This window comes from Acinetobacter uliginosus, assembly GCF_044130295.1.
Taxonomy (GTDB): Bacteria; Pseudomonadota; Gammaproteobacteria; order Pseudomonadales; family Moraxellaceae; genus Acinetobacter.
The window spans coordinates 1-44,504 of record NZ_JBIQOC010000044.1; the positions used below are offsets into that span (position 1 = coordinate 1).

At 40.1% G+C, this 44,504-nt stretch carries 44 protein-coding genes, 1 tRNA gene and 3 pseudogenes; 20 read left to right on the forward strand and 28 right to left on the reverse strand.

The genetic code is table 11. From position 1 onward, the window contains the following. Positions 1–271: 271 nt before the first annotated feature. The 3 genes from ACE01T_RS09460 to ACE01T_RS09470 all read right to left on the reverse strand — a co-directional run bounded on the left by ACE01T_RS09460 (position 272) and on the right by ACE01T_RS09470 (position 3,107). Entirely contained in the window at positions 272–1,495 is a 1,224-nt protein-coding gene (locus ACE01T_RS09460) for a hypothetical protein (RefSeq protein ID WP_395519159.1), read from the reverse strand. Between the two features lie 10 nt (positions 1,496–1,505). Next, positions 1,506–2,555, reverse strand: a complete 1,050-nt coding sequence (locus ACE01T_RS09465) for a nucleoid-associated protein (protein ID WP_395519160.1) — start codon at positions 2,553–2,555, stop codon at positions 1,506–1,508. Positions 2,556–2,621: 66 nt separating this feature from the next. Continuing rightward, positions 2,622–3,107 (reverse strand): hypothetical protein, encoded by a 486-nt coding sequence (locus tag ACE01T_RS09470; RefSeq protein ID WP_395519161.1) that lies wholly within the window; start codon positions 3,105–3,107, stop codon positions 2,622–2,624. A gap of 481 nt (positions 3,108–3,588) precedes the next feature. Between ACE01T_RS09470 and ACE01T_RS09475 the strand changes: the two genes are divergently transcribed. Next, positions 3,589–3,822, forward strand: coding sequence for a hypothetical protein (locus ACE01T_RS09475; RefSeq protein WP_395519162.1), 234 nt, complete (start codon positions 3,589–3,591; stop codon positions 3,820–3,822). A gap of 579 nt (positions 3,823–4,401) precedes the next feature. Here the strand turns inward: ACE01T_RS09475 and ACE01T_RS09480 are convergent. Then, complete coding sequence (locus ACE01T_RS09480; protein ID WP_395519163.1) at positions 4,402–4,590, reverse strand: helix-turn-helix transcriptional regulator; 189 nt, start codon at positions 4,588–4,590, stop codon at positions 4,402–4,404. A gap of 509 nt (positions 4,591–5,099) precedes the next feature. Between ACE01T_RS09480 and ACE01T_RS09485 the strand changes: the two genes are divergently transcribed. The 10 genes and pseudogenes from ACE01T_RS09485 to ACE01T_RS09530 all read left to right on the forward strand — a co-directional run bounded on the left by ACE01T_RS09485 (position 5,100) and on the right by ACE01T_RS09530 (position 11,657). Continuing rightward, positions 5,100–6,227, forward strand: a complete 1,128-nt coding sequence (locus ACE01T_RS09485; protein ID WP_395519178.1) for a hypothetical protein — start codon at positions 5,100–5,102, stop codon at positions 6,225–6,227. Between the two features lie 581 nt (positions 6,228–6,808). Beyond that, positions 6,809–7,114, forward strand: coding sequence for a hypothetical protein (locus tag ACE01T_RS09490; protein WP_395519164.1), 306 nt, complete (start codon positions 6,809–6,811; stop codon positions 7,112–7,114). 3 nt (positions 7,115–7,117) lie between these two features. After that, on the forward strand, positions 7,118–7,591 hold the full coding sequence (locus tag ACE01T_RS09495) for a hypothetical protein (protein ID WP_395519165.1): 474 nt from the start codon (positions 7,118–7,120) through the stop codon (positions 7,589–7,591). Between the two features lie 119 nt (positions 7,592–7,710). Further along, complete coding sequence (locus tag ACE01T_RS09500; RefSeq protein WP_395519166.1) at positions 7,711–8,214, forward strand: hypothetical protein; 504 nt, start codon at positions 7,711–7,713, stop codon at positions 8,212–8,214. Next, positions 8,211–8,720: a hypothetical protein gene (locus ACE01T_RS09505; protein WP_301433682.1), complete on the forward strand. Its 510-nt coding sequence runs from the start codon at positions 8,211–8,213 to the stop codon at positions 8,718–8,720. Before ACE01T_RS09500 ends, ACE01T_RS09505 begins: the two co-directional genes overlap by 4 nt. A gap of 131 nt (positions 8,721–8,851) precedes the next feature. After that, positions 8,852–9,589, forward strand: a pseudogene (locus tag ACE01T_RS09510) (hypothetical protein); the annotation flags it as partial. Beyond that, positions 9,586–10,224, forward strand: a pseudogene (locus ACE01T_RS09515) (hypothetical protein); the annotation flags it as partial. The pseudogenes ACE01T_RS09510 and ACE01T_RS09515, both read left to right, overlap by 4 nt. A gap of 57 nt (positions 10,225–10,281) precedes the next feature. After that, complete coding sequence (locus ACE01T_RS09520) at positions 10,282–10,881, forward strand: hypothetical protein (RefSeq protein ID WP_395519167.1); 600 nt, start codon at positions 10,282–10,284, stop codon at positions 10,879–10,881. A 66-nt stretch (positions 10,882–10,947) separates the two neighbouring features. After that, the gene (locus tag ACE01T_RS09525) at positions 10,948–11,076 is read left to right on the forward strand and encodes a hypothetical protein (RefSeq protein WP_395519168.1); all 129 of its coding nucleotides are present in this window, start codon (positions 10,948–10,950) and stop codon (positions 11,074–11,076) included. Further along, on the forward strand, positions 11,073–11,657 hold the full coding sequence (locus ACE01T_RS09530; protein WP_395519169.1) for a hypothetical protein: 585 nt from the start codon (positions 11,073–11,075) through the stop codon (positions 11,655–11,657). The genes ACE01T_RS09525 and ACE01T_RS09530 overlap by 4 nt, the downstream gene beginning before the upstream one ends. Before the next feature lie 220 nt (positions 11,658–11,877). Here the strand turns inward: ACE01T_RS09530 and ACE01T_RS09535 are convergent, their stop codons facing one another. The 11 genes from ACE01T_RS09535 to ACE01T_RS09585 all read right to left on the reverse strand — a co-directional run bounded on the left by ACE01T_RS09535 (position 11,878) and on the right by ACE01T_RS09585 (position 20,607). After that, positions 11,878–12,249, reverse strand: coding sequence for a hypothetical protein (locus tag ACE01T_RS09535; protein ID WP_395519170.1), 372 nt, complete (start codon positions 12,247–12,249; stop codon positions 11,878–11,880). A gap of 2 nt (positions 12,250–12,251) precedes the next feature. Further along, positions 12,252–13,625, reverse strand: coding sequence for a replicative DNA helicase (locus ACE01T_RS09540; protein WP_395519171.1), 1,374 nt, complete (start codon positions 13,623–13,625; stop codon positions 12,252–12,254). After that, positions 13,622–14,422 (reverse strand): helix-turn-helix domain-containing protein, encoded by an 801-nt coding sequence (locus ACE01T_RS09545; RefSeq protein WP_395519172.1) that lies wholly within the window; start codon positions 14,420–14,422, stop codon positions 13,622–13,624. The genes ACE01T_RS09540 and ACE01T_RS09545 overlap by 4 nt, the downstream gene beginning before the upstream one ends. A gap of 149 nt (positions 14,423–14,571) precedes the next feature. Further along, positions 14,572–15,126 (reverse strand): hypothetical protein, encoded by a 555-nt coding sequence (locus ACE01T_RS09550; RefSeq protein ID WP_200223341.1) that lies wholly within the window; start codon positions 15,124–15,126, stop codon positions 14,572–14,574. After that, positions 15,123–15,437, reverse strand: coding sequence for a hypothetical protein (locus ACE01T_RS09555; protein WP_395519173.1), 315 nt, complete (start codon positions 15,435–15,437; stop codon positions 15,123–15,125). The genes ACE01T_RS09550 and ACE01T_RS09555 overlap by 4 nt, the downstream gene beginning before the upstream one ends. After that, the gene (locus ACE01T_RS09560) at positions 15,434–16,132 is read right to left on the reverse strand and encodes a phage antirepressor KilAC domain-containing protein (RefSeq protein ID WP_395519174.1); all 699 of its coding nucleotides are present in this window, start codon (positions 16,130–16,132) and stop codon (positions 15,434–15,436) included. Before ACE01T_RS09560 ends, ACE01T_RS09555 begins: the two co-directional genes overlap by 4 nt. A gap of 2 nt (positions 16,133–16,134) precedes the next feature. After that, positions 16,135–16,350, reverse strand: a complete 216-nt coding sequence (locus ACE01T_RS09565; RefSeq protein WP_395519175.1) for a transcriptional regulator — start codon at positions 16,348–16,350, stop codon at positions 16,135–16,137. A 101-nt stretch (positions 16,351–16,451) separates the two neighbouring features. After that, the gene (locus ACE01T_RS09570) at positions 16,452–17,495 is read right to left on the reverse strand and encodes a hypothetical protein (protein WP_395519176.1); all 1,044 of its coding nucleotides are present in this window, start codon (positions 17,493–17,495) and stop codon (positions 16,452–16,454) included. 106 nt (positions 17,496–17,601) lie between these two features. Beyond that, positions 17,602–18,927, reverse strand: a complete 1,326-nt coding sequence (locus ACE01T_RS09575) for a tyrosine-type recombinase/integrase (protein WP_395519179.1) — start codon at positions 18,925–18,927, stop codon at positions 17,602–17,604. 167 nt (positions 18,928–19,094) lie between these two features. After that, positions 19,095–19,170: transfer RNA gene (locus ACE01T_RS09580), tRNA-Arg, on the reverse strand. Positions 19,171–19,251: 81 nt separating this feature from the next. Continuing rightward, a complete protein-coding gene (locus ACE01T_RS09585) occupies positions 19,252–20,607 on the reverse strand; it encodes an amino acid permease (RefSeq protein ID WP_180043225.1) in 1,356 nt (451 codons plus the stop codon). A gap of 326 nt (positions 20,608–20,933) precedes the next feature. Here ACE01T_RS09585 and prpF point away from each other — a divergent pair, with 326 nt between their 5' ends. Both prpF and ACE01T_RS09595 read left to right on the forward strand, forming a co-directional pair. Further along, positions 20,934–22,124, forward strand: a complete 1,191-nt coding sequence (gene prpF, locus ACE01T_RS09590) for a 2-methylaconitate cis-trans isomerase PrpF (RefSeq protein WP_180080622.1) — start codon at positions 20,934–20,936, stop codon at positions 22,122–22,124. A gap of 219 nt (positions 22,125–22,343) precedes the next feature. Continuing rightward, positions 22,344–23,252, forward strand: a complete 909-nt coding sequence (locus ACE01T_RS09595; protein ID WP_180080623.1) for a polyprenyl synthetase family protein — start codon at positions 22,344–22,346, stop codon at positions 23,250–23,252. Positions 23,253–23,330: 78 nt separating this feature from the next. On the opposite strand, the gene putP is transcribed toward ACE01T_RS09595, so the two are convergent. From putP to ACE01T_RS09620, 5 genes are all read right to left on the reverse strand, one after another. Continuing rightward, a complete protein-coding gene (gene putP / locus ACE01T_RS09600; RefSeq protein ID WP_180080625.1) occupies positions 23,331–24,821 on the reverse strand; it encodes a sodium/proline symporter PutP in 1,491 nt (496 codons plus the stop codon). 180 nt (positions 24,822–25,001) lie between these two features. Further along, a complete protein-coding gene (locus ACE01T_RS09605; RefSeq protein ID WP_180080627.1) occupies positions 25,002–25,856 on the reverse strand; it encodes an SPFH domain-containing protein in 855 nt (284 codons plus the stop codon). Between the two features lie 13 nt (positions 25,857–25,869). Further along, positions 25,870–26,343: an NfeD family protein gene (locus ACE01T_RS09610; RefSeq protein WP_180043221.1), complete on the reverse strand. Its 474-nt coding sequence runs from the start codon at positions 26,341–26,343 to the stop codon at positions 25,870–25,872. 98 nt (positions 26,344–26,441) lie between these two features. Beyond that, the gene (locus ACE01T_RS09615; protein ID WP_180080629.1) at positions 26,442–27,359 is read right to left on the reverse strand and encodes a patatin-like phospholipase family protein; all 918 of its coding nucleotides are present in this window, start codon (positions 27,357–27,359) and stop codon (positions 26,442–26,444) included. 65 nt (positions 27,360–27,424) lie between these two features. Then, positions 27,425–28,051: a 1-acyl-sn-glycerol-3-phosphate acyltransferase gene (locus tag ACE01T_RS09620; protein ID WP_180080631.1), complete on the reverse strand. Its 627-nt coding sequence runs from the start codon at positions 28,049–28,051 to the stop codon at positions 27,425–27,427. Positions 28,052–28,196: 145 nt separating this feature from the next. On the opposite strand from ACE01T_RS09620, the gene ACE01T_RS09625 reads away from it, so the two are divergent. Both ACE01T_RS09625 and ACE01T_RS09630 read left to right on the forward strand, forming a co-directional pair. Beyond that, entirely contained in the window at positions 28,197–29,444 is a 1,248-nt protein-coding gene (locus ACE01T_RS09625; protein WP_180080633.1) for an MFS transporter, read from the forward strand. Positions 29,445–29,585: 141 nt separating this feature from the next. Further along, on the forward strand, positions 29,586–30,704 hold the full coding sequence (locus ACE01T_RS09630) for a porin (protein WP_180080635.1): 1,119 nt from the start codon (positions 29,586–29,588) through the stop codon (positions 30,702–30,704). Positions 30,705–30,785: 81 nt separating this feature from the next. On the opposite strand, the pseudogene ACE01T_RS09635 reads toward ACE01T_RS09630, so the two are convergent. Further along, positions 30,786–31,654, reverse strand: a pseudogene (locus ACE01T_RS09635) (IS982 family transposase). Positions 31,655–31,812: 158 nt separating this feature from the next. On the opposite strand from ACE01T_RS09635, the gene ACE01T_RS09640 reads away from it, so the two are divergent. From ACE01T_RS09640 to ACE01T_RS09650, 3 genes are read left to right on the forward strand one after another with little or no spacing between them, the layout of a single operon-like run. Next, positions 31,813–33,480: a phosphoethanolamine transferase gene (locus ACE01T_RS09640; protein ID WP_180080637.1), complete on the forward strand. Its 1,668-nt coding sequence runs from the start codon at positions 31,813–31,815 to the stop codon at positions 33,478–33,480. A 9-nt stretch (positions 33,481–33,489) separates the two neighbouring features. Then, entirely contained in the window at positions 33,490–34,167 is a 678-nt protein-coding gene (locus ACE01T_RS09645; protein WP_166170465.1) for a response regulator transcription factor, read from the forward strand. Positions 34,168–34,206: 39 nt separating this feature from the next. After that, positions 34,207–35,517, forward strand: coding sequence for an ATP-binding protein (locus tag ACE01T_RS09650; RefSeq protein ID WP_180043216.1), 1,311 nt, complete (start codon positions 34,207–34,209; stop codon positions 35,515–35,517). Positions 35,518–35,565: 48 nt separating this feature from the next. On the opposite strand, the gene ACE01T_RS09655 is transcribed toward ACE01T_RS09650, so the two are convergent. Further along, positions 35,566–36,267 carry a phosphatase PAP2 family protein gene (locus tag ACE01T_RS09655; RefSeq protein WP_180043215.1) on the reverse strand — a complete coding sequence of 234 codons (702 nt, stop codon included), beginning with the start codon at positions 36,265–36,267 and terminating at the stop codon, positions 35,566–35,568. Positions 36,268–36,476: 209 nt separating this feature from the next. On the opposite strand from ACE01T_RS09655, the gene ACE01T_RS09660 reads away from it, so the two are divergent. Beyond that, positions 36,477–37,160 carry an HAD family hydrolase gene (locus tag ACE01T_RS09660; RefSeq protein WP_180043214.1) on the forward strand — a complete coding sequence of 228 codons (684 nt, stop codon included), beginning with the start codon at positions 36,477–36,479 and terminating at the stop codon, positions 37,158–37,160. Positions 37,161–37,276: 116 nt separating this feature from the next. On the opposite strand, the gene ACE01T_RS09665 is transcribed toward ACE01T_RS09660, so the two are convergent. The 6 genes from ACE01T_RS09665 to ACE01T_RS09690 form a co-directional block, all read right to left on the reverse strand. After that, positions 37,277–38,464, reverse strand: coding sequence for an ammonium transporter (locus ACE01T_RS09665; protein WP_180043213.1), 1,188 nt, complete (start codon positions 38,462–38,464; stop codon positions 37,277–37,279). Between the two features lie 438 nt (positions 38,465–38,902). Next, positions 38,903–39,628, reverse strand: coding sequence for an amino acid ABC transporter ATP-binding protein (locus ACE01T_RS09670; RefSeq protein WP_171263231.1), 726 nt, complete (start codon positions 39,626–39,628; stop codon positions 38,903–38,905). A 14-nt stretch (positions 39,629–39,642) separates the two neighbouring features. Further along, positions 39,643–40,326 carry an ABC transporter permease subunit gene (locus tag ACE01T_RS09675; RefSeq protein ID WP_395519177.1) on the reverse strand — a complete coding sequence of 228 codons (684 nt, stop codon included), beginning with the start codon at positions 40,324–40,326 and terminating at the stop codon, positions 39,643–39,645. Beyond that, positions 40,326–41,069 (reverse strand): amino acid ABC transporter permease, encoded by a 744-nt coding sequence (locus ACE01T_RS09680; RefSeq protein ID WP_180043211.1) that lies wholly within the window; start codon positions 41,067–41,069, stop codon positions 40,326–40,328. Before ACE01T_RS09680 ends, ACE01T_RS09675 begins: the two co-directional genes overlap by 1 nt. A 71-nt stretch (positions 41,070–41,140) precedes the next feature. Beyond that, positions 41,141–42,088: a transporter substrate-binding domain-containing protein gene (locus ACE01T_RS09685; RefSeq protein ID WP_300047504.1), complete on the reverse strand. Its 948-nt coding sequence runs from the start codon at positions 42,086–42,088 to the stop codon at positions 41,141–41,143. A 319-nt stretch (positions 42,089–42,407) separates the two neighbouring features. After that, a complete protein-coding gene (locus ACE01T_RS09690) occupies positions 42,408–43,085 on the reverse strand; it encodes a YetF domain-containing protein (RefSeq protein WP_180043209.1) in 678 nt (225 codons plus the stop codon). Between the two features lie 258 nt (positions 43,086–43,343). Between ACE01T_RS09690 and ACE01T_RS09695 the strand changes: the two genes are divergently transcribed. Further along, positions 43,344–44,372 (forward strand): coiled-coil domain-containing protein, encoded by a 1,029-nt coding sequence (locus ACE01T_RS09695; protein ID WP_180043208.1) that lies wholly within the window; start codon positions 43,344–43,346, stop codon positions 44,370–44,372. Positions 44,373–44,504 lie beyond the last annotated feature (132 nt).

Genomic DNA, 44,504 nt, shown 5'->3' on the forward strand with positions numbered 1-44,504 from the left:
TGCACGCTGTTCTAAGCTGAGTGGGACGGTAACAATCCGTGGCATGTGCAAACATCGTTTAACCAAAAATGTCTTTTCGCATGTTTAGTTGTTTTTGTCAACTTATAAGCGGAAAATAGGAAAAGAAAACCCACTGCTGGGGTGGGTGAGTGTTCCTACATCATGACCATAGGAAGTCTTAAAAATTATCACCTGATTGATGAAGCAATAATATATTTTTAAAATGTAAACTTATGCAGATTGTGCTTATGACTTCCAGTCTTTAATTATATTAAGTGCAAATAAGTTTTTCTAAAAAAGGTAGATTTACTGTTAAGCAGGAGTTTAAAAAATTATAATAAAAATATATGCTACACATGATTATAATTGAAAAAATAATACTTAATTTAACTATAAAAATATTTTGAACTTGTCTTTCGTATCTGTTGTTCAAAATAATAAAGTTACTAGTTATTTCCTTTTTATCTGCAAATAATGGGTCAGAAGAAAAAGTTTTTTCCTGTGCATTAATTTCATATTTAATATTGTCTAATGTATCCTTTTGGTTTTCACACATAAATAATACAGCAATAGCAAAAAATATAGCGCCCATTAAAATGATTGAGTTTGCCAAGATAGAGAAATCTTTTCCTGTTTTTAAACTACTAGCAACCACTATTAAGGATGCAGGTATAGTAATAATTTGCATCTGAATATCAGTAAAGGCTTTATTTAATCTGGTTATAGATTCAGTCCTGAATTTTTCTACCTCTTTTTTAATTTTTTCAAAAGTAAATTCAGATAGATACATATTATAGTTGTTGTTAATTACTTCAAAAATATTATCAAAATTAGTTGTGATATTATTAATTGATATTTTTTTATCATGATTAAAGTAATTAATTAGACTATCAGAGATAATCTGTTTAATAGGATCTTTATGAATTTCAATTTCATAAAAATTTGATCTAAAAGCATTCAATTTATCAATTTTTATATCATCTTTTATAGATAAATTATTAACAACCTCAAGCCTTCTTTTTCCTAGAAAAAATAAACTTTCCTCATCTATAATAGATTTAGATATGTGATCGGAACTAGTTTTTAATAGATTATATAATTCTACACAATCAATATATTTCTTTATATTTATATTTTTTTCATTATTAGGTGATTTTGGAACATAAATAAAGTTTTCATTTTTGAAATATATGATTTGATCAGGAAGAGATGATCTAAATAATGGCTGCTCTCTGAGTAGTATTTCTAGAGATTCATAATAGAAAGATGGAAAATCAATAGTAATTTGACCATCATCACAATCAAAATCTGGAATAAATGAATCCAATAAGCCAAGCTTATTTACTAAATCATTAAGTATTTCTTGTACGCGTGCAAAATCACAAGGCTGGATAATCCCTTCAATACTTCTCCTTCCTGTTGAGTTTACATCTTGAATGAAAGAAGTTAACTCAACATACTTTTGTACAAGTTCAAAAGTGATTTCATTAGTCATGAGTCATTTTCTATTCTGATGTTCCGGTTGCCTGTGGTGTAGCTCTATGAATTTCCTCAATAATATGCTGAGGAACTGATTTAAGAATTAAGTAGCCCTCTTTATTTAAGAATACTGTTTCATTAAGATCATTATATGTGAAGCTAATCTTTACATTACCATTAGTGTAACCGATTCTTTTAAATTTTTTATAACTCGTTGGGTTTGGTTTGAATGTATAATCAATATCTATCTGTTTTTCTTTTAAGTAATCTGTAAATTCACTAGGGCTACCAGCATTCACAGTGTTGGCAATAGTATCTAAATCAACTTCCTCGCCAAGCTTATGTTGTTTTTCAAAATATAAAAAAAGAGAATCTCGTATGACTTCCTTTTGCGACGGTTCTAGATTCTTTGATTCCATATAGTTAAATATAGTATCTACAAGATTTTTTGTATTTTGTTTACTTGTTATATACCCATCACACGAAAGTGCGAATCTAAAATATTCAGTGACATCTTCATCTTGCGTTTTTTTCCCCTTCATAAAAGAAAGACAATTCTTATTACTTTCTTCACTTTTTACTAAGTTAGATTTCCATTTTTCAATATCAATACGTGCTGATTCATTTAACTTTTCAATATTTAAATATTGTCTTTTTTCAAGAGTTAAAAGTTTGGTTAAACCATAACCCTCATCATTTTTTAACATGACAATTAATAGCCAATCCTTTTGAGAATCCTCATAATTTAAAAGTAAAACGAAACCACCATTTGCTAAGAAACTTTTAGAGAGTTCTTCCTTAATCAGGCCACAAACATTCTCAGTAAATTCCATAAAATCAATTGGTTTTTCATTAAAAAATTCCTGTAAAACAGTCTGAAAATCTGAACCATGCTTTATATTCCCATGCATAGGATTATGGTCACGATATGATTTTAATATATCCTGACATAAGCTTATAACAATCGGATCATCAGGTTGTAATAGTTCCTTTGCATATTCTGGTTTTACACTAGTAGGCCCCTTACTTTTTTGTTCTTTTAAAATATGATGAAATACAACATTCTTAATTTTCATGGATTCCCCCGTAAAATAAGTAAATTTAAAATATTTAGGCTAGAATTATTTGCTTTAACTCTTTTATTAAACACGAACCGGTACCAGTTTAATTTCCCACTGACTCCCAAATCGCTGATCAAGGTATGCTGAAATTTCTTCTTTGCGTGCTTCATAATGAACAGCTTTCAGCAGAACAGCATTAGTTCCTGTAGATACCCCATAACGAGTAAAGCCATCCATAGCATCATTTGCAGTCGTCATATTAGTAAGGAATATATGTGCCTTACCATTCTTAATGAAGCTATTGATATCTTTTAGGTTCGGGGCAATTTCTTCAGGAATAATAATTTCAACAACATGGTATGGGTCTTTAGAAACTGGCTGGACTATATAATCAATGCCTCTGGTCATCCCGCCACTGAAACTTTGTGCTGTTTCATCTGCGGATTCCATATCATCAAAGAGTCTTATATCAATTGCTTCTTGTTGTGACTCTGTAGTAGTAAGCCAACCGTCATCATCAGGAATGATGTAGCAATTTTCTGAGATCAATTTGATGATGTATGACATAAGAGTCCCCAAAAAAATAAAAAGAAAAAATATATAAATCATAAGAGTTATAACTTTTATTGGATGTTTTTCCAATAACTATATTTAGCTATATTTGTTGATAAATTAATTTAACTTTAAAGTTTTGAGATGCTAAAGGCTATAAAACCAATTCATGTGGATAATTCGCTTGATCATCTAGGCATGTATGAATATTTGGCTCTGGATCGTCACGACTAACATGAAAGAAGTGCTGCAGAGTTCTTTGCTGAATACTATAAGCAGAGATATATTGTTGATGATGAGTACAGATTTTGGATATCCAAAGCTATGAAGCTGTGCGATGCCATAGACCAAGCTGAAGTGTATATAGGGAAGCCAAAGAATTAAATTTAAGAGCTTATCGGAAAGTGGGCTTTTTTGTTGATGAAATAGTTATTATCGTCACTCAACTTGAAATATAAATGTGTCAAAATAAGTTTTTATTTTTGAGTAAAACTAGATGTCTGATATTAAATTAAAAAACTTAGATGACTTACTTGAAAGTGCAGTAGCAGAGGGTAAAAAAATCGAAAAGATTATCATTGGTTATAAGGCTTACAATTGCTTAATGACTGACTGCAATTTTCATAAAGAAGTGACAGAATCATCTTTGAGCGCCAATAAACGAAAATACAAAGGCTATAAAATCAAAGTTACTCAGGATGAATATCAACTGGATTTAAAATTTAAATAATATAAATTTTGCTTAATTAGAGAGTAATTAGTTTAAATTTGATTATGTCCACTTAATTCACATAATAAAGAAAGCTCGGTAATTTGATCGGGCTTTTTTAATATTTGATGAATCACTTATTAAATTTTTATAATATATTGATTTAATAATCATTATTTTATTTTTTGGTATATTCTGCCAGTGAATGTTATTTGAATAGTGTACAAAATAGCCAACAGAAACAGCTGTAGTTTCTGGATGACCCTCCAAGGTCCTTAGTTTACAAGCCCACATCGTCTTTCCATGAGTGGGCTTTTTTTTGTCAGGAGAAAGGTGATGCTCCGATTCTTAATGTGTTTATTTGGCTTGCATGGTGCGACAGAAATCGATTACACGGTTGATGATGAAGAAATCAAGATGTGTCGGGATTGTTTGAAAGAGTTGAAGCAATAGGTGATACCTATCAATTTAATCATTAAATGCATTTATGAGTTGGAAATATCTTTGACTGAAGCGCCGTGTATTGAATCTCCAAGACATATTTTAAGAGGTGTTTATGACTCTACGGTGATGATGTATTTGTGCTTAAACATAATGAGGCTACTCAAGTCTATCTTTAAACTTTTCTACTTCTTTTTTTACTACCGATTCATACCAGAAAACATCTTTTTCCGTAATCCTAATCGGTTCAGGAATATGGCCTTTTTTTAGCAGTCTATAAAACTTGGTTCGACCCACAGCAAGAAGGTCCATAAATTCTTTTGCTCGAACTCGTCTATCAATATTCATGGGTATCCAGAAGTTAGTTTTATTCTAAATAGATTGACCTCTGTAACATGTGAGGAGCAATAAAAATGATCGAGATAATATTACGAAAATTAAATCTGAAAGCAATTGCAACACATCGGGTTTAATCTCGGCTTATGGAGAGTTAGTGGTAATTCTATGCAATTCTGTAGTCTGTTTGCCTCGCCTATGGTCTTGTCCTTCCAGTGCTAAGTTGATAGGCCAACGGATTTATCATCCGATGTTCATCAATTTTTAGGAACTTACCAGCCCAATAGGAATGTTGAGGTTGAACTTTTTTAAAGATGTTTGATCTTTATTTCAATCATGCACAGGAACTCTTATTTATTGAAAGACCATGTGTGGTCAATAAACAATCTTTTTGAATAAAATAAGAGAATTTGTCATTTTAAAATCAAAGGTAAACTTTTATGCTTTCCGCATAAAAATACATTTTTGATTGAATAATGATCTACTACACCACAACGAAAACTGATTGCCTTTTAAGCCTCATGCAATGCGTTTCTAACGGTAGTGCAAAATTTTGGTTTTCTGATTCTGTTAGTTTTTCAAAATTTCATACTGTGGTTCCGAAGTTGATCCTGGAGTATGGCCTCGATCTGGATGAATCTGTACGTAAGAAAAAGTCAGATTATGGGGAGCCAGTCTGGAGCCTGGTTATCAATTATGACCCAGCTAAAAATGATGTATTCCAATTCTGGTTGTTTACCACAGGCTATAGAGAGGCACGAAGAAGTAAGCTGATGCTAAAAGAAATACTCGCTAAAAATTCCAGCATGGTGCAAAAGCAAAAGCTCAATAGTATTTTGACTGTCAAAAAAGAGAAATTGCTTCGTTATGGAAATTATGTATTAGGCCAATATGTAGAGTTCAGTGACCTTAAGCCTCAATTTTCTAAGGTTTATTATCATCCTGAGCAATTTGGAGTGGTATTTAATACTAAGGTGATTCGAACAAAGACAATTGATAGTAATAAGACTTCAAATTACCGAATTTTTAAACCTTTCGATAACTTTGAATTGAAGCGTTTTGCCAGCATCAATAAAAATTTTGGTTTTGCTTTTCTGGAAAATGAACACACCCGGTGGAATCAGGCATCAGTTAGCACGTTCTTACTCCAAAAATTTGGGATTAAATTTAATGATGAGGTGAGCTATAACGACCGATTGAAAGAGCTGACTAGGGCATTACGTGGAGTTCGTAAAAAGCATTTGGAATTTTTCCAGCGTTATTCTCAGAAGAAAGTCCGCTTTACCTGGTATCTATCCAAAGATTTTATAGAGTTGGCTGAAAGGGAGTTAAATAAAAAAATTGATTTAATCTCCACTGGTAAAGCAGATCGATTAAAAGAAGCTACATATCGATTAAGTGCACATGGTAATTTTCATGGCACACGGCATCAAATTGGAACGCTACAAGCTAAGACCAGATCAAAATTGAACAGTAGAGATCCGAACCAGAAGAAGCTGAATCAAATGTATTTTCCTAAAAATCTACACTATGTACGGTTCACTGCTAAAAAGGCTCAGAATATGAAAGAGTTTGAATTATTGTGTCGAAATGCCGATAAAATTTATTTGAATAAACAGAGTCCATCAAGATCTAAAACCAATTATTGATCTAGCTCAATCCTCCAATAATCTTTAGAAATTGTAATATACCCAATATTGGTATCATTCCGAAAACGGTAATATTCCCAAAAACGGTATTTTGAACGATCCCAATTTTGGGATTTTGAATGTACCCGTTTTTGGGATGCAGAACCTATCAATGAATCTACCATTGAATCAATCATCTCTCTTTTGAGAGAACGCCGTACTAATTCAAAGGCAACTCTTCGTTCCATATTCAAGAATAAACTTTAAAACTAACTTGATATATGCATCAATTTTGCACTGGCTTGAGCTGTGAGCGATTTTAATTAAAAAAATGATAAATGGTGCATCAATATTTTTAGTGGGCTTATAGAGCAAATTAGAATGATATGAGAGTGCCTGCTATAAATCTTATTTGTTTACTCATGTTCGTTGTTGGTTAGCGAATATAATAGGGTTGCTATAACGAATTGCTATATGGGGAAATGGTTAAAAATATAGTGTTTTGCTCCCTGTCTCGCGCGCGCGCGCGTTTTGTTGCAAATATACCCATTTTTTAGACGCTTAAATTATCTCTTAATTAAGCTGAGGCTTATGGAGGGTATATGGGGATTTTTGTTGAGCTCAATAATTTTGAAGTATCGAAAAGGTTAATTTTTCTCAAGACAGAGATTCATTACGGCGCACCTAAATATGCAGAAATGATTGATGAACTAAAAGAACATCATGAAATGACATATGAAAAGATTGCGTTTGTTCTGCCTATAGCGAATGCCAGTACGATTCGCGAGTGGGACTGTGGTGGTGCCAAGCCCAATTACGAGGCAGGTGAGGCATTTATTGAGTTATGGAAAACATTAACAGGGAAATCAGATCAGGATATTCCCCGGATCAAGCAATGGAGTATTTGAAAAATGTCAGCAGTAAAGCAACCAGCTTATAAACCTTTAGACTGTGATGATATGGAGCGATCAATTCAGTTGTGTAACGGCATTGAATACTTGATTGATGAATTTCAAAGGGAAATTAATGGTAAAGATCCGAATCAATTGTATAAACACGAATATCAATCACAATTGCTAAAAATCGCTGATAATTTAGAAGAGCTAATTCATCGACTTACCTATTTGGCTGGCAAGAATAATAAGGAATTTTACTTTAATCATTTATACGCGATTCTTAAGAGTTTGAGTTGTGCACCAAATGCATTAATTATTACGGCGTATTATCTTGACCCCAAACATGATTTTAAGCGTTTAGTTAATCGGAATACGTTTGAATTTGAATTAAGTCAGATTGTAAATAGAATCCAGTTTATAAAGCCTGTACTACACTCACTTTCAATTGGGCAGAAAGCAGGTATTAGAAGCATTTCCCACTACATTTAGCAAATTTTAAATATAAAAAGGGAGCTTTGATAGCTCCCTTCTTTTCGGCCCAAATATACCCATTTTTTCACTTGTGTAGAGCCATAAAATAAAATTTTACAGCTAAGAAAAACTAAGCCATGACTGAAATTATATCACCGGAAAATACTGAGCTTTTAACCTACATTATGGGGGGAGCGCATAAGCAATCATATGTACATTCAGCTCTTAATTTGCAGAATGAAATAGAGCAAAAATTAGAGTCGGGTGAGCTTGAAAAAGTAGATACTGGGCTTGTTAATCACTTTGCACCTAAAATTTATTTAAGGGAATTTAGTGCCAAAGCCGGTACTTTAGTTGTAAGTAAAATGCACCGTACTGAGCATTTCATTATGTTCTTAACTGGTAGTTTAAGTGTTATGACTGAAAATGGCATTGAGTATATTAAAGCGCCGTGTATTCAGCGAACTATGCCTGGCACAAAGCGTATAGCTTATTTCCATGAAGATTCAACTTGTATGACTATCCATCCCACTGAAAATACAGATGTACAAGAAATTGAAAAAGAAATAATAGTTCCTAGTGGTGAAGAGGAAGAATACCTCATTTCAATTGGGCATAGTACGCAGGAGTTCATAGAATGACTTGGGCAGCAACGGTAGCCGCAGCTGCAGCAGCAGTAGGTGCAGCAATTACTGGTTATTCAAGTTATCAGAATAACAAAGGCATGGCAGAGCAGGCTAATGCAGATGCAGAAGCGCAAAAAGCACGTGGTCGCCTTGAGGCTGAGCGCATCCGCAAAGAGAAGGAAAAAACTCAGTCTGCAGCACGTGCGGCACTGGCGCAAAATGGCCTTGATGTGAATGAGGGTACAGCGCTTGTAATCAATGATGAGATTGAACAGGCCGCAAACTATGATGCAAATATGGCTGAAATCACCGGTTATAACTCATCACAGCGATTAAAAGCGGAAGCAAGCCAATTTAAAAACAATGCCAATGCAGCAGCTGCTACAGGTGTTTTAAATACTACAGCAGTTGGCGCTGATGGTTATCGTGACTATACCAAGGCTAAGAAAGACGCGGCATCTCAGAATCAGGCTGCAATTATGACCGCAGCACCACCAAAAACAACAGGTGGCTGGAAATAAACCAAGCATATGAATTATTGATCAGTAAATTAAGGAGCATTAGCTCCTTTTTTACATCTAAATATACCCATTTTTTGAATGCGAATAGCATTCTAAATTACCTTTAATCGATAAATTTAAAGGTAATTAAAATGGCTAGAATCCCTATGGGTAATTTTGGTAACGCTATGCCTCAGGTTGGGCGCATCCAAATGCCACAAAACCAAAGCGGTCAGATGATTGCAGGTGCTTTGCAGAATATCTCACAGACAGCACAGCAACTTCATGAAAAAGAAAAACTAGAACAAGAAAAGCTAAAGATTGAGCAGGATAAGAAAGATAAGGCTGAATTTGCGCTCCAATCATCAAAGATTGGTTCTGACATCAGTCTGATTGATGAGGACCTGTTAGTCAAAATGCAGGACGGACAATTAACTTATGATGAAGCAGTAAAACAAAGACAGAATAATATTGAAACGATTAAAGGACAGTACAAGGATGTAATTCCAAAAAACTACACGCAAGCATTTGATAATTATTTTGAACAACACTCTTACCAGAGTGCTTCAAAGTATTTACCTGTTGCCCAAAAAGCCAAACAGCAACAGGGCATAGTTGAATTAAAGAGCATGATTGAAAACTACCTGAAGAACCCAAATGCTACAGAACAGGAAGTACAAGTGGGGCTTCAAACATATGCTCAATCAAAAGGTCTATCACAAGCTTATGTGGACGATACATTCTCGGAATACAAAAATAAGCGTTCTGGAAATGATGTAAACGCATTTTATCTAGCTAATAAAACAGACAGTACAAAACTTGCAGAACTCACAACTCCTGAAGCTGTTTTAAAACAACATCCCAACTTGACTCAGGAGCAAGCTGTTTACGTGAACGTAGTATTATCAACTTGGGTGAGGCCGGAACTATCCAGGGAGAATTAGGCCGTACCTTATTCCAGTTTAAGGGCTTCCCACTGGCTTATATGTTCCGTATTGGTCATCGGGCCTTCGCTCAGGGAGATATTAAGAGCCGAGTGACATTCCTGGCTTCGCTATTGGCTTATCAAACACTGGCAGGGGCTTTGATTGTCCAGACACAGAACTTGGCAAATGGTAAGAATCCAGAGCCGGTATTCACAATTGATTTCTTTGGTAAGTCACTTCTTAAAGGTGGTGGGCTTTCCTTCCTGGGTGACATTATGTCTGCGCTTTCAGATCCTACCGGTCGAAGTGCATCTGACTTTATTAGCGGACCACTCTTAGGTCAGAGTATGAAACTCGGTATGTTATTAACCGGTATGGGTAACAACATCATTGAGGGTAAGGAATCTACCCGGATGATGGAGGTGGCCAATACGCTGAAGAGTAATATTCCATTGCAAAACCTTTGGTACAGCAAATTGATCGTTGATCGAATGCTTTATTCGAAAATGCAGAATATGATTGATCCGGATTATTTGCCGAAAACACAGCAGCGGATGGAGAACTTAGGTAATAGTTACTGGTGGGATTTATCTGAATAAAATTAGGAGCTTCGGCTCCTTTTTTATTGTATGGTGATTAATTAACACACTTTAAAAATGAAAGAAATGAATAAATTTTTACTTAAGGTTTTAATGTTTTTGGCATGCTTTAGTGCATTTAATTGTATTGCTGTAGCAGCTTCAGAAGTTGATATAGCTGACATTTTTAACTCTGATGGGACGCCTAAAGAAGGATCTATTAATGGGGTTAAATTTATTTCAGCTAAAGAGAATGGATTGCTAACTTTAGCCTTATTTGATGGTGAATCGATTCCAAACAAGAATGGTGATAATTACTGGTTTTTAAGCTGCAACTCTTACAAAGATAGTTACAACATGAATGCAGTTATATGCGGAGCACAGAGAGGGGAATTCAAAATTTTTTTGGGTTCGTTAGGATATATAATTGAAATGGAAAATAAGCCAAGAGGCGGGGGGTACTATATAGTGGCATTTGATAAGGAGCCTAGTTTTGAGGCAACTTACCGTATTATTGATAAGGTCGAAGTTAAGAAATTCTTAGCCAAAATGATCGATTCAAAAAAGATGCAGTACTCTTATAAAAATGAGAAAAATAAATATATTTCTAATGAAAGGAGGATTCAGAATACAGGTCTAATAATTTCTTTGCTTAAAGATATGAGAGATTATTATTAAATTAGTCAAAAACTTCTGGTACATCGAGACTAAAGTGACAGCTTAATATTTGATGATATTCAAAATATGATTGCACCAGAATATCAAGAAAAGTATAAGAGAAAGATGCAAAAACAAGGACGTAGCCAATGGTGGGAAAGTGGTGAGGGTCTTGATGGTCTAAACTTGATTGGTTTTGAGGGAGTGGCAAAGTGAGAGCTCTGATATCTTTATTTCTACTGATGTCATTTAGTCAGTTTGGGCATACTGACACGGATGAATATAGTGTTTCTATTGGATATAGTGCAGATTTTTGTGATGTCACTAGCCATGAAATATGTATTACGCATTTTGATGAATTAACAAATGGTTTATTTAAGAAATGGGGTGATGGTCTTCCATATAATTATTTTGATGACGATTACTCTGATGCTATCAATGGGCTTCAAAATCTTTATTGTGCCGTGCTATCTGATCATATAAGAGAATTAAAATATGCTCCTGAATTTTACGATAATGGAATGAAGCTTATTGATAGTTATACAGAAAAGCATGCTGTAAGGGATTTAAAATCTTACGATGATTTAAGGAATTTTAATTCAATTGTTGGGAGCATTCCAAATTTTCGTCAATCATGGTTAGTAAATGATAAAAATGTTTTAAAGGGAATTATTTTTTCAGGTATTTCAAATGTTTTTAATGATGCAGATGTTGCGACAGATGGTGATATGAAGAGAATAAAAATTAAAAAGAAGATGAAAGACTCATACGCTAGTAATTGCATCCCTCTTTTATAAATATCGAACAAACCTCAATTTACCCCCTGTATATATCAATTATACAGGGGGTTTTTATATGCGTGATGATCAGATAGAGCAAATCAAATTACTTTATGTATAAATCTATTGTACATCTGGAAAGTGCTTTTTATATCATTTTGCCACCTAAATATAATGCTTAGTAGCTTTCATCACCATAAGATGAAGCCTTCTTTGGCGGAACAATAGTGTAGATCAATTAGAGCAATTCTAACTGTCCAATTTCATATTTATACGTCTGCCACTCACCTTCGCGCGGAACGCGCTCAACACCAGTTTCAGCTTTCCATAATTCGATAAAAGCTTCACCATGTTCAAAGTTTGGGTTTCCACCACGTGCCCATTCGGACACAGTAGATGCATTCGCCACAGGCAGAACAAACGCGATTTTTTCATGTGTCCATTTAAGCCGACTCAAATCCAGAATCATACGATTGAAGTCTGGACGCTTATATCCACGACGTTTAACGAGAAATTCTTTAACCTTCTTTTGCTGCCTTAGGTTGATAAAACGTTCGGCCTTAGCTTTTTTTAAAACTGTGCTATCAATGCCACAATCATTTATAAACATTACTATTGAACTCCTTGGATCTGATTCAAAGCTTCATGGTCTAAGTTAGTAAATTGACAGTATTTCAATTGAGAGTGCATATAGGCGGTACCAGCTTCGCCGTGGCGGTTTTTTCCCACGATGGCCTCGGCAATACCCCGGTATTGGGAATCTTTGTTATAAACTTCGTCCCGGTACAAGAAAACAATTTGGTCAGCATCTTGTTCAATTGCACCAGACTCACGTAGATCTGACATTACTGGACGTTTGTTTGGACGTTTCTCTAACTCGCGATTGAGTTGTGACAAAAGGACAATGACACACTCAAACTCCTTGGCCATAGCTTTTAATTCACCAGTAAAGTAGGCGATCTTTAAATCTTCCCGGGCAAATTGCTTTGTAGTTTTCATGATCTGTAGATAATCAACCAGTACGACACCTACAGAACCATATTGGTGCTTTACCTTGCGAATGGATTCACGGATATTTGCAATAGAAGGCCGTGAAGTATCATTGATGTGCATTGGCACACTTTTAAGCATCACGACGGCGTTTGTATACGCTGTAAATTCTTCCTTAGGAAGCATGTGTGGGGAATTACGTACTACTCCAATATTTGCCGGTGCAATAGCACAGCAGAGACGCATGGCGATTTGTTCTTTTGGCATTTCACCAGACATGATCAAAGCAGGCTTTCTCTGAACAACGGCTACGTTATTGGCAATTAGCTGAAGCATAGTGGTTTTACCCATGGCAGGACGGGCAGCCACTACCATCAGGCAGCCTGGCTCAATATCCCCTAACTTTTTGTCCAGGTCATAGATACCAGTTTGAATACCTTTAATTGATGTTTCCCCCGCAAGAGTCGCTTCAATCTTTCGGTGCATTTCCGTAAAAGTATTGGCTGCTGCATCATGGATGTGAAATAGAGATTCACTTCCTGATTCAGTATTCAGATCGGCAAAAGCAGCTTGTGCATTTTGTACCAGCTCACCACGACTGATAGTTAAATGCCGGGCTTGTTGGATTACTTTTAATGCTTCAGCTTCAACCTGACGGCATGCGGTAAAATCCTTCAATTTTTCTACGTACGATTGCAGATTGTAGAAACTGGAAGGAGCATCACTCATTAACTGCATGAGATATTTCTCACCACCTGATGCTTCGCCATGATTGCGCATTTCAAGCCATTCATTGACGAGTACAGCGTCATATGGTGAGTTTTTAGCATCAAGATCAACAATTGCATTAAAAATCAGTTTGTGGCGTGTTGCGTGAAAATCTTGTTCTGTCAGTAGACTTTCAACCTGAGCATAAGAACCAGCAACAGTCATTAGGGCTGCAAGAACTGCTTGTTCAATTTGTAGATTGTGAATTGGGGGAGTATTGGTATTCATTCGATGCTCCCAAGTAAACTTTTAGGTTTGCTATCGGTCAAATTAATAAGCGGTTGCTCGACTGCAGCGGTATTGAGTCCAGACTGGTTCACATAATTTGGATTAGCTTTTTGGTAGCGTTCAAATTTATCGATGATCCAGCGAACGAATGAATACAATTTTCTTGCGTTGGGCATTACTTGGCCAGCGTAGTGAGCATTGAATGCACCCAATTGAAATTCGAAATCCGGCAATCCAAAAATTAATTCCAGATTCCGTTGTTGACCCGCAGTATTTAGCACATTGATTAATTGATTTTTATCTGGAATCCAATCGTGTTCTTGAGAGAGATTCATTGATAGATTCAATGGTTGGTTCTGCATCCCGTTTTTGGGATTGTTCAAAATCCCGTTTTCGGGATTGTTCCAATTATTGGAATCATTCCGTTTTTGGGTTTGTTTAATATTCCCGTTTTTGGGTGTATTTGTTCTGGATTTAGCATCCTTTTTTGAACCTGAATCATCCCAATTATGGGTATATTCTTCACGTCCTTTGACGCCGTTTAGTTTGAGAACTTTAACCCGTTTGGTCGGTCCAGCACGCTCACCTGTATCTACAACCAGACCTGATTTAATAAGATCACTAAGGACTTTCTGAACTGTCTTTTTGTCCAGGACGGTATCTTTTGCAAGGCGTTCTATACTCGGCCATGCTGTATGATGTTCACTTGCTCGATCTGCTAATGAAAGCAGAACGAGCCGTTGTGAAGAGTTGCATACTGGGGCAGTCCACGCCCACCGTGTTGCATCAATGCTCACTAGACCCTCCTTGCCGGCTATTTTTGATCACGGCATTAAAGAGGCGATCTGGTGTTATGCGGACTGACTCAGCATAGGCAGATGATGATGGTGGAAGCTTAGACTCAGAACTAGGCTGAATTGTATTTTTTTCAGAAGAAGCAGGAAGCTTAGTCATTTTTAGATACCTCCCATGCCGCTTCATATTTTTCGCGTTCAACATCGAAAGTGTTGCTATGGTTATCAGCCAAATACGCAGCAATATGGATTAAGTTATCAAGACCACCAAATACAGCGCTATGAATATTCTGCTTCACGGCGTCTTTAACTATCTCAGCTTCATCTTTAATTTGATAAAACATAGTTTGAAGCCAAGATGTATTTTCATAAGCTAATGAGTAAGCATCGTGCAGATCACCCGCGTTGTATTGGTCATCGGGTTCTTGTTTATGTCTTTTAAGCTCAAGGCCATAGGTATCCGCTTGACTGTTAGCAAGCTGGTGGGAGATTACGATTAGATTTTCGAGTTCAGCAAAAATAGTGGAGTCGACTTTATTTTCTTCTGCATACGCTTTAACAAACACCGTTGCTTTGCTGATCTGATTAGTCAGAGTTCGAAGCTGTATGGCAGATTCAGATGCAAGTGAGTAAGCACTGATAATATCTGCGACACTGTAGAAAGGAATTAATTGTTCTGATAATTGAATTTGTACTTTAGCGTTCATGATGAATGCGCTCCTTTTACAAGTTTAGGAGCTTCACAAATCTCTGCTAAAAGATTGGTGTGAAGCTCAGAAGGGTTAGCAGACCGGTGTAAAAGGTACCCGGCACACCTAAAGGTGTCCCTCCCGAGCTCCACATAGCGATGCGGATGCATAGAGATTTTACGCATAAAAAAAGCCCGAAGCGGACTGTATGCGCCTTTTACATTGTAGCCTGCTAAAGCTAATTCAGTGATTTTGCACTGAACAGGATCAATATAGCCGATGATTTTTGATTTGAAAAGCCTTAACTGGAAAATATTTTGAAAATTCATGGCCGCTCCCCAAATCTTTTGGCAAGAATTTGCATGCCTTTTGGCAGGATAAAAAACTCAGTCTGTGTGAAGCTATACGGCTGACCTGAAGGTTTTACACCTTCTTTATGAGAATATTTGGTTTCGCAATAACCACGACTTTCACTGTAATAAGTTGAAGCCCGGGCATCATTTAGATAACGATCCCAGCTATGTTCTCGAAGCCATTTGGCTAAAACATGCTGCTTTACATTCAATATTTTGCAGGCTTGCTGAAACTTCACGCCGTGTTCAGTGTGGGTAATCGTTTCTATCGCTTTGGATAATGTTTGGTTTTCTGCATTCAGCTGTAGGTTCTGTTTGGCCTGAACTTCGATCGCTTGCAAAAGGTGCTGAGGATTGCTGATATCGAATGCTGGAATCTGCTGCTCAAGTTCGTACCAACGCTTTACAATTGCTGCAGTGAACTCAGGGCAGAGCTGCGCAACTACTGTAATTGAGTCAAGCTTGCCTTGTTCTCCTCTGAACACGTACTCAATACTTGGGCGACCGCTAGTAGGCTTTTCCACCGTTGGTGGTAAAGTTATAACCCCACGTTCCGCCAAGCGTTCGATAGTTCTTTTAACTGAATCTGGTCTAGTTTTTGTTAACTCAGCTATATCTGAGCTCAACATTTCTTGAGTCGAATTTTTTAGAATATTTGTGGAAGCACTCATAATCAAGCCTCCATAATTACAAGGCTTTGTTTCTTACTGTTGTGCCATTCTAAAAGCTCCGCGTAGTCGAAATATACAGGGGCTTGTTTTGTATCGCCGAATTTCAATGGGCGTGGAAAGGTAGCATCAGTGCGTATGATATGACGCAGTGATTCACGGCTTACATCTAACAATTCGCAAGCTGTTTTGAACTGTACTCGTAATGGAGAAATAGACATAAAAATACCCATACATGAAAAAGTATGGGGTGATTATGTATTTGATTTATATTAGTTAATAGTGAGCAAGTTCCACTTAATATAGGTTAAGTTTCACTTGGTCAATATTCTTTTTGTCTGCCTCCCAGCTTTGCATACGCAGGAGCAATATCTCTAATCCAATCTTTTAAAGATTCTACTTTATCTGGTAGCTGTTCTCGGTGTTCAGTTTCGCATAATGTATTCCATACTTGCTGACACATTGAACCTATTTTTATTTTTCGCTCTTTGTCATTTTTCCATAAGTGTAATGCAATCGCTCTTGCTGCCACTTGTGCCTCTATTTTTGCCTGACTTTTACCTTGAGGTTTTTTAGATGTTTGCTGTGTTATTAGATCTTCAAAAGTTGACTGTTCTTTTTCACGGATAACCAAGACACCATCTATGATTCTGGAAAGTTGATAATGTGTTATGAGAATATCCGTTCTATTGATAATTTGAAGTAAGAGATCTGTACTATTGCCATCAATAGTTATGTGAGCTGTTTCTTTTGGTTCCACAAAATCATTTAGAGTCATGTATTGGCTAATTGATTTAAGCTGTATTCCATAGATCATTATATCAACAAGAGATTTAACCACATCTATATCAATTTTACTGTGATAAAGATGATTTATAATGGGAGGGTAAGGGCTTTCTCTTTTAAATAATTCTAAAAAGTAATTTGGGGGATTTGCCGTAAAAGAGTCGGCAATATCTAATAAATTAAGAAAATTACTAATGTTGCTATCAAAATTGCATTTTTTTTCTAAAGTTAAAATTTTGATTGCTTCTAGTGGAATTTGAAGCAAGCATCCTTTACTTAAAAATGAATTAAGTATCGCATTCACTATTGTTTCTATTGTTTCATCATGTCTTAGATGTATATCGGTATATCCACCAAATTTATCAACATCAGTACGCTCATCATATTCTGGTGTCATATCTTCAGAATAATAAGCCACTCCTTCCCATCCTTTAGCAAAAATATAAAGCTTCAGATCGTACACTAAAGCCATGGATAACAGTTTTTTGCTATCGTAATAGTCTACTTTTAGTAGTCTGTTTAATTCTTTTGATGCTTCTTTTAAACTATAAAAAGGAGCTGGATTTTTAATATCACTCATTATTATTCATATCTCCTACAGTATTCTTAATAAATCAATAAGCCAATTCGGATTAGGCATCCGACTTTCGGAAGCTAATCTAGACTTAGCAAACTGTTAAAATCGGTTATTTGGCGAGTTTTGCATATTTGAAATTGATTACATCATCATTAAGCAATTGCTGAGTAAAGTCATATGGACTGATATGCTTCACTCGGTTGGCTTCTAGGTAGTCACTCCACCAGTTGAGCATGGCTTTACGCTCTTCCAGATATTCTGCCTGATGGGTATAAGCGAGCCGGACCTGATCACGCTCTTGGTGACTCATTTGCTTCTCTACAGCTTCTTTTTGGAATAGGGTGCTTTGTACCAAGGCAGAACAAGCCATCCCCCTAAAACCATGTCCGCATATATCTTTATTAGTGTCATAGCCGATACGGCGTAGGGTCTTGTTGATTGTGGACTCGCTAATAAAACCTTGAGGGTCACCGTTTTTAGGGAATACATTTTTTGTCATTCCGCTATATTTGTGGATTTCTTTGAGCAGGGTAATAGCTTGAGGTGAAAGTGGTATTAAGTGGTCTAATTTCATCTTGGCACCACGATTAGAAAACTTTTGTCCTGGGATGAACTCTCTTTCTCCCGGGATAGTCCATAGGCCTTTTTGAAGATCAAACTCACTCCAACGTGCAAAACGAAACTCACTGGAACGTACAAATGTATGAAGTGCAAATGCCGTACATAATTTCGTTATAGGGTAACCTTTATCACTTTCTAATCTTTGCAAAAGCTCAGGCAGTTGCTCTAAAGGTAATTGAGGATGATGTTTAGACTTTTTCGTTATTACAAAAACATCTTTTAGAAAATAAGCAGGATTCTCTTCTATAAGGCCGCGTGATATTGCATAAGAAAATATGCTGCTAAATCTTTGACGAGTTTTCTTTAATACTTCTGTATATCCAGATTCTTCAATGGAGCGTAAAACTTTAACAAGGTCTTTAGGCTTTACTGCATCTATCGATTGTTGCCCGATGATAGGGAAAACATAATCTTCTAAGTTCTTTAATGCTCTTTCTGCTGTATGTCTAATCCAGCGACCTGTATTGCTATATTCCTTATGCCAGTCTCGAGCTATAACCTCAAAACTATATGCATTATTCAATTTAGCTTTTTGCACTTCGCTGTATTCAATTGGATCTATACCATTAGCAATTAGTTCTTCTAATTCACGGCGCTTATCCCTGGCAGCTTTTAAGCTTAAAGCTGGGAAGTTGCCTAAAGTCATTAAGCCATCTTTACCATTGGCTCTTTTATATTTAAATCGCCATACCTTTGATCCGCTCTTTCGGATAAACAAAATAAGTCCATGACCATCATACAAAGAGTAGTCTTTTTCCTGTGGTTTTGCCCCAGTACATTTGGAGTCAGATAGCGGAATAGTCTTTTTGGCCATGATTGAATAAGGATACATATTAAGTAGAACTGCATATATCCTCAATCATATCCTTATATTTTGCAACTATATCCTTATATATTCACTTATATTTTGTTATGTTTTTATCTTATCTATATGAATATAAATTACTTTTAACTAAATTATTTTATATTTTGCTATCGGGGTGGTGCGCCCTGCGGGACTCGAACCCACGTCGGTCGCTTAGGAGGCAACTGCTCTATCCAGTTAAGCTAAGGGCGCAATGCGCAGCTAATGTAGCGCAAATACCGGTAAAAAAAAAGTTATTGTCGAAACAATAACTTTTTAAAATGATTTTTATGTTTAAGATTTCTTCGTCTTTAGGCTTTTAAATAGGCCAAACATCAGCACTATCCAGACGGGAATCATCAATACGGATTCTTTAAAACCTTGGGTCCACATAATATAAAGTACTGTCGCAATAAAGATCAGTACCACATAATTGCTGACAGGAGCCCAGAGTGCAGGGAACTTGGTTTGAATCGCAGCGTTTTTGACAGCCTGTTTGAATTTCAGATGTGTCAAACTAATCATGGCCCAGTTGAGTACCAAGGCACCTACGACCACATACATCAAGTGGCCCAAAGCGTCTTCTGGGACAAAGTAGTTTAAAAGCACACAACCGAAAATGAGCAGGGCTGAGAATAAAACAGCGGGAATAGGCACACCTTGTTTATTTACTTTCATGAACGCTTTCGGTGCATTGCCTTGCTGTGCCAGACCATACAGCATACGGCTATTCGCATACATACCGCTGTTATAAACAGACAGTGCCGCAGTCAAGATAATGAAATTGAGTAGATGTGCTGCCCAGCCAATTCCGAGTTGACTGAAAATCATTACAAATGGACTTTTATCCATACCACCCAGTTCCAGCTGGTTCCAAGGTACTAAGGATAAAAGAATCGTGAGTGAGCCAATATAGAAAATCAGAATACGGAACACGACCTGGTTAATGGCCTTAGGAATGGTCTTTTCCGGGTCTTTGGCTTCTGCAGCCGCCATACCAATCAGTTCAATACCGCCAAAGGCGAACATGAGGAAAGCCAGCATATAGAACAGGCCTTCAAAACCATTCGGGAAGAAACCGCCATGTGACCAAAGATTGCTAAATGAAGAGGTTGATCCTGCATCTGCGGTCAGTAATAAATACAGGCCGAAAACAATCATGGAAATCACGGCAGTCACTTTAACAATGGAAAGCCAGAATTCGGATTCGCCATAAAACTTGACATTGCCGAGATTGACCAGAGTAATGACAATGAAAAAGAACAGTACCGAAGCCCATGCAGGAATATGCGGCCACCAGTAATTAATATATTTGGCGACTGCAGTAAGCTCTGTCATGGCAACCAGAACGTACAAAATCCAGTAATTCCAGCCCGCCAGGAAGCCCGGGAATTTGCCCCAATATTTATTGGCAAAGTGGCTAAATGATCCTGCTACAGGCTCATGAACAATCATTTCACCCAGTTGGCGCATGATTAAAAAGGCGATTAAACCACCAATGGCGTAACCCAAGATGATGGAAGGACCAGCAGATTGGATGACCTGTGCGGAACCTAAGAATAAGCCTGTCCCAATTGCACCGCCCATGGCGATCAGTTGGATATGACGGTTCTTTAAGCCACGCTGAAGTTTGGAAGACTCGTTGTTCAAAGTATTCAGCCCGACAATGTGTAAGGAAAGGATTGAAATGGATTGTAATAGATTGAAATGTATAAGCCTAGTACGGGCTCTAGAGAGGGATTGTTAAAAAATAATCATATAAAAAATATTTTATATATTCCTATTTTGAATCAATAAATTAATTTTATTTTTTAATACATAAAATAAAATGATGTAAATGATGAAAAAAAGTTTGGTATTCGTTTTTTATACTTAAGTCAAGAAAGCATCTATTTCATAAAAAAATCGCTATGATACTTTTTAGCATTTTGCTGACGGCGATGTACAACAATGATAAATGAAAGGATAAAAGAGAAATGAGTTTTGCTCCACAAATCAAGATTCCAGCAACTTATATGCGTGGCGGTACCAGTAAAGGGGTGTTCTTTAAACTGGATGACTTGCCACAAGCTGCACAGCAGGCTGGAAAAGTGCGTGATCAGTTATTGCTGCGAGTGATTGGAAGCCCTGATCCATATGGCAAGCAGATTGATGGCATGGGTGGAGCAACTTCAAGTACCAGTAAAACCGTGATTTTGGCCAAAAGTGCCCAGCCAGATCATGATGTCGATTATTTATTTGGACAGGTTTCGATTGATCAGCCTTTTGTGGACTGGAGTGGCAACTGCGGTAACTTAACGGCTGCAGTCGGCTCATTTGCCATTTCCAATGGCCTGGTCAGTGCAGAACGTATTCCTGAAAATGGCATTTGTACAGTCCGTATCTGGCAAGCCAATATCCAAAAAACCATTATTGCCCATGTGCCGATCACCAATGGACAGGTGCAGGAAACAGGTGATTTTGAGCTGGATGGGGTGACTTTCCCGGCAGCTGAAGTTGCCATTGAATTTCTGGACCCGGCTGATGATGGTGAAGAGGGCGGAGCCATGTTCCCAACGGGGAATGTCGTAGATACCCTGGAAGTGCCAGAAATCGGAACTTTCCAGGCGACCTTTATTAATGCTGGTATTCCGACCATCTTTTTAAATGCTGAAGATATTGGCTATGAGGGTACAGAATTACAGGATGCTATCAATAGCGATGCTCAGGCACTGGCACGTTTTGAAACTATCCGTGCTTATGGCGCAAAACAGATGGGTCTGATTCAGGACATTTCTGAAGCGGAAAAGCGCCAGCATACCCCGAAAATTGCCTTTGTATCGAAACCTAAAGCCTACACATCTTCAAGCGGTAAAGACATTCAAACCACTGATGTTGATTTGCTGGTTCGTGCCTTGTCGATGGGCAAACTGCATCATGCCATGATGGGAACGGCTGCAGTGGCGATCGGTACAGCTGCTGCGATTCCTGGAACTTTGGTTAATCTGGCAGCAGGTGGCGGAGTACGTGAAGCGGTACGCTTTGGACATCCATCAGGTACCTTAAGAGTCGGCGCACAAGCTGTGCAGGAAAATGGACAATGGGTGGTCAAAAAAGCTGTCATGAGCCGCAGTGCGCGGGTACTGATGGAAGGCTGGGTTCGAATTCCGAAAGATAGCTTGAAATAGCAAACAAGATAGAGAATCTTGCGAGAAAGCAGTATCATGCTGCTTGTCATTGATCAATAAGTTAGCCTGATTAAAGCTTAAACGATGATGACGGTTCAATTCTCATGTAGATGAGGAATCGCAAGTTCTCTGTCGAAGGTGACAAGAGCGTTGTATATTAGATCGGGGTCATTTTTAATTTTCCCGATCTATTCCCAAAGCAAAGTATTCGAGGCGAATGTGTCATCTTTAACTGACGTGCAAGCAAATGCATTAACTCAAGCACAGCAACGTATTCAACAAGATTTATTAACGGCATTAGACGCATTTTCCATTCCGGAGCCGCTTAAAGGGGCTGTGTATCATGCGGTCATGCTGGGTGGAAAACGGGTACGTCCTGCACTTTGTTATGCCACCGCTGCTTTAAAACCGAATGCAAATTTTGCTGCCGTACGCCGTGCTGCAGTCGCCATTGAAATGATTCACTGTTATTCACTGGCCCACGATGATTTACCCTGTATGGATAATGATTCCTTGCGTCGTGGTCAACCAACCTGTCATGTCGCTTTTGGGGAAGATACGGCATTATTGGCAGGGGATATTTTGCAGTCGATGGCCTTTGAAATCTTGGGCAGTCGCCTGTTTGATCAGGGCCCGGCAGTTGCTCCGACCATTGTTTTAAAACAGATGCAAATTCTGGCGACTGCCAGCTCGAAAATGGTCTGTGGTCAGGTGCTGGATTTACAGGCTGAAGGCAAGCGTGTGGATCAGGATGCTCTGGAAAATATTCACCGCAATAAAACCGGTGCCCTGATTTCTGCAGCCGTGATGATGACAGCCGTGACCGTATTTGAAGGCACAGATCCTGCTATTCCTAAACTGCGTGAATATGCGCAAGCGATTGGACTGGCCTTTCAGGTGCAGGATGATATTCTGGATATTATTTCCGATACGGCAGTACTGGGGAAAACTGCGGGTAAGGATGAGCAAGTAGATAAATCAACTTATCCTGCACTCATGGGGCTGGAAAAAGCTCAAGCCTATGCCAAAGAGCTGCATGATCAGGCCTTTAATGCTTTGGAGATGTTTGCTGAAAATGCAGTTGAATTGAACCAGATTTCAGAATTTTTATTGGCGCGTAAAAGTTAATTTGATTCAAATACAGCAGCCAAGACTAAAAAAAGAGGATCATAAATCCTCTTTTTTTATAAGCTTAGACTGTAAAAATTATTTAGATGCTTTATATAGGCGGTCACCTTCATCGAAACGGGTGGTGACTTCAGCAGAAGGGGCTTTACCCAGCAGGCTGACCACGACAATGGCAATGATTGAAGCAATGAAGCCGGGAATAATTTCATAAACACCGGTATTGCCCAACAGGTTTTTCCATAGAATCACCACCACAGCGCCGACCAGCATACCTGCAAGTGCGCCATTTAAAGTCATACGACGCCAGAACAAAGACAGAATAATCAGTGGACCAAAGGCTGCACCAAAACCTGCCCATGCATAAGCCACCAAACCTAAAACTTTGGATTCAGGGTTTCCAGCCATCCAGATGGCAAGCAGGGCAATCAGTAACACCATGAGGCGGCCAATCCAGACCAGTTCTTTTTGTGTGGCATTTTTACGCAAGAAGGATTTGTAAAAGTCTTCGGTCAAGGTACTTGAGCAGACCAGTAACTGACAACTCAGGGTACTCATCACCGCGGCTAAAATGGCAGCCAGTACAATACCTGCAATCCACGGATTAAACAGAATTTTGGTCAGTTCCATAAATACAGTTTCAGGATTGGCCGTCACAGCACCAGCCAGTTCCGGATGCTGCTGGAAGTAGGCAATCCCAAAGAAGCCTGCTGCCACCGCACCACCTAGACATAACGTCATCCAGGTCATACCGATACGGCGTGCATTGGGAATGGATTTCACCGAATCTGCTGCCATAAAGCGCACCAGAATATGTGGTTGACCAAAGTAGCCTAAGCCCCAGGCAAGTAAGGACATAATCGCCACAAAGCTTAGATCACCCATGATATCCATCGCTTGTGGACGTGCAGCTTCAAGTGCCAGAGTCATTTGCGACAGGTCGGAGAAGCTCAGAATGGTCACAATAGGGGTGAGCAACAAAGCAAAAATCATCAATGACGCTTGAATGGTGTCGGTCCAGCTGACCGCGAGGAAGCCACCGATAAATACATAACTGATGGTGGCAATCGCACTGATCCACAGTGCCGTGCTATAGGACAGGTCAAACATGTTTTCAAACAGGCGCGCACCAGCCACCATGCCGGAAGCACAATAAATGGCAAAGAAAATCAGAATAATGAAAGCCGATGCCACACGTAAAATTTTCTTCTGGTCATTAAAACGGTTGGAAAAATAGTCCGGCAAGGTCAGGGCATTGTGCTGTACTTCGGTGTGTACACGTAAACGTCCGGCCACCAGCAGCCAGTTGAGCCATGCACCAATAATCAGGCCAATTGCAATCCACATTTCAGATAAACCTGAAAGATAAATTGCGCCGGGAAGGCCCATCAGCAACCAGCCACTCATATCTGAAGCACCGGCAGAGAGCGCTGTCACGAAACTACCTAAACGACGACCCCCTAAAATGTAATCAGAGAAATTGGCTGTCGCGCGATAAGCCATAAGGCCAATCGCGATCATGGCGACAATATAAAAAAGAAAGGTAATCAGGGTCGGATTCAGGGAGTTCATACGGTATCCATTTACAAGGTGGACAGTAGATCGAAATACAGGCTTTTAAATAAAAAGCACAAATCATTTCAAAAAATAACGCGAAATTTAACCATAGATTAAAAAAAATTGCAGAGTTTTTCTCAATGTAAATAAAAATAGACAGCAAAGGCTGTCTATTTTTTAATATAAAAGAGTAGCTTACTGGTTGCGTCCCATTACTCCACGGATGGTGTTCAGGATGTCGGCAGGTAAGACTACAGTTTTGGCATTGTTGGACTTCGACATGTCCTGCATGGCTTTGACATATTGTTCACCAAGCAAATAAGCAACTGGAATTTCCTTATCACCCACGGCTGAAGTCACCATCTCAATGGCTTTTTGTGAGGCTTCAGCCAAGACGACTTGTGCTTCTGCATCACGGCGTGAAGCTTCCAGACGACCATCGGCCTCTAAAATGGCGGCCTGTTTTTCACCATCTGCCTTGGTCACGGTAGCGCGACGCTGACGCTCGGCAGCCGCTTGTGCTTCCATTGCAGCCTGCATGGTAGATGAGGGTTGAATATCCTGAATTTCCACAGTTTTCAGGGTAATGCCCCAATCGGAAATATCATCGGAAATGGCGGCTTTCAGTTTTGCTTTAATGTGATCACGTGAGGATAGCGCATCATCCAGATCCATTTCACCGACAATTGAACGAAGTGAAGTTTGCACCAGGTTCTGAATGGCCCAAGTATAGTTTTCAATGCCGTAAACCGCTTTTTCCGGGGTAGTGATATTAATGTACGCCACTGCATTCATCAGCAGTACCGCATTGTCACGGGTAATTACTTCCTGTGAAGGAATATCCAGCACGATATCTTTGGTGGTGACTTTATAAGCCACTTCATCAATATACGGAATGACAAAACTGAGTCCCGGTCCCAAAGTGGTATGGTATTTACCCAGACGTTGCACGATCCATTTATAACCCTGCGGGACAATGCGCACCCCTTTAAAAATGGTCACGCCGGCAAAAACCAGCAGTGCTAAAACAATAATTGTTCCACCAGACATGTTATTTCCTCACTTATATATTTTCGTTATTGGGATGGTGTGGTTTAACCACCAGATCATTGCCGAGAATATCGACCACGCGAACTCGATCACCCACTTCTACCGGAGACAGAGTCCGACAGTTCCACTCATCTGACCCCAAAACCGGCATGGGAAAACGCACCGTGATCAGTTCATGTTGCATATGAGTCTGAATGACCATGCCCACCTGACCAATAGTCGCTTCACGAGATAATCCGGCTTTGGTTTTATCAATAGAAAGTGGTTTGATAAATTTGAACCACAACAAGGTGCATAGCACAGATAGGATAATCCAGGTGACAATCTGGGTGGTTAAGCCCATCATCGGAAACATCCAGAATAAAACACCGACCATGATGGCTGCGATGCCAAACCATAGTGCAGCAAAAGCGGGGATTACCAATTCAGAAAGCATCAGTAATACCCCGAGTACAAACCAATGCCAAGGTTCGAATGCAAATTCCATACATCTACTCGTGTATTGTCAAAATAAAGAGAGACTATAAGGCCTCCATATCAATTTAGCAGATGAATAAGTCTTTGAATATTAAAAAAGCATATTTTTTAGATTCTGGATTTTGGCGCGGATTTAAAGGCTGCGGGTGATTTTTTAAAGTCGCTGATTGCCTTTTTAATGGCGATGATTTTCAGCTGGGTCGCTTTTTCGCCTTCTAGAATGGATGCATTGCTGGCTTTTAAATCCAGCGTGCCTAAATGTCCTACTTTAGGCTGAATGATCACATTGGCCTGATTCAGTTCTTCATGAATGCTTTGTTGACCCATAATATTAATGGTCTGGTCCAGCAGGCCCCACATATTCATCGGTTGATTGCCACTCGGTCGTGCAGAAATGTCGACGGCAATAACAATATCTGCACCCATCGCTTTCGCTGTTTTCACCGGAATCGGGCTGACCAGCCCCCCATCGACATACTGTTTCCCACCGATGGTAGCGGGAACAAAGACATTGGGGATACTGCAGGAAGCACGCACGGCCTGACCGGCATTGCCTTTAATAAATTCAGCTTTAGTGCCGGTGTCCAGACGGGTCGCAACCGCTGCAAAGCGAATCGGGAATTGCTCAATCGGTTTATTAGCAATATGCTGGTTCACATAATTCTGCAATTTTTGACCTTGTACAACACCTTGACTGTTTAGGGTTAAATCACGGATATCCGATTCTTTTAAAGTCAGTGCTATTTGCTGTAGTTGATAGGGCGTTTTACCACTGGCATAAATACTGCCGACAAAACTTCCGGCACTGGTTCCGGTAACGATTTTTGGCTTAATGCCGTGCGATTCTAAAACTTTTAGCACACCAATATGGGCAAATCCTTTAGCCCCACCACCCCCAAGCGCAATGGCAATGACAGGTTCACGGGCCTTGATGGCTGTGGTTTGCGGTGGGGTTTTGGTGGTTTTATCACAGCCAATCAGTCCAAGACCTAGTAGAGCAATGAAAGAATATTGCACAAGCTTCATGGTTGAATTTGTATATCAATTTGATGAAAAGTTGCGCACATGACAGCAGATAATTGCTATTTTGACTAGCTGTTTTTTAAACGTTTTTGTAATGGCTTGGCTAACCAGTCCGGATTTTTGGCTGAAAATTTGCCGGTATAGTGATCCAAAATCTGTTCTACATCCTGCGCGTAATTTCTTGTTGGCTGAAACACGCCCAGACAGTGTATCGCCTTGTTTTTATAATCCAGTGAAAACATCACAATCGGGATATGCGCACCCACGGCAATGCGGTAAAAACCACTTCTAAACGATTCAGCCTGTTTGCGTGTTCCTTCCGGTGCCATACCGACCCAGATCTGCTGTTGCGTATTAATGAAGTCGATAATTTGCTGAGTGGTACCTTGTTGGATACTGCGATTGACCGGAATCACCCCAATCCATTCAAGTATGGGTTTCAGCGGTGTGTTAAATAGGGTGTGTTTGCCAAAAACCGTGATCTTGATGCCCAGTCCAAGCAGTGCGGCAAAACCGTGCCAGGCATCGATATTCGAGGTATGTGGAGAAATAATGGCGACCGCTTTCGGTAGGTTGGGAAAATCACCCTCAAAACTCCAGCCTTGGGCAAGAAATAATTTTTTGAAAATATTTCGGCTTAAGTGACCACTACGGGCAGGCACCTGATCGGGTAAGATCGGAAAGTGTTGAGTCATGGTGTCTGATTGCACTCCCGGATAAATTTATCGGCTTTTAAACATGTTAAGCTTTTGTAAAATAAGATTCATTGGCAAAATATCAACTGTCATTCAGCTTGCCTGATCAAAACAGTCAATCCGGTTTTGACCCGAAGGGCCCACTATGCCGAGTACACGTAACATCTATCTCTTGTTGTTCTCTTTATATTGGGCCCAAGGTTTACCGGTTGGTTTTATGACCCATGCCTTACCCGTTATTTTACGTGCCCAAGGGGTATCGCTGGCACAGATTGGCGGTTTTGGCTTATTGATGTTGCCCTGGTCAATCAAAATTTTCTGGGCACCATGGGTTGACCATTTTGGCTATGCAGCATTTGGACATTACCGTAGCTGGATTATTCCGACCCAGTTATTGAGTGTGGTGGTATTGACTGGCTTATCTTTTCTGCCGATTCAGGCTTTAAACCAGCCTGAATATTTGCTGGCTTTTTTTGTGGCTTTACTGAGCATGAATCTGGTCGGTGCAACGCAGGATATTGCTACCGATGGTCTGGCAGTCAATATGCTGAACAGTCAGCAGCAACATTGGGGTAATACCTTTCAGGTCATTGGCTCACGACTAGGCTTTATTGTCGGTGGAGGGGCTATTTTATGGGCACTGGACTGGCTGGATTGGCAAAGCACATTTTTAATCTTGGCGGGACTGGTGCTGTTGAATACTTTACCGATTTTATGGCTGAAAGAACCGCAACGATTAAAGCATATGCCGTCCAGTACCGAAGCAGGAACATTTCGCTGGCAAAAAATAAAAGATTATCTGGCTTATTTTTATCGAGAGCAAAATCTTGCTGCATGGTTAGCGGTGCTCATCACCTTTAAAATTGCCGATGGTTTAGCTGGGCCTTTGCTGAAACCCTTAATGGTGGATTTAGGACTGACATTTTCCCAAATTGGCATTTATGTGACCATGCTTGGCGCTGTGGCTGCACTCATCGGTGCAGGGCTTGCAGGGTTCAGCCTGAAGTATGTGTCCCGTGAGCATGCTTTACTCGGTTTTTCTATTCTGAAAATTTTCACTTTGGCTGCCTACGCATGGCTAGCTGTTCAATATGAGACCCAAGGTCCTATTGAAACTTGGATGATCTATCTGATTAATGCTGCTGAAGACATGATTTCCGCCATGCTGTTGGTGGTGATGCTGACTCTGGTCATGCAATACAGCCGCAAACATTTGGCAGGAACAGATTTCACTTTCCAGGTGGCGTTGATGGCAACCGTGAGCGGTGGACTGTATAGCCTAAGCGGGATTTTAGGCGATCTCCTGGGTTATGCGAGTTATTTAAGCTTGATTACTGTGTTGGCATTGCTCTGTATTTTCCCGATTATGAGATGGAAAAACAGTTTGCTTTAAACCCTAAAAGCTTTTTAATTCAATTCAATATACATTTAAAACCTAAGGATTAAATAAGATAACTAAATAAAAATTAAATCATTTTTTTAAATATTTCTGAATTGTAACATCTGTTACAGAATAACTTAGGGGTATTTATAGATGAAAACCAAATTAGCAGCAGCGATTGCATTAAGCCTACTGGCAGCACCAACTTTTGCAGCGCCAACTCTTTATGGGGAAATTGATGCAAGTATCGATTACTTACCAGAAGATAATGCGTCACCTGTTTCTGATCGTGACGTTGTTGAGGTAAGTTCTAACAGCTCTTTCATTGGTTTAAAGGGTGAAGAAAAACTGAACGATCGTCTAAATGCAGTTTATGCGATTGAATGGGGGCTCAGCGCAGATGGAGATAGTACAGACTGGACTACGCGTAACCGTTTTGTCGGTTTAAAAGATGCTCAGCTCGGTACTTTAAAAGTGGGTGCACATGACACGCCATTGAAGCAACTCTCAAGTCCAGTTGATACATTTAACAACTACGTTGCTAACAAAGCAGATGTAAACGGTATTTTCACTGGCGAAGCCCGTATATCGAATGCAGTCATTTATGAATCTCCAGCAATTAAATTGCCTACAGGTGCCATTAAAGTGAATGCGTTGTTGGCCTCTGGTGAAGATTCAGGCATTGCGAAAGGTAATGGCTCGTCTAAAACTGCTGGTCGTGGTTTAGGCGACGCATGGTCTGCATCTGTAGTCTATGACAGCCCAGTCGTTGTGGCGGGTATTGCTTATGATAAAGCTATTCCAAGTAATTTTGCAGGACGTGGTTTTGTCAATGCATCTACTCCCGAAGTAACTGCTGGTGCTGCAGGCAGTGCGTTTGCCGCAGCAAATACACTACGTGCCATTGGTCGTGTAAACATTGATGGTGGTTTGGCATTAAAAGCACTTTATCAGACTTCTGAAGTAGAAGATGCAGCCGGAAATGAACTACCAGCAGCAGATATCGACGATTCACAAGGCTGGTTGTTGGGCGCAGAATATAATCTTCCAACTGCGAAGGCCTGGACTGTAAAAGCGCAATATAGCCAAAATACCACCAGCTTTAAATCAGCAAAATCAGACTTTGATGCGCAACAAATTTTTGTCGGTGCAGATTATGCATTTAACAAACAGGTGAAAGCTTATGGTTATGCCGGTTATCTGACTCTTGAACAAGGTTCGAATGAAACTAAACAACCTGTAGTCGGTACAGGATTAGAATATAAGTTCTAATCTGTCCATTGTTTTTTTCTAAAAGGCGATGTTTTACATCGCCTTTTTTATTACTGTTTCTTATATTAACCCGAATCCTGCTTAAGCCAATGATTTCATAATTTGAATTGTTGGCTTATTTCGATGGGTTAATTGGTATGCACATAAAGAAGCATAAATCCCACTTAGAAATCCATGAATACTACGAGCTTTACTCGTCACTAAATTAATTGTCCTTTCAATAAACTGAATAACGTTTCTATTTTATTGCGCTGTCTTAAGTGATATTCATCTGATGCACAAAGTTGTACAGATTTCATGTTCTTTCGATGATACGTAATCAAATCAATACCTTGGTCTTTTAGTCTACTTTTTAATTCCTGGCTGATATAGCCACGATCACCATAAAGCTTTGCTTCGAAACCCTCAATCAAATGTTCAACCATTTTTATGTCAGCAATATGCCCATTGGAGAAAGCAGAACGAACGATTTCACCGAATTGATTCATAACAATATGTAACTTACAGCCATAGAACCAGCCCATTGAGCTTTTACCACGGGATGCAATTTTGGCTAATGATTTATGACATTGAATACGTTGATTTTTACAGACTGGTAGAGTCGTTGAATCAATCCATAAATATTGTTTATATTGACCTTTCATTACAGATACATGTAAAGCATGTAGTGCTAATTGATGCATATTGATCAGGTGAATCATCCTTTGGTAACAGGGTAAGCTTTTAAATAAATGACTTTTATCCTGCTTCAACCATGAGAAGAATGCTTTGAAATTAATGAAGTGGGAGCACTTATACCAAATAGCAATAAATATAATTTCAGAAAGTGTAAGTTGTGCAGTTCTGACTCTTAACGAATGACGGCTTTGTTTGAGAAATTTCCAATAAGTTGCTTCAAATTTCAGAAAGAAATCATCAATTACGCAGAATAATTCGGTACTATTGAACATCAGGACTAGGGCTTTAGGTTTTGTGTGGTAACTCAACTGATGGCTCTAGTCCTCTTATTTTTCAAGTCATTTTCTTATCCGCGATTCGGGTTATATTAAGTGAATTTTAAGTTTGGTATTCTACATTAAGACAACAGTAGAAAGATTAACCAATAGTCATGTCAAATATCATCAGTCCTATACGTGATAAAATAAAGCCCATTTCGTTAAGCCTGTTTAATTTATTGCTGGCAATATGGTTGGGCTTGGTGCTGAATTTTGCCTTTTTTCAAAAAATACAAAGTTTGACCCCTTATCAGGGCAGCAAAGCCTATTTATTTTTAATCGCGACCGTATTGGTGATCGTGGCGGCCTATAACCTGATTTTTCAGCTGCTGCAATGGCGCTGGAATGCAAAAATACTGGCTTCAATTTTTTTAGTAATTGGGGGCTTTACGGCCTATTTTGTCAATAGTTTGGGCGTGGTGATTTCACCTGAACAAGTTCAGAATATGATGCAAACCGATGCCCGTGAAGTCCGCGGATTGATGTCCTTACGCTTTGGGCTTTGGACGCTGGTATTTGTCATTTTCCCACTCATTCTTGTGGCGCTCGTTAGGATTAAGCCTGAAGCTTTTTTACCTAAACTTGGCAAAAAAATGTTAAGCAGTATCGCTTCATTGTTATTGGTTGGCGCCTTGCTGTTTACCTTTTATGTAGATTATGCTGCGATTTTCCGGGAACATCGTGATTTGAAAGGCATGATTTCTCCACAAAATGCCATAGCATCGACCTTATCGTATTACCGTAAATCTGCACCTAAAAAGAATTTACCTTTAGTTCGTTATGGTGAAGATGCTCATTTGCTTCAGCCAGTCAATAAGCAGGCTAAACCTAAGCTTATGGTGTTGGTAGTAGGTGAAACAGCCCGTGCAGAAAGTTTTTCATTGAATGGTTATGCCAAAAATACCAATCCTGAACTGTCTAAACTGGACATCATCAATTTTAGTCAGGTGAGTTCATGTGGTACTGCAACCGCTGTATCCGTACCTTGCATGTTCTCCGGCATGCCTCGAAAAGATTATGATGAACAGCTGGCCAGTCACCGTGAAGGACTACTCGATATTGCACAACGTGCAGGCTATAAAGTGACCTGGATGGATAATAACTCTGGTTGTAAAGGTGCCTGTAACCGGGTTGAACAGTATCAGATTCCGCAACAGCTCAAAGATAAATGGTGTGCCAAAAATGGCGACTGCTATGATGAAATTTTGGTGGATAGTCTAAAAACTTATCTGGCTACAATTCCTGAAACCGATAAGACTCCACGTTTAATTGTATTACATCAGATGGGTAGTCACGGACCTGCTTATTATCAGCGTTCCAAAGCACCCTTCCAGCCTTTTAAACCAAGTTGCGATAGCAATGCAATTCAAGGTTGCAGCCGTACAGAATTGTTGAATAGTTATGATAATTCCATTGTATATACTGACCATGTTTTAAGTTCACTCATTCAGGTGTTAAAAGGCAACAGCACTTATCAAAGTGGGTTCTGGTATCTGTCTGATCATGGTGAATCGACAGGAGAACATGGTTTATATTTACATGGCTCACCTTATGCGATTGCGCCTAGCCAACAAACTCATGTTCCAATGTTGATGTGGTTTTCTCCTGAATGGACTGCACAAAATTCTGCCCAAATCACTTGCTTAGCCCAGCAAAAAAGCAAACAATTAAGTCAGGATAATCTGTTCCCAAGTCTGTTAAGTTTGCTGGATGTCAAAACCCAAACCATTGATGAACAAAATAATATGTTGCAGAACTGTCAGTCAAAACAGAAAGTATGAGTTTAAAATATGGCTAAAATATTGATCATTGAAGATGATTTCATGATTGCTGAATCCAGCATCACTTTGCTGAAATATCAGCAATTTGATGTGGAATGGGTCAATAATGGCATTGACGGTTTAAAGAAACTCATACAGGAAAAGTTTGATATCGTCCTACTCGATCTAGGCTTGCCGATGATGGACGGGATGCAGGTATTAAAACAGATTCGCCAGCAGTGGCCTGCTTTACCTGTGCTGATTATTTCAGCACGGGATCAACTGCAAAACCGGGTGGATGGATTGAACAGTGGGGCAGATGATTATCTGGTTAAACCCTATGAATTTGATGAACTGTTGGCCCGCATCCATGCTCTATTACGTCGTAGCGGGGTAGAATCTGCGCTTCAGGACAGCCCGCAAATTTTAAGTTATGGCGAACTCACGCTGGATGTTGAACAGCACATTGCCAAGTTTAAGGGGCAATATATTGACCTGTCCAATCGTGAATGGGCGATTTTGATTCCCTTGGTGAGTCATCCCAACAAGATATTTTCTAAAGCCAATTTAGAAGATAAATTGTATGATCTGGATAGCGAAGTAAGCAGCAATACCATTGAAGTGTATGTGCATCACTTACGCGCCAAACTTGGCAAAGATTTTATTTGCACCATTCGTGGTTTAGGTTATCGACTGGGACAATTATAAATCAGACAACGATAAAATCAGCTAGAAGGTCAGCCACAGGTGCAGTCACAGTATTCATTAAAAAAACGCCTGATTATTTATGTTTCTGTTTTTAGTATTGCCTTGGGCTGCTTGCTGATTTTTTCTGCTTACCGTATTGCCCTGCAAGAAATTAATGAAGTGTTAGATGCCCAGATGCAGAATCTGGCAGAACGCGTCGCGCAGCATGATCCTGAACCGGTGCAAAGCAAGTTTGATCAAGCCAGGCATTATCACGAAGAAGACCTGTTTGTCGATGTCTGGTCTTATGCAAATGAAAAACATAAAAGCCATGCCATGAATTTATTGGTTCATCCTGTGAAAAAAGCAGGATTTTATACCCATAAAACCGCACAAGGGGTTTGGCATACTTACATCCTGCCTTTAGAACATTATCAGATTCAGGTGAGCCAGCAACAATCGACACGGCAGCATCTAGCATTGGAACTTGCCGGCAGTATGTTTATTCCTTATTTACTGTTTATGCCTTTTGTGATTTGGGGACTGAGCTGGATTATTAGCCGCAGCCTGCAGCCTTTGGATGATTTTAAAGCGGAATTGGCACAACGTGATTCGGAGGAATTAAGTGCCATTGAATCAGATAATTATCCGCTTGAAATTGTGCCGACCATTACCGAAATGAATCATTTGTTTGAGCGGATTTCCTCTGCACAGCAGGAGCAGCGGCAGTTTATTGCCGATGCAGCACATGAGCTTCGTACGCCTATCACTGCATTGAATTTACAGATGCAGATTCTGTTAAAACAGTTTCCTGATGCTCAGGAGCTACAGAATTTAAGTAAAGGATTAATCCGGATTCAGCATTTGGTCAGCCAATTACTCAGTCTGGCAAAACAGGATGCTTCAATTCTGGAGGTCGAGACCAAACAGCAGTTTTTACTGAATCAGGTCGCGGTGAATTGTGTAGAACAGCTCGTTCATCTGGCCATGCAGAAAGAAATTGATTTGGGTATGGAACGTCAGGAAGATGTGGTGCTGTATTGTCAGGAATCAGCAGTACATTCCATTATTTATAACCTGATTGATAACGCGATTAAATACACGCCCAATCAGGGAGTGATTAATGTGTCTGTATTTGAACAGGCAGGTTTTGCCATGATTCAGGTCGAAGATAGTGGACCTGGAATTTCCCCCGAACTGTATGAAAAAATTCTTAAGCGCTTTTATCGTATCCATCATCATCTGGAAATAGGCAGTGGTCTGGGGCTTTCTATTGTGGATAAAGCCACAGAAAGGCTCGGCGGCAAGATTTCTTTTTCCAAGAGTGCCAGCTTAGGTGGCTTGCAGGTCAATGTGCAATTGCCACTCTAGCCGATCACTTCTCTTAGATGATGGGTTCTAGCAGATAGGTGTGAGCAGTTAAACTGTCTCAGCTGTTTTATCCATGCTTTGGCTTGGTGCAAATCTTTTATAATTGAGTAGATAAAAACTCACGTTAATGAGCCAGATAATCCATGCAGTCCATAAGTTATGGCTGAGAAAATGTGCTCCACGCATCATTTGCGCCCAGCCCATCGCGAAACCTAAAATAAGCCCTGAGACCAGAAAAAAATAGGCACGCTTTTTATTGGAAAGCCTAAATACAAAAAAACCAGCCATCAGTGCAAAGCCGGTAGATGCATGTCCCCCCGGGAAACAGTGCCCTTTGGTGGCAGAAAAATCCCAGAAAAAACCTTGATGGGTAGGAATGGTGATATTCCAGGGGCAGGCATGGGCAGACTGTGATTTCAACAAGCCAATAATCGAGGTGGAAAGGAGGATCAGCCCAAAGAAATAACCATAGGTCCAGCGTAAAGCTTTAACTTTCTCAAACTTGAACGATGCTAGCCAGATTAAAAAAAAGCCGGCATATACCGCAATAATCAGATTTTTGACATAACGATGGTTCAGTTCAGCTAAATACCAATTGTCACGTAACAGGAATTTCCCGGATTCACTGACCCAGGGATGAATCAGCGCCAGATCCAGTGCCCCCCCAATCGGGAAACAAACCAAAAGCAGGCAAAAACTGATAATGAGAAAACAGCCCTGATAGAGCATGAAGCGTTGCTTATCGTGCATAGTAAAGATCAATTGATTTTAGTGCTGCGATTACAGCAATAAAAACTTAATCCAGACTTAAGCGAGCTTGAATCGGTGGGGAAAATCGCCGTAAAAGTATCGTGTTAAGTATGATGTTGTGTTAAATGCTGATAAGCATATCCAGGAAAGAGCATAACCGGATCAAGCTTTAATGCTACATTAACGGCAAGATTGCTATAGGTATTCAAATGAAGATTCGTGCTGTTCTATTCGACCTGGATAATACCTTAACCCATCGTGATCGAAGTATTCTGGCGTATAGTCAATATCTGGTACAAGTCTATCAACATCAGTTACCGCATGATGCAATTGGGAAAATTCAGGCGATTATCCGTCGCATTGATAATGGTGGCTACCCTAAAAAAGAATTGCTCACCCATCCCAGTATTGCTGCGTCTGTGGCTTATGCCTTGCAGCAGGAATTAATCTGGAAAAGCATGCCACATTTGGATGAACTTACCCAGTTCTGGTTTCAGCAATTTGGCTTATCTGCAGTGGCCATGCAGGGTGCCAGTCAGCTCTTAACCGAACTAAAACAGGACGGTTATCAGCTGGCGGTCATTTCAAATGGTGGACATGCGACCCGACTCACCATTTTACAGGGTTTGGGTTTTAGTCATTATTTTGATGAAATTGTCAGTTCTGAACTGGTCGGCATCAGTAAACCGAATCCGGAAATTTTTCTCTATACCAGCCAGAGATTGGGCGTTGCACCAGAACATTGCCTTTTTGTCGGTGATCATCCCGTCAATGATGTACAAGGGGCAATGGATGCCGGTATGCAGGCTGTCTGGTTACAGGGTTTTCATGAAGTTCAAGATCAGCCCATAAATCGCATTCAATCTCTGGCTGAAATTAAGCAGTTTTTATAATTACTTTTACGCATTCATTGTGTCAGGCTACTAAAGTCCAGATAGAAAAAAGCGACTCTTTTGAGCCGCTCTGAAAATCGAAATGTCGTTTAGATAGTCAGTTTAAAGCATCAGCTTTAAAAAATGGTTTCTTCCGAATTGGCTGAAATTTTATGAATAGACAAATCGGCACCACGGAATTCATCTTCCTGTGATAAACGAATGCCCATAATCAGTTTAAGTACGCCGTAAACGAAAAAGCCACCAGCCAGTGCAATGGAGATGGCCAGTAAAGTACCAATCAGTTGAGAGAGGATTGAAACACCGCCCAAACCGCCGAGCCATTGCTGTCCGAAAATCCCTACGGCTAAACCGCCAAAGCTGCCGCATACGCCGTGTAATGGCCAAACACCGAGTACATCATCCACTTTCAGTTTGTTTTGGGTATAAGTGAATAGTTTGACAAAAATGACCCCAGCCACCATGCCAATGATTAATGCACCTACGGGGTGAACTACATCGGAACCTGCACAGATGGCAACCAGACCAGCCAAAGGACCGTTGTGCAGGAAGCCCGGGTCATTTTTGCCGATGAAGTTGGCCGCAATAGTACCACCAACCATCGCCATCAGTGAGTTAATGGCAACCAGTCCAGAAATGGCATCCAGACGTTGTGCACTCATCACGTTAAAACCAAACCAGCCGACAATTAGAATCCATGAACCAAGTGCCAGAAAAGGAATGGAAGAAGGGGGATGTGCACTGACACGACCATCTTTTTTATAACGGCCATGACGTGCGCCCAGTAAAATGACTGCTGCGAGTGCAATCCAGCCACCCATAGCATGCACCACGACTGAACCGGCAAAATCGTGGAAAGCTGCACCAAAAGTTTTGGTTAGCCAGCCTTGTAATCCTAAATTGCCATTCCAGGCAATGCCTTCAAAGAAAGGGTAAACCAGTGCCACCAATAATAATGTGGCAATTGCTTGAGAACGCATTTTGGCCCGTTCTGCAATACCGCCGGAAATAATGGCAGGAATGGCGGCAGCAAAGGTCAGCAGAAAGAAGCAGCGCATCAGGTTGTAGCCATGATCTGCGGCTAAGGTTGTACCGATATGAAAAAAGTGTTGTCCATAAGCAATATAGTAGCCGACAAAAAAGTAGGCGATGGCAGAAATGGAGAAATCTGTCAAAATTTTACTTAGGGCATTGACCTGATTTTTATGTCGTACTGTGCCCAGTTCCAGGAATGCAAAACCTGCATGCATGGCTAAAACTAAAACTGCACCAAGAAGGAGAAAGAGTAAATCTGTATTTTGCATTTTATGGCTCCATTTTAGTGCTTAAAATCACAAAAAGAAGATCAGTATAACCATGAGATTATTTTCGTGAAGATGGTCGAAATGGGGAAATTTTGATTAAGGCTGAGAAAAAGACTACAAGACTCGATATAAAGCAATTACTTGCTGAAGTATGAATGATTTGCGTTATTATGGTGCAATATTGTTTAATTTAAATTATAAATAAATATATGAAAATTGAATAAAATTTAACTTTTTTAAAGAAGTTGGTTTTATATATTTTTTATAGCACTGAATAGTAGCAAGTTTAGCCCGATAAAAATGTAAACGGGTTTCTCGCTCATCATAAAGAAAAAATGAAAAATATATTTAAAGAGATTCTAATTTGGTTCAGTTTTAGAAATTGAGCACAAAAAAACCAAGCCAAAAACTCTGGACTTGGTTAAAGTACTCACTCTTTTAGTGCAAAATTTTATTTAGGAACTGCTGCGCGCGCTCACCTCGTTGGGTGTTAAAGAATTCATCTTTGCTGCAGTCTTCCACAATTTTTCCCTGATCCATAAAAATCACCCGGTTGGCCACCTGGCGGGCGAAGCCCATTTCATGGGTCACACACATCATGGTCATGCCTTCTTTGGCCAGTTCGACCATCACGTCCAGCACTTCATTGATCATTTCCGGATCGAGTGCCGAAGTCGGTTCATCAAACAGCATCGCAATCGGGTCCATGCTTAAGGCACGGGCAATCGCCACACGTTGCTGCTGGCCACCGGACAGTTGTGCCGGGAACTTGTTGGCGTGAGCACTGAGTCCGACCCGCTCCAGATAGGCCAGGCCTTTTTTCTTGGCTTCAGCTTCAGAACGGCCCAGTACTTTAATTTGGGCAATGGTCAGATTTTCGGTAATGCTCAAATGCGGGAACAGTTCAAAATGCTGGAACACCATACCCACACGGCTGCGCAGTTTGGTCAGGTCAGTTTTGGGGTCCTTAATGGAAATCCCGTCCACAATAATATTGCCTTGCTGAAAGGGTTCCAGACCATTCACAGTTTTAATCAGAGTCGATTTACCTGAACCTGAAGGTCCACAGACCACCACCACTTCTCCTTGGTGAATCTGGGTGGTGCAGTCGGTCAGTACCTGAAAATCTTTGTACCATTTACTGACATTTTGCAGATCAATCATCACTTTACCATCAGTCATACAGTTAACTTCCTTTGTAATTTTTTAACGGCATAGGTCGCGATCATACTCACAGTGAAGTACACCAAACCTGCAAATAAAATATATTGGGTCAATAGCGACATCAGGTCGCCACGGACATAGTTGGTCCGGAAAAAGTCCAGCAAACCAATGGCATAAACCATGGTGGAATCCTGAAACAGGATAATGGTCTGTTGTAACAGCAGCGGGGTCATTTTACGGAACGCCTGCGGCAGAATAATGAGTCGCATCGACTGGCTGTAACTCATGCCGAGTGCATAGGCGGCCGCAGTTTGGCCCTTGGGAATGGACTGGATGCCAGCTCGGACAATTTCCGAAAAGTAAGCCGCTTCAAACAGCATAAAGGCCACGATACTGGACACCAGTGCCGTATCAATAGTCAGGTAATTGCCCGTCACAGCCGTATAAATAAACGGTACGGCAAAATAGAACCACATCAAGACCAAAAGTAAAGGGATGGAACGGAACAGATTGACATAAGCTTGCGCAAATAAATTCAGGACTTTAAATGACGATAAGCGCATTAAGGCCAGCAAGGTACCAATTAAAATACCACCGATGGTCGCACTGATGACCACTTTTAAGGTAATGCTCATGCCATGCGACAAGGCTGGAGCGGAGAGTTGTAAGTCATTTAAAAATGCACTGAGCCATTCCATTATTTATCTCCTGCAATCAGACCGGGAACACGTAAGCGTTTTTCCAGCATATTCATTGCCTGAATTAAACAGAAGTTAATCACAATAAAGATGATGGTCACAAAGGTATAAATTTCGATAGTGTTCTGGGTATATTCACTGATGGTTTTCATCTGGGAAATAATTTCTGCCACACCCACCAGTGATGCAACTGAAGTGTTTTTGACACAGTTGGTTAGCTCGGAACTCAGTGGCGGTAAAATCATCCGGAATGATTGCGGTAAAATCACATAACGGTATAGCTGAGCAGTGCTAAAGCCCATGGCATAACCGGCATTGACCTGACCGACCGGCAAGGCTTCAATCCCGGTACGCACCTGTTCACAGACCCGTGCTGCTGTAAATAGCCCCAAACCGACACTGGCGGAAATGAGTGCCGTAGTATTGGCGCCCAGATCATTCATCCACCATGATTTGATGGGCGTAGGTAAAAAGTTGGGAACCACATAGAACCAGATAAACAATTGAATTAATAAGGGGACATTACGAAAGATGGTGACATATGCCGTGCCAATGCTCCGTGCGGTTTTGCTGGGCAAGGTGCGCATGATGCCCAGTATGCTGCCCAACACCATGGCAATGCTCCAGGCCACTACCGCAATCACCAGCAGCCAGCCCAGACCGGTCACAATCCAGTTCAGATAGGTGGTGTCGCCCACTCCAGTGGGCTGAAATAAAACTCCCCAGTTCCAACTATAATTCATAGTAACTCCTGAGTCGGGTCAGGCAAAAAAGTCCTTTTTCTGCCTGACATATTAAGTTGTTGTTCTAATGTTTATTGGTCACGATCATGTGGATTACTGATTAACGCTTTTAACTGATCAGACATCTGGAAGTTCAGGTTGATATTTTTCGGTGGAATGGGCTGCTGGAACCATTTCTGATACATCTTGTTGATTTCACCGGAGCTATAGGTGGCTTTAATGGCATCATCAACCACCTGTTTAAAGCCAGTATCACCTTTACGCAGCATGCAGCCATAAATTTCATGAATGGGTGCTGTACCCACAATCACCCATTTGTTGGGATCGGCGGCCTTGGATTTTTCACCAGCAAGCAAGATATCATCCATCATAAAGGCTGCAGCACGACCGTTTTGCAGCATGAGGAAAGATTCGGCATGGTCTTTGGCCGAAATGATTTCGCCGATACCCAATTCCTGTTGATGCTGACGGATATAACGTTCCGATGTCGTCCCCGCCGTAGTGACCAGTTTTTTACCTTTCAGGTCGGCAAAATCTTTCACTCCAGAATCTTTGGCTGTGAGCAGACGAGAGCCGACTTCAAAGAAACCGACCGAGAAATCAACCTGTTGCTGACGTTCCTTGTTGTTGGTGGTCGAGCCACATTCCAGATCGACTGTACCGTTTGAGACCAGTGGAATCCGGTTTTGGCTGGTCACCAGGTTATAACGAATTTTTAAATCCGGCATATTCAGCTTTTTCTTCACAGCCTCTACAACTTTTAGCTGTAAATCATGGGCATAACCGACCGGTTGATTGGGATTGTCGGCAATATAAGAAAAGGGAATAGAGGAGTCACGATAGCCCAGAACAATGGTGCCAGATTTTTTAATCTTATCCAGCGTACCGGATGCGCTGGCATCCCCAGTTCCAGCGGTTTTTTCACCCGATGCGGGAGCCTTATTGTCACTACAAGCACTTAGCCCAAGCATAAGAGCACTTGCACAAAGTAGGGAGGTGATACTGCGTTTATGTGTCATGTATAAAACTCCATTTTTATTTCATTATCATCAGCCAAGGCCATCAGTTTTGTTATGTAAAAGGTATTTTCTGTGCTGTACATAAATAGATCAGATTTCATCTTAAGCGAGTTTTCAATGCTTGCTCAAGCAAGTTTTTTACCATTTTGTTACCGATAAATGATTATCAAACAATCAGTTTTTGAAACAAGACTGCATCAGATGCAATGCTAACTGCTGCAGGAACTATGCCATTTAAAATATGATTATTACTGCGTCGACTCAGCTTTTAGCCGATAAACTTGAATTAAAGCCAAAAACCAGTTGAGCTACTGCCAGCTTATCTGAGCATCGGTTCTTTGATAGCTTTGGCCCAGCGGCAACAGCCACAGCGTGGGCAGGACTGCTCGGGCTGGTCAGGGTGCTCGACATGGCCACAGTACATACAGGCATAATAAGTGTTTGGTTCTACCTGATTAACCTTTTGATATTGCTTGGGAAACAGCGGCAAACCATAACGGATGTCTTCAGGGTGAAAAAGCAGGATACTAAATTTACCATCGCTTTCGAGCAGCCCGGCACGCACCTGACCCAGATGTTCAATGCCTTGCTGGCGCATTTCTGCAAAGAATTCATCGTGTGACATTTTTCCGCGCTTGATTTTCTCCAGCACCAATACACCATCTTCTACAATGTACAGCGACTTGCCTTCCAGTAAATCTTCAAAGGGTTGGTATTTCATCATCAGCCAGGTAGTCAGGCGGTACAGCATGATGATTACGCTCATGATCAGCAGTGCCTGAATTAAGGGCAGGTCTTCGGTAAACATTGGGTCGCCGGCAATCGAACCGAGGGACAAGATAATGGCCAGTTCAAACACCGAAAGCTGGCGTACTCCGCGTTTCCCGGTCAGACGTAAAAACAGAATAATCATGATAAACATACACACACAGCGCACCACAATTTCAGCGGCAAATTCCCAGTTGGTGTCGTGGATGAAAATACTGGCCCAATCCATGTGTGCAGTTCCTTTTTATGCTTTATTCATCATTCTTTTATACTATGCATGAGTAGAGCAGGAGGTATCTTTATAGTTCGGTAAAGAACTGCAATTATTTTAGTTACTTAGTTAATTCAAAACTTTACCTGATCTTAAGCCGTGTAATGCTAAGGCTTAATTGCTCAGTATTTTGCTGTACTTCAGTTTTACCGAAATGAGCCAAAAAATACTTTCACATAAATCGAGTATAATTTTTCTTTTGCATTTTTCTGCCTTATGTCTTTCGATTTAAAAACCACTGTTCAGCCTGATATTGAGCTTTCACCACAGCAGAGAAAGCTGAACCGTCTGATTGAAAAAATTGAACAGCAGCAGCTTGAACTGAAGCAGTGGCAGCAGGCTCAGGAACAGATTCGGCAATATACTCGTCAGACTTTGATGCCGGTCTATCATGAGCTACATGCAGTGCTGTTTGAGCAACTGGAACAGCTGTGGAAGCATTTGCAGGTAGCAGAATTTTCCAAGGCAGAGCTGACGCAGCTGGATGTCAAAATCCAGAATCTTGCAGCTTACTTAAAAGACTCTCAATCTTTATCAGGGCAACAAGTTCATATAGTCGACGACATTTATAATTACTATCAACAGCATATTGAACATAGTCAGGCCAGAAAAAATAAAAAGCCAAGCGCAGAGGATATAGAGCTATTTTTTGATGAAGAAAATAATTCGGATCAAATAGTATCTGATGATTTTGAAGAATGGGACACAGAGCAGTATCAACAGGCCCGTGAGCAAGCCAAGTTAAAACGTCAACAGGAAAAACTTGAACAAGCTTCGAAGATGACAGAGCAGTCCTTAAAAACCGTGTACTTAAAAATTGCTGCGACTATTCACCCAGACCGTGAGCCGGATGAAGCCAAGAAAGTTGAAAAGACTGAAATATTGCAACGAGCGAATGAGGCCTATGCAGCACAGGATTTATTTTATTTATTGAAACTGCAAATCCAGATTGAGCAAAATCGCGGTGCTTCGCAAAAGGGTTTAACTGCCGAGCAGATGAAGTTTTATCAACTGGCTTTAAATATGCAAAGCCAGAAACTGGATGACCAGATAGAAGAAATGATTCAATCGTTGAGCTGGAATAAAAAAGCCTATACAGGCAAAGTAAAAATTGCAGATTTATATAAGCAGGTAGATGCTGATACTTCAGCGCTGAAAAAGCAGCTAAAAGGGGAGAAAGAGCGCTTGAAGTATATGAAGAAAGTGAGTGGGGTGGAGATGTTGATGGAGCATAAAGCATTATAATTTACCTCTCCCTAGCCCTCTCCTAGGAGGCATAGGTATCTACACATCTTTAGGTACCTAATGCAATTGTTGCGATTTCATTCAGTTCATCTATTGAATATTCCGAGAGCAGTTGAAGAGTGTTCAGTAAAA

Bases quoted from the DNA above. Each gene is read 5' to 3' on its own strand.
- ACE01T_RS09555 (WP_395519173.1), bottom strand. From the start codon at position 15,437: ATGAATTTTCAAAATATTTTCCAGTTAAGGCTTTTCAAATCAAAAATC.
- ACE01T_RS09655 (WP_180043215.1), bottom strand. From the start codon at position 36,267: ATGCACGATAAGCAACGCTTCATGCTCTATCAGGGCTGTTTTCTCATT.
- ACE01T_RS09525 (WP_395519168.1), top strand. From the start codon at position 10,948: ATGATTGCACCAGAATATCAAGAAAAGTATAAGAGAAAGATGCAAAAA.
- ACE01T_RS09660 (WP_180043214.1), top strand. From the start codon at position 36,477: ATGAAGATTCGTGCTGTTCTATTCGACCTGGATAATACCTTAACCCAT.
- ACE01T_RS09605 (WP_180080627.1), bottom strand. From the start codon at position 25,856: ATGTCTGGTGGAACAATTATTGTTTTAGCACTGCTGGTTTTTGCCGGC.
- ACE01T_RS09540 (WP_395519171.1), bottom strand. From the start codon at position 13,625: ATGAATACCAATACTCCCCCAATTCACAATCTACAAATTGAACAAGCA.
- ACE01T_RS09460 (WP_395519159.1), bottom strand. From the start codon at position 1,495: ATGACTAATGAAATCACTTTTGAACTTGTACAAAAGTATGTTGAGTTA.
- ACE01T_RS09645 (WP_166170465.1), top strand. From the start codon at position 33,490: ATGGCTAAAATATTGATCATTGAAGATGATTTCATGATTGCTGAATCC.
- ACE01T_RS09495 (WP_395519165.1), top strand. From the start codon at position 7,118: ATGTCAGCAGTAAAGCAACCAGCTTATAAACCTTTAGACTGTGATGAT.
- ACE01T_RS09550 (WP_200223341.1), bottom strand. From the start codon at position 15,126: ATGAACGCTAAAGTACAAATTCAATTATCAGAACAATTAATTCCTTTC.
- ACE01T_RS09520 (WP_395519167.1), top strand. From the start codon at position 10,282: ATGAAAGAAATGAATAAATTTTTACTTAAGGTTTTAATGTTTTTGGCA.
- ACE01T_RS09665 (WP_180043213.1), bottom strand. From the start codon at position 38,464: ATGCAAAATACAGATTTACTCTTTCTCCTTCTTGGTGCAGTTTTAGTT.
- ACE01T_RS09630 (WP_180080635.1), top strand. From the start codon at position 29,586: ATGAAAACCAAATTAGCAGCAGCGATTGCATTAAGCCTACTGGCAGCA.
- ACE01T_RS09500 (WP_395519166.1), top strand. From the start codon at position 7,711: ATGACTGAAATTATATCACCGGAAAATACTGAGCTTTTAACCTACATT.
- ACE01T_RS09610 (WP_180043221.1), bottom strand. From the start codon at position 26,343: ATGGAATTTGCATTCGAACCTTGGCATTGGTTTGTACTCGGGGTATTA.
- ACE01T_RS09565 (WP_395519175.1), bottom strand. From the start codon at position 16,350: ATGTCTATTTCTCCATTACGAGTACAGTTCAAAACAGCTTGCGAATTG.
- ACE01T_RS09535 (WP_395519170.1), bottom strand. From the start codon at position 12,249: ATGTTTATAAATGATTGTGGCATTGATAGCACAGTTTTAAAAAAAGCT.
- ACE01T_RS09475 (WP_395519162.1), top strand. From the start codon at position 3,589: ATGTCTGATATTAAATTAAAAAACTTAGATGACTTACTTGAAAGTGCA.
- ACE01T_RS09670 (WP_171263231.1), bottom strand. From the start codon at position 39,628: ATGATTGATCTGCAAAATGTCAGTAAATGGTACAAAGATTTTCAGGTA.
- ACE01T_RS09680 (WP_180043211.1), bottom strand. From the start codon at position 41,069: ATGAATTATAGTTGGAACTGGGGAGTTTTATTTCAGCCCACTGGAGTG.
- ACE01T_RS09485 (WP_395519178.1), top strand. From the start codon at position 5,100: ATGCAATGCGTTTCTAACGGTAGTGCAAAATTTTGGTTTTCTGATTCT.
- ACE01T_RS09625 (WP_180080633.1), top strand. From the start codon at position 28,197: ATGCCGAGTACACGTAACATCTATCTCTTGTTGTTCTCTTTATATTGG.
- ACE01T_RS09480 (WP_395519163.1), bottom strand. From the start codon at position 4,590: ATGAATATTGATAGACGAGTTCGAGCAAAAGAATTTATGGACCTTCTT.
- ACE01T_RS09570 (WP_395519176.1), bottom strand. From the start codon at position 17,495: ATGAGTGATATTAAAAATCCAGCTCCTTTTTATAGTTTAAAAGAAGCA.
- putP (WP_180080625.1), bottom strand. From the start codon at position 24,821: ATGAACTCCCTGAATCCGACCCTGATTACCTTTCTTTTTTATATTGTC.
- ACE01T_RS09640 (WP_180080637.1), top strand. From the start codon at position 31,813: ATGTCAAATATCATCAGTCCTATACGTGATAAAATAAAGCCCATTTCG.
- ACE01T_RS09470 (WP_395519161.1), bottom strand. From the start codon at position 3,107: ATGTCATACATCATCAAATTGATCTCAGAAAATTGCTACATCATTCCT.
- ACE01T_RS09615 (WP_180080629.1), bottom strand. From the start codon at position 27,359: ATGAAGCTTGTGCAATATTCTTTCATTGCTCTACTAGGTCTTGGACTG.
- ACE01T_RS09505 (WP_301433682.1), top strand. From the start codon at position 8,211: ATGACTTGGGCAGCAACGGTAGCCGCAGCTGCAGCAGCAGTAGGTGCA.
- ACE01T_RS09560 (WP_395519174.1), bottom strand. From the start codon at position 16,132: ATGAGTGCTTCCACAAATATTCTAAAAAATTCGACTCAAGAAATGTTG.
- ACE01T_RS09465 (WP_395519160.1), bottom strand. From the start codon at position 2,555: ATGAAAATTAAGAATGTTGTATTTCATCATATTTTAAAAGAACAAAAA.
- ACE01T_RS09675 (WP_395519177.1), bottom strand. From the start codon at position 40,326: ATGGAATGGCTCAGTGCATTTTTAAATGACTTACAACTCTCCGCTCCA.
- ACE01T_RS09685 (WP_300047504.1), bottom strand. From the start codon at position 42,088: ATGACACATAAACGCAGTATCACCTCCCTACTTTGTGCAAGTGCTCTT.
- ACE01T_RS09690 (WP_180043209.1), bottom strand. From the start codon at position 43,085: ATGGATTGGGCCAGTATTTTCATCCACGACACCAACTGGGAATTTGCC.
- ACE01T_RS09620 (WP_180080631.1), bottom strand. From the start codon at position 28,051: ATGACTCAACACTTTCCGATCTTACCCGATCAGGTGCCTGCCCGTAGT.
- prpF (WP_180080622.1), top strand. From the start codon at position 20,934: ATGAGTTTTGCTCCACAAATCAAGATTCCAGCAACTTATATGCGTGGC.
- ACE01T_RS09695 (WP_180043208.1), top strand. From the start codon at position 43,344: ATGTCTTTCGATTTAAAAACCACTGTTCAGCCTGATATTGAGCTTTCA.
- ACE01T_RS09575 (WP_395519179.1), bottom strand. From the start codon at position 18,927: ATGGCCAAAAAGACTATTCCGCTATCTGACTCCAAATGTACTGGGGCA.
- ACE01T_RS09490 (WP_395519164.1), top strand. From the start codon at position 6,809: ATGGGGATTTTTGTTGAGCTCAATAATTTTGAAGTATCGAAAAGGTTA.